This is a genomic window from Kitasatospora sp. NPDC089509 (assembly GCF_044749365.1).
Lineage (GTDB): Bacteria > Actinomycetota > Actinomycetes > Streptomycetales > Streptomycetaceae > Kitasatospora.
In genome coordinates this window covers 1-56116 of record NZ_JBIVHS010000034.1, presented here as the reverse complement: position 1 = coordinate 56116, position 56116 = coordinate 1, and the positions used below count along the sequence as shown (strand labels likewise).

Annotated in this window: 49 protein-coding genes, 2 tRNA genes and 1 other RNA gene (1 of these 52 cut by a window edge); 26 read left to right on the top strand and 26 right to left on the bottom strand. The window is 73.2% G+C overall.

Annotated features, from left to right (window positions below; genetic code table 11):
• Both ACIP4P_RS40945 and ACIP4P_RS40940 read left to right on the top strand, forming a co-directional pair.
• Window positions 1-3140: the 3' portion of an AAA family ATPase gene (locus ACIP4P_RS40945; RefSeq protein ID WP_400928281.1), read on the top strand. 913 nt of this gene lie to the left of the window's left edge; only the last 3140 of its 4053 coding nucleotides appear in the window; the start codon falls outside the window, past its left edge; its stop codon occupies window positions 3138-3140.
• A gap of 703 nt (window positions 3141-3843) precedes the next feature.
• Window positions 3844-5079 carry a hypothetical protein gene (locus tag ACIP4P_RS40940; protein WP_400928278.1) on the top strand — a complete coding sequence of 412 codons (1236 nt, stop codon included), beginning with the start codon at window positions 3844-3846 and terminating at the stop codon, window positions 5077-5079.
• A 375-nt stretch (window positions 5080-5454) separates the two neighbouring features.
• Here ACIP4P_RS40940 and ACIP4P_RS40935 read toward each other — a convergent pair whose 3' ends face one another.
• Window positions 5455-8274, bottom strand: a complete 2820-nt coding sequence (locus tag ACIP4P_RS40935) for a helix-turn-helix transcriptional regulator (RefSeq protein WP_400928275.1) — start codon at window positions 8272-8274, stop codon at window positions 5455-5457.
• Between the two features lie 224 nt (window positions 8275-8498).
• Between ACIP4P_RS40935 and ACIP4P_RS40930 the strand changes: the two genes are divergently transcribed.
• From ACIP4P_RS40930 to ACIP4P_RS40920, 3 genes are all read left to right on the top strand, one after another.
• Complete coding sequence (locus ACIP4P_RS40930) at window positions 8499-8876, top strand: nuclear transport factor 2 family protein (protein WP_270145989.1); 378 nt, start codon at window positions 8499-8501, stop codon at window positions 8874-8876.
• A gap of 104 nt (window positions 8877-8980) precedes the next feature.
• On the top strand, window positions 8981-10432 hold the full coding sequence (locus ACIP4P_RS40925; RefSeq protein WP_400928271.1) for a DHA2 family efflux MFS transporter permease subunit: 1452 nt from the start codon (window positions 8981-8983) through the stop codon (window positions 10430-10432).
• Window positions 10433-10580: 148 nt separating this feature from the next.
• Entirely contained in the window at window positions 10581-12443 is a 1863-nt protein-coding gene (locus ACIP4P_RS40920) for a S9 family peptidase (protein ID WP_400928268.1), read from the top strand.
• A gap of 21 nt (window positions 12444-12464) precedes the next feature.
• Here ACIP4P_RS40920 and ACIP4P_RS40915 read toward each other — a convergent pair whose 3' ends face one another.
• The 10 genes from ACIP4P_RS40915 to ffs all read right to left on the bottom strand — a co-directional run bounded on the left by ACIP4P_RS40915 (window position 12465) and on the right by ffs (window position 22457).
• The gene (locus ACIP4P_RS40915; protein WP_400928265.1) at window positions 12465-13265 is read right to left on the bottom strand and encodes an SURF1 family protein; all 801 of its coding nucleotides are present in this window, start codon (window positions 13263-13265) and stop codon (window positions 12465-12467) included.
• Between the two features lie 73 nt (window positions 13266-13338).
• Window positions 13339-14505 (bottom strand): hypothetical protein, encoded by a 1167-nt coding sequence (locus tag ACIP4P_RS40910; RefSeq protein ID WP_400928262.1) that lies wholly within the window; start codon window positions 14503-14505, stop codon window positions 13339-13341.
• Entirely contained in the window at window positions 14498-15043 is a 546-nt protein-coding gene (locus ACIP4P_RS40905) for a SigE family RNA polymerase sigma factor (protein WP_350506293.1), read from the bottom strand. Before ACIP4P_RS40905 ends, ACIP4P_RS40910 begins: the two co-directional genes overlap by 8 nt.
• 315 nt (window positions 15044-15358) lie before the next feature.
• Complete coding sequence (locus tag ACIP4P_RS40900) at window positions 15359-16441, bottom strand: aspartate-semialdehyde dehydrogenase (RefSeq protein WP_400928257.1); 1083 nt, start codon at window positions 16439-16441, stop codon at window positions 15359-15361.
• Between the two features lie 28 nt (window positions 16442-16469).
• Entirely contained in the window at window positions 16470-17750 is a 1281-nt protein-coding gene (locus ACIP4P_RS40895; RefSeq protein ID WP_400928254.1) for an aspartate kinase, read from the bottom strand.
• Between the two features lie 355 nt (window positions 17751-18105).
• Window positions 18106-18828: a DUF5063 domain-containing protein gene (locus ACIP4P_RS40890; RefSeq protein WP_400928251.1), complete on the bottom strand. Its 723-nt coding sequence runs from the start codon at window positions 18826-18828 to the stop codon at window positions 18106-18108.
• The gene (recR, locus tag ACIP4P_RS40885) at window positions 18821-19420 is read right to left on the bottom strand and encodes a recombination mediator RecR (RefSeq protein WP_030392621.1); all 600 of its coding nucleotides are present in this window, start codon (window positions 19418-19420) and stop codon (window positions 18821-18823) included. The genes ACIP4P_RS40890 and recR overlap by 8 nt, the downstream gene beginning before the upstream one ends.
• Window positions 19421-19668: 248 nt before the next feature.
• Window positions 19669-20007: a YbaB/EbfC family nucleoid-associated protein gene (locus ACIP4P_RS40880; RefSeq protein ID WP_350517360.1), complete on the bottom strand. Its 339-nt coding sequence runs from the start codon at window positions 20005-20007 to the stop codon at window positions 19669-19671.
• Window positions 20008-20074: 67 nt separating this feature from the next.
• Window positions 20075-22264, bottom strand: a complete 2190-nt coding sequence (locus ACIP4P_RS40875) for a DNA polymerase III subunit gamma and tau (RefSeq protein ID WP_400928247.1) — start codon at window positions 22262-22264, stop codon at window positions 20075-20077.
• Window positions 22265-22366: 102 nt separating this feature from the next.
• Window positions 22367-22457, bottom strand: an RNA gene (gene ffs, locus ACIP4P_RS40870) — signal recognition particle sRNA small type.
• 111 nt (window positions 22458-22568) lie between these two features.
• Between ffs and ACIP4P_RS40865 the strand changes: the two genes are divergently transcribed.
• Window positions 22569-22653 (top strand) — tRNA-Ser (locus ACIP4P_RS40865).
• Between the two features lie 79 nt (window positions 22654-22732).
• Here ACIP4P_RS40865 and ACIP4P_RS40860 read toward each other — a convergent pair.
• Window positions 22733-23188, bottom strand: a complete 456-nt coding sequence (locus tag ACIP4P_RS40860) for a MarR family winged helix-turn-helix transcriptional regulator (RefSeq protein ID WP_400928244.1) — start codon at window positions 23186-23188, stop codon at window positions 22733-22735.
• A gap of 113 nt (window positions 23189-23301) precedes the next feature.
• On the opposite strand from ACIP4P_RS40860, the gene ACIP4P_RS40855 reads away from it, so the two are divergent.
• Together ACIP4P_RS40855 and ACIP4P_RS40850 are read left to right on the top strand one after the other, a co-directional pair.
• Window positions 23302-23709, top strand: a complete 408-nt coding sequence (locus ACIP4P_RS40855) for a nuclear transport factor 2 family protein (RefSeq protein WP_400928241.1) — start codon at window positions 23302-23304, stop codon at window positions 23707-23709.
• Between the two features lie 106 nt (window positions 23710-23815).
• The gene (locus tag ACIP4P_RS40850) at window positions 23816-25060 is read left to right on the top strand and encodes a metallophosphoesterase (protein WP_400928239.1); all 1245 of its coding nucleotides are present in this window, start codon (window positions 23816-23818) and stop codon (window positions 25058-25060) included.
• Between the two features lie 76 nt (window positions 25061-25136).
• Here the strand turns inward: ACIP4P_RS40850 and ACIP4P_RS40845 are convergent, their stop codons facing one another.
• Window positions 25137-25916 (bottom strand): TetR/AcrR family transcriptional regulator, encoded by a 780-nt coding sequence (locus tag ACIP4P_RS40845; protein ID WP_400928236.1) that lies wholly within the window; start codon window positions 25914-25916, stop codon window positions 25137-25139.
• Window positions 25917-25978: 62 nt separating this feature from the next.
• Between ACIP4P_RS40845 and ACIP4P_RS40840 the strand changes: the two genes are divergently transcribed.
• Complete coding sequence (locus ACIP4P_RS40840) at window positions 25979-27064, top strand: alpha/beta fold hydrolase (RefSeq protein WP_400928233.1); 1086 nt, start codon at window positions 25979-25981, stop codon at window positions 27062-27064.
• Here ACIP4P_RS40840 and ACIP4P_RS40835 read toward each other — a convergent pair.
• On the bottom strand, window positions 27054-28004 hold the full coding sequence (locus tag ACIP4P_RS40835) for a molybdopterin-dependent oxidoreductase (protein ID WP_400928230.1): 951 nt from the start codon (window positions 28002-28004) through the stop codon (window positions 27054-27056). The two genes, ACIP4P_RS40840 and ACIP4P_RS40835, sit on opposite strands and share 11 nt — an antisense overlap.
• Before the next feature lie 190 nt (window positions 28005-28194).
• Here ACIP4P_RS40835 and ACIP4P_RS40830 point away from each other — a divergent pair, with 190 nt between their 5' ends.
• Entirely contained in the window at window positions 28195-28596 is a 402-nt protein-coding gene (locus ACIP4P_RS40830) for a VOC family protein (RefSeq protein WP_400928227.1), read from the top strand.
• A gap of 45 nt (window positions 28597-28641) precedes the next feature.
• Here ACIP4P_RS40830 and ACIP4P_RS40825 read toward each other — a convergent pair whose 3' ends face one another.
• Complete coding sequence (locus ACIP4P_RS40825) at window positions 28642-29355, bottom strand: helix-turn-helix domain-containing protein (RefSeq protein ID WP_400928224.1); 714 nt, start codon at window positions 29353-29355, stop codon at window positions 28642-28644.
• A gap of 174 nt (window positions 29356-29529) precedes the next feature.
• A complete protein-coding gene (locus ACIP4P_RS40820; protein WP_400928221.1) occupies window positions 29530-31077 on the bottom strand; it encodes an MFS transporter in 1548 nt (515 codons plus the stop codon).
• Between the two features lie 258 nt (window positions 31078-31335).
• Here ACIP4P_RS40820 and ACIP4P_RS40815 point away from each other — a divergent pair, with 258 nt between their 5' ends.
• A complete protein-coding gene (locus tag ACIP4P_RS40815; RefSeq protein ID WP_400928218.1) occupies window positions 31336-32151 on the top strand; it encodes a TetR/AcrR family transcriptional regulator in 816 nt (271 codons plus the stop codon).
• 69 nt (window positions 32152-32220) lie between these two features.
• Here ACIP4P_RS40815 and ACIP4P_RS40810 read toward each other — a convergent pair whose 3' ends face one another.
• Both ACIP4P_RS40810 and ACIP4P_RS40805 read right to left on the bottom strand, forming a co-directional pair.
• Complete coding sequence (locus ACIP4P_RS40810) at window positions 32221-32994, bottom strand: isocitrate lyase/phosphoenolpyruvate mutase family protein (RefSeq protein ID WP_400928214.1); 774 nt, start codon at window positions 32992-32994, stop codon at window positions 32221-32223.
• Complete coding sequence (locus ACIP4P_RS40805; protein WP_400928211.1) at window positions 32991-34367, bottom strand: hypothetical protein; 1377 nt, start codon at window positions 34365-34367, stop codon at window positions 32991-32993. Before ACIP4P_RS40805 ends, ACIP4P_RS40810 begins: the two co-directional genes overlap by 4 nt.
• Window positions 34368-34431: 64 nt before the next feature.
• On the opposite strand from ACIP4P_RS40805, the gene ACIP4P_RS40800 reads away from it, so the two are divergent.
• Window positions 34432-35208, top strand: a complete 777-nt coding sequence (locus ACIP4P_RS40800; RefSeq protein WP_400928208.1) for an ArsR/SmtB family transcription factor — start codon at window positions 34432-34434, stop codon at window positions 35206-35208.
• A 63-nt stretch (window positions 35209-35271) separates the two neighbouring features.
• Here ACIP4P_RS40800 and ACIP4P_RS40795 read toward each other — a convergent pair whose 3' ends face one another.
• The 3 genes from ACIP4P_RS40795 to ACIP4P_RS40785 form a co-directional block, all read right to left on the bottom strand.
• Window positions 35272-35763, bottom strand: coding sequence for a DinB family protein (locus ACIP4P_RS40795; protein ID WP_400928205.1), 492 nt, complete (start codon window positions 35761-35763; stop codon window positions 35272-35274).
• Window positions 35763-36566, bottom strand: a complete 804-nt coding sequence (locus tag ACIP4P_RS40790) for a VOC family protein (RefSeq protein WP_400928202.1) — start codon at window positions 36564-36566, stop codon at window positions 35763-35765. Before ACIP4P_RS40790 ends, ACIP4P_RS40795 begins: the two co-directional genes overlap by 1 nt.
• 152 nt (window positions 36567-36718) lie before the next feature.
• Complete coding sequence (locus tag ACIP4P_RS40785) at window positions 36719-39121, bottom strand: germacradienol/geosmin synthase (protein WP_400928199.1); 2403 nt, start codon at window positions 39119-39121, stop codon at window positions 36719-36721.
• A gap of 537 nt (window positions 39122-39658) precedes the next feature.
• Here ACIP4P_RS40785 and ACIP4P_RS40780 point away from each other — a divergent pair.
• Window positions 39659-40300 (top strand): HhH-GPD-type base excision DNA repair protein, encoded by a 642-nt coding sequence (locus ACIP4P_RS40780; protein ID WP_400928196.1) that lies wholly within the window; start codon window positions 39659-39661, stop codon window positions 40298-40300.
• 104 nt (window positions 40301-40404) lie between these two features.
• On the opposite strand, the gene ACIP4P_RS40775 is transcribed toward ACIP4P_RS40780, so the two are convergent.
• Window positions 40405-41946, bottom strand: a complete 1542-nt coding sequence (locus tag ACIP4P_RS40775; RefSeq protein ID WP_400928356.1) for an MFS transporter — start codon at window positions 41944-41946, stop codon at window positions 40405-40407.
• A 97-nt stretch (window positions 41947-42043) separates the two neighbouring features.
• Here ACIP4P_RS40775 and ACIP4P_RS40770 point away from each other — a divergent pair, with 97 nt between their 5' ends.
• A complete protein-coding gene (locus ACIP4P_RS40770; RefSeq protein ID WP_400928193.1) occupies window positions 42044-43096 on the top strand; it encodes a helix-turn-helix transcriptional regulator in 1053 nt (350 codons plus the stop codon).
• Here ACIP4P_RS40770 and ACIP4P_RS40765 read toward each other — a convergent pair.
• Entirely contained in the window at window positions 43044-43562 is a 519-nt protein-coding gene (locus ACIP4P_RS40765; protein WP_350517429.1) for a YbhB/YbcL family Raf kinase inhibitor-like protein, read from the bottom strand. The genes ACIP4P_RS40770 and ACIP4P_RS40765 overlap by 53 nt on opposite strands.
• A 105-nt stretch (window positions 43563-43667) precedes the next feature.
• Between ACIP4P_RS40765 and ACIP4P_RS40760 the strand changes: the two genes are divergently transcribed.
• Both ACIP4P_RS40760 and ACIP4P_RS40755 read left to right on the top strand, forming a co-directional pair.
• Window positions 43668-44369, top strand: a complete 702-nt coding sequence (locus ACIP4P_RS40760; RefSeq protein WP_400928189.1) for a rhomboid family intramembrane serine protease — start codon at window positions 43668-43670, stop codon at window positions 44367-44369.
• Between the two features lie 100 nt (window positions 44370-44469).
• A complete protein-coding gene (locus tag ACIP4P_RS40755; protein ID WP_400928186.1) occupies window positions 44470-45636 on the top strand; it encodes a hypothetical protein in 1167 nt (388 codons plus the stop codon).
• 47 nt (window positions 45637-45683) lie between these two features.
• On the opposite strand, the gene ACIP4P_RS40750 is transcribed toward ACIP4P_RS40755, so the two are convergent.
• A complete protein-coding gene (locus ACIP4P_RS40750) occupies window positions 45684-47258 on the bottom strand; it encodes a helicase HerA-like domain-containing protein (RefSeq protein ID WP_400928183.1) in 1575 nt (524 codons plus the stop codon).
• 220 nt (window positions 47259-47478) lie between these two features.
• Here ACIP4P_RS40750 and ACIP4P_RS40745 point away from each other — a divergent pair, with 220 nt between their 5' ends.
• Together ACIP4P_RS40745 and ACIP4P_RS40740 are read left to right on the top strand one after the other, a co-directional pair.
• Window positions 47479-47775, top strand: a complete 297-nt coding sequence (locus tag ACIP4P_RS40745; protein WP_350517433.1) for a type II toxin-antitoxin system VapB family antitoxin — start codon at window positions 47479-47481, stop codon at window positions 47773-47775.
• A gap of 282 nt (window positions 47776-48057) precedes the next feature.
• Window positions 48058-48738 carry a LytR C-terminal domain-containing protein gene (locus tag ACIP4P_RS40740; RefSeq protein ID WP_400928353.1) on the top strand — a complete coding sequence of 227 codons (681 nt, stop codon included), beginning with the start codon at window positions 48058-48060 and terminating at the stop codon, window positions 48736-48738.
• A gap of 104 nt (window positions 48739-48842) precedes the next feature.
• Here the strand turns inward: ACIP4P_RS40740 and upp are convergent, their stop codons facing one another.
• Entirely contained in the window at window positions 48843-49478 is a 636-nt protein-coding gene (upp, locus tag ACIP4P_RS40735; RefSeq protein ID WP_400928179.1) for a uracil phosphoribosyltransferase, read from the bottom strand.
• A 162-nt stretch (window positions 49479-49640) separates the two neighbouring features.
• On the opposite strand from upp, the gene ACIP4P_RS40730 reads away from it, so the two are divergent.
• The 8 genes from ACIP4P_RS40730 to ACIP4P_RS40695 all read left to right on the top strand — a co-directional run bounded on the left by ACIP4P_RS40730 (window position 49641) and on the right by ACIP4P_RS40695 (window position 54676).
• Window positions 49641-49877 (top strand): hypothetical protein, encoded by a 237-nt coding sequence (locus ACIP4P_RS40730; RefSeq protein ID WP_350517435.1) that lies wholly within the window; start codon window positions 49641-49643, stop codon window positions 49875-49877.
• Between the two features lie 317 nt (window positions 49878-50194).
• Window positions 50195-50752, top strand: a complete 558-nt coding sequence (locus tag ACIP4P_RS40725) for a tRNA adenosine deaminase-associated protein (RefSeq protein ID WP_350517436.1) — start codon at window positions 50195-50197, stop codon at window positions 50750-50752.
• Between the two features lie 50 nt (window positions 50753-50802).
• Window positions 50803-51330, top strand: a complete 528-nt coding sequence (tadA, locus tag ACIP4P_RS40720; protein ID WP_350517437.1) for a tRNA adenosine(34) deaminase TadA — start codon at window positions 50803-50805, stop codon at window positions 51328-51330.
• A gap of 67 nt (window positions 51331-51397) precedes the next feature.
• Window positions 51398-51487: transfer RNA gene (locus tag ACIP4P_RS40715), tRNA-Ser, on the top strand.
• 496 nt (window positions 51488-51983) lie between these two features.
• Window positions 51984-52148 (top strand): hypothetical protein, encoded by a 165-nt coding sequence (locus tag ACIP4P_RS40710; protein WP_188304848.1) that lies wholly within the window; start codon window positions 51984-51986, stop codon window positions 52146-52148.
• A gap of 12 nt (window positions 52149-52160) precedes the next feature.
• Window positions 52161-52454, top strand: coding sequence for a Dabb family protein (locus ACIP4P_RS40705; protein ID WP_350517438.1), 294 nt, complete (start codon window positions 52161-52163; stop codon window positions 52452-52454).
• A gap of 190 nt (window positions 52455-52644) precedes the next feature.
• Entirely contained in the window at window positions 52645-53580 is a 936-nt protein-coding gene (locus ACIP4P_RS40700) for an RNA polymerase sigma factor SigF (RefSeq protein ID WP_400928172.1), read from the top strand.
• Window positions 53581-53725: 145 nt separating this feature from the next.
• Window positions 53726-54676 carry an RNA polymerase sigma factor SigF gene (locus ACIP4P_RS40695; protein WP_400928169.1) on the top strand — a complete coding sequence of 317 codons (951 nt, stop codon included), beginning with the start codon at window positions 53726-53728 and terminating at the stop codon, window positions 54674-54676.
• A 26-nt stretch (window positions 54677-54702) separates the two neighbouring features.
• Here the strand turns inward: ACIP4P_RS40695 and ACIP4P_RS40690 are convergent, their stop codons facing one another.
• On the bottom strand, window positions 54703-55590 hold the full coding sequence (locus ACIP4P_RS40690; protein WP_400928166.1) for a tyrosine-protein phosphatase: 888 nt from the start codon (window positions 55588-55590) through the stop codon (window positions 54703-54705).
• Window positions 55591-56116 lie beyond the last annotated feature (526 nt).

Here is a 56116-nt window from a genome sequence, read left to right as displayed (position 1 = left end):
AAGTGCGCAGGCGCCTCTTCATTCAGGTCCTCCACGCCGCGTGCTCGCCCGCAGAGCCGGGCGAGCACGCCCCGGTGCTTGTCGTCCTCGGCATACGCGCCGACTTCTACGAGCAGTGCCTCAGCCATCCCGAACTGGCCGACGCGCTTCAACACCGCCACATGGTGCTCGGGCCGCTGACCACCACTGAGCTGCGCGAGGCGGTGACCGGTCCGGCCAAGGCCGTAGGACTGGAGCTTGAGCCGGGGCTGGCGGAGCTCATCGTCCGGGAAGTGGGTGCCGATGGACCCCGCGGGGCGCACAACGCGGGGGTATTGCCGTTGCTCTCACATGCTCTGCTGGCGACCTGGCAGCGGCGGAAGGCGGGGCGGCTGACGCTGGCCGGCTACCGGGCGGCGGGCGGGATCCAGGGGGCGGTGGCCGCAACCGCCGAGCAGGCGTGGTCCGGTCTTGATCCGGCGGCGCGTACCGCCGCGAGGCTGCTCCTACTGCGTCTGGTCCGGCTGGGCGAGGACACCCAGGCCACCCGTAGGCGCGCAACGCGGCGGCAGTTGGCCGAGGAGTCGACGGACCCCGGCAAGACGGAGGAGTCGCTCGAAGCACTCGTGCGGGCGCGGCTGGTGACGCTGGACGCGGAGACGGCGGAAATCACCCATGAAGCGCTGCTGCACGCCTGGCCTCGCCTGCGCGACTGGATCGACGAAGACCGGAACGGCAACCTGCTGCGCCAGCGCCTGGAGGAGGACGGCCGGGCCTGGGAAGGCTCGCATCGGGACTCGTCGCTGCTCTACCGGGGGTCCCGCCTCGACCAGGCCTACGGCTGGGCGAAATCCGCCGGTGACACCTTCCTGACCCGCAGCGCGGTGGAGTTCCTGGCCGCCTCGGTCAGCCTGCACAAGCGTACGGTCCGGGTGCGCCGGGGTGCCGTGTCGGCTCTGGTCGTCCTCGCCATGTTGGCCGTCGGCGCGGCGGTGCTGGCGTGGCAGCAGCGCGACGACGCTGTCTTCGACCAGGTGCTCGCCGAGGCCGACCGCGTCCAGTACACCGATCCGTCGTTGTCCGCCCAACTCGACCTGGTGGCCCACCGCCTGCGGCCGAAGGACGAGAGCACGAACAATCGGATCATCTCGATCGTGAATGCGCCGCTGGCCACGCCCCTCCTCGGCCACACCGGCGCCGTCTACCTCACCTCGTTCAGCCCGGACGGGCGGACCCTCGCCACCGCCAGCTACGACCACACCGTACGGCTGTGGAACGTGGCGGACCGAACCCACCCCATCCCCCTGGGCAAACCCCTTACTGGTCACGCGAGTTGGGTGAGCACCGCGGTCTTCAGCCCGGACGGCCACACCCTCGCCAGTGCCTCGGACGACGGCACGATCCGATTGTGGGACGTACGGGATCCGAGTCGCCCACGTCCGATCGACGGGCCCTTGACCGGCCATGACGGCACGATCTACCTGCTCGCCTTCAGCCCGGACGGCCGCACACTGGCCTCCGCCGACGAGGATCACACCGTCCGCCTGTGGGACATGACCGACCCTGGTCGGCCGAAGACGCTCGGCACCCTGACCGGATCCACCGCCGCCGTACGCTCCGTGGCGTTCAGCCCCGACGGGCGCACGCTGGCCGCGGGTGGCGACGACGCCGCGATCCGGCTCTGGGACATGGCCGATCCCAGCCGTCCGACGCCGATCGACACCGTGCTGACCGGGCACACGGCCACCGTGCACTCCGTGGCGTTCAGCTCCGACGGCGGGACACTCGCCAGCGGCAGTGCGGACGACACCATCAGGCTGTGGAACGTGGCCGACCCACGTCACGCGGCAGCGCTCGGCGCGCCGCTCACCGGCCACACCGGCCCCGTCTGGTCGGTGGCTTTCAGCCCGGACGGAACCATGCTCGCTGCCGCCAGCGCGGACAGCACGGCGAGCCTGTGGAACGTCAGCGACCCGGCGTACCCGTCCCGGGTCGGCGAGCCGCTCGCCGGCGGCAGCGGTGAGATGTACGCGCTCGGCATCAGCCCTGATGGCCGGACGCTCGCCACCGGGAACGGTGACAGCAAGGTCCGCCTGTGGTCGATCCCGACGTTGGACATGATCGGCCGTATCGGTGCGTTCTGCCCGGACGGACGGGTGTTGGCCACGGCCGCAGGCGACGGCAGGGTCCGACTGTGGAACGTGGAGACGCCCGGCCGGCCAGTGGCGCTGGGCGAACCCTTCACACCCGGGGGCGGCTCCCCACGGTCGCTGGTGTTCTCCCCTGACGGCAGCACCCTCGCGATGCTGACGGGAGACAACACCGCAGAGTCGGTGCAGTTGTGGAACGTCTCCGACCCGGCCCACCCCGTCCCCGACGGCCCGCCCGTCGCACTCCGCACGCGGTTCGCCGGCCCCGACGCGCTGGCCTTCAGCCCGGACGGGCACATGCTCGCGACCGCCTACGACGACCGGACCATCCAGCTGTGGAACGCCGCCGACCCGTCCCGCCTCCTCCCCATCGGCGCCCCCCTCACCGGTCACACCGGGTACGTCAACGCCCTCGTCTTCAGCCCCGACGGCCGTACGCTGGCCAGCGGCAGCGCGGACACCACCATCCGACAGTGGAACGTGACCGACTCCCGTCACGTCACCCAACTCGGCGCGCCCCTGAGCGGCCACCTCGGCCCCGTCAACGTGCTCGCCTACAGCCCGGACGGCCATACGCTGGCCAGCGGCAGCAACGACGACACAGTCCGCCTCTGGAACACCTCCGACCCCGTCGGGGCAAGGCCACTGGGCTCCCCACTCACCGGCCACACCGAGGCGGTCGCCTCACTGACGTTCAGTCAAGACGGCCACACCCTGGCCAGCGGCGGCAACGACAACACGGTCCGCCTCTGGAACGTCGCCCACCCGACCGAGGCCACGGCCATCGGACAGTCGATCAGCCCGAACGCCAAGAGGGGCAACTTCCTGTCGTTCAGCCCCAAGAGCCACCTGCTCGGCGTATCGAGCGGTGCCGACACCCTGCGGCTGTGGAACCTGGACGTCGACGCGGCGATCGGTCATATCTGCTCGACCACTCGGGGAGTGCTGACACCGGAGAAGTGGCAGGAGTACCTGCCCCGGCTTCCGTACGACCCTCCGTGCGACTATTGACGGCGTGATATCGATCACGCGCCAGCGCCGCAGGCCTGCAGCAGGCTCCCGCCAACAGGACGGCCTTGCTACGCTTGCGTAGCCCGATCGCTTGCGCATCCCCCGTCGCCAGCGGTCGGGCTCTTGCGTCTGCTACGGGTACAGCCACCCGCCGAGTGCGGTCCCCCTTGATCAGCTCTGACCGAAACCAGTTGAACCTCTGGGGAGTTGAACCTCTGACCCCCTCGATGCGAACTATTGGCAGGGTGGTCGCGGGGCCTGCTGAGTGGTCAGCCGGCCCGTGGAGTGTGGGGAAGGTCGGTGCCTGTTGCGGCGGTTGCTGTACTCCGCTGCTATGCCCTCCGCCAGCCTTTCGGTAGTCCGAGGATGCTGAACGGGCGGTCCGTGGATCGGCGGGGGCGGGCTGACCGCCGCGGGACGGCTGCGCCGGGAGGCGAGCCGTTCAACCGCCGTCCCCGCCGGAACACGCGTAGGGGCCCTCCGTCCCCGGCGGTCCCCTACGCGTGTTCCGGGTCTCCAACAGCAAGCAACCAAGATGGCGTGCTCACGATCTCGCCTCCGCTTCCTCAGGCGATCAACGACACGGCCGCACTGGAGTCTGAGATCCTTTGACCGTCTTTGCCGTCAGCTTCTGACGTGTGGTCACAGAACGATGGGGGTCTCGATGGTCGTGATGGGGAACGGACGGAGCAGGCGGCGGCTCGTGGCAGCGGCTGCCCTGCTGCTTCCGCTGGCCACTGGCTGTGGAAGTTCCGGGCAGCAGTCCGCCAGCACCTCGGGAAGCCCCGGCGCAGCCTCTACCCAGGCTTCACCGCAGGCGCCGCCGACCGCCACGAACGCGACCTTCCGTGACCACGACCTCGTGATCAGTGCGGGCTGCACGGTGCCCGCCTCCCGGCCGGCGAAGGTCTGGGTGCACGGATTCGACCCCAGCAGCTGGAAAACGGTGGCCTCGGTCGAATTCACCCTGCCCACTGCGGCGGTGGTCGGCTCACGACAGGGGGACAGGCTGAGCGCCCTTCAGGAGTTGTGTGCGGGGAACTTCCCGAATCCCGGGAGCAGCGGGGAGGAGTCCTCCGACTCCGCCTTCGGTCCGCGCATCCGGCAGCTCTTCGACCACGACTTCAGCCGGCTCGCGATCGTTACTGCCGACGACAAGACCGGCGCGAGCCACGTCGGCTACGTCGATCTCACCGGCCACTTCACCGATCTCACCGGTACACCCTCCGGCTTCACCAGCCTACCCAAGGAGAAGGACGCCCTCTTCGCCCCCGACAGCGGGAGTGTCTGGTTCACGTACCGCGACCCGAACGGGCAGGACCACATCGCCAGCCGTGACCTGTCCACCGACCACCGATTGACGGAGCAGTGGTCGGGACCGAGCGCCGGATTCGGAGACCTCGACCTGTCGCTCGGCGGCATCCCGATGCACGGCGTGACGGGAGGGAGCGTGTACTTCAGTCCGGACGGAAAACGCGCGGTCGGCTACGTCGACGGCGAAGGCCAGAACGTGGTGACTGTGACCGCGAACGGCGCCCTGAAGGCGAACGGTTCCGCAGGCAAGATCAAGGACATGGAATGCCGGCCGTCCGGGTGGGTCGACAACCACACCCTGCTCTGCGCCCCCGCCACGCTGGGAGACGTGAAGCCGCCGTACAAGAACAACCTGTGGACCCTCGACGTCGACCGGATGCACCCCAACGACTACGAGAACGCAAAGGACGCCGCCGGCCCCGTCCTACTCCCGGCCACCGACCGGAAGAACCTCCCGAAGGTCGTCTCCGCCGACGGCAAGAAGCTCCTGTTCCGTTCCGTCGAGGGAAAGCAGGAGACCGCATTCATTACCGACCTGACCCCTGGCGCCCAGCCCCAGCAGATCACTCCTGACGAGGCCGCGACTTCCCTCGGCTACGTCGACGTCCCCCTGGAGTGGCGCTGACCCACCCATCGGCCCCACCTGAGGTCCTAGCGACCCGTATATGGGCGCCCTCATCAACGGCACCGAGAGAACGTACGGCGTGAGTGTCTAGCTGCGCTACAACGAGTGCGCACTTCGGCGGACGACCGCGAACGCTCGCGGACCTTTTGGGCAGGTCAGCGGCACTGCGCGCCAAGGTCGGACGGGTGCCCGGGTTGCTCCGGGGCGAAGCGGCCGTGGGCTCAGATCCCGCCACCTCGATGCAGTGACACCAGCTCAGGGCCGGTGTCTCGCAAGGGACATCGGCCCTGACTGCTTTTCCGGGCTCTCTTGGGAGGAGCCCGGAACCGGGGTCCCGCCGAGGGTTCGGCAGGGCCCCGGGGCGGGCCGCGCTGGTTAGAGGGTGGTGGGGAGGGCGGTGCGGGAGGTGATGCCGAGTTTGGGGTAGGCCTTGTAGAGGTGGTGGGCGACGGTGCGGGGGCTGAGAAAGAGTTGGGCGGCGATGTCGCGGTTGGTGAGGCCCTGGGCGGCGAGGCGGGTGATCTGGAGTTCTTGAGGGGTGAGGGGGGAAGTGGCGGACGGGGGTGAGAGGGGGGTGGCGGGGGTGCCGGTGGCGGAGAGTTCGGTGCGGGCGCGGGTGGACCAGGGGTGGGCGGCGAGACGGTCGAAGGTTTCCAGGGCCGCGGTGAGGTGGGGGCGGGCGTCGGTGCGGCGGCGGGTGCGGCGGAGCCATTCGCCGTAGAGGAGGGCGGTGCGGGCGTGTTCGAAGGGGCGGTCGGTGGTGGCGTGCAGGTCGAGGGCCGCGAGGTAGGCGGGTTCGGCGAGTTCGTCGGGGCCGAGCAGGGCCTGGCAGCGCAGGCGTAGCGCCTCGGCCCAGGGGCGGTCGGCGGCGGCGGTCCAGCGGGCGAAGCGCTCGTAGGGTTCGGCGGCGCGGTCCGGGGCGCCGAGGCGGACGACGGCCTCGACCAGGTCGGGGACGGCCCGGGTGGCGCTGACGTGGTGGCGGTGCGGACCGGTGGTGAGGGTGAGCAGGCGGTCGGCGGTGCCGGCGGCGCGGCCCTGGCCGAGGTCGAGCAGGGCGAGCGCCCAGTGGGCCCAGGGGCGGCCGGCGGCGGGGGCCGCGGTCTGCGGGCCGGTGGTGGCGAGGGCGGTGGTGGCCAGTTCGGTGCAGCGTTCGGTGCGGCCGTCGAGGGCGGCCAGGTAGGCGAGCAGGGCGCTGAGTTGGCTGACCCACTGGTGCTGGCCGGTGTCCTGGGCGAGGACGAGGGCCTCGGTGGCGGTGAGTTCGGCGTCGGCGTGGCGGCCGTGGAAGAGCTCGGCCTCGGCGAGGAAGAACTGCAGGGTGGGCATCACCCCGAGGGTGCCCTTGGCGCGGGCCTCGGCGACGAGTTCGCCGCCGAGGTCGAGGGTCTCCTCGTCGCGGCCGAGGACGAGTGTGGCGCCGCAGAGTTGGACCAGGTCGGCGGGGCTCTCGGCGCCCGCCCGGCGGGCCGCCTCGACGGCCTCCCGAGCCGGGGGCGGCGCGGCGACGGGTCGGCCGAGGGCCGGGAGGACGGCGGCGGGCAGGTAGCGGGCGAGCGGGGCGACGGGGTCGTCGGCGGGCAGCTGGAGGGCGGCGAGCCGGTCCAGGACGTCGGCCACCGGCTCCTCCCCCGCGTACCAGGCGGCGTGGAAGGCCTGCAGCAGCATCCGGGTGGCGTGTGCGGGATCGACGGCCTCGGCCGGGTCGGGTGCGGTGGTCTGCTCGGCGGCGGTCTGCTCCGCGGCGGTCTGCTCTGCGGTCGCCTGCTCCGCGGCGAGGGCGAGGGCGGCGTCGAGCAACAGGCGATAGGCGGCCGGGTAGGAGCCGCGCCAGAAGTGGGCGACGGCCCGGACGTGGTCCAGCAGGGCGTGTGCGAGGACGCTGTCGGTACGAGCCCCGGCCTCGTCGGCGAGGGCCTCGGCGCGCGCCAACTCGCCTTCCTCGGTGGCGGCTTCGGCGGCCAGGACGAGGCGGCGGGTGGCCCCGTCGCGGTCGGGGGTGAGCCGGGCGGCGCGTTCGTACGCGGCCGCGCCGCCGTGACCGCCCCGGTGTCCGGTGCGGACGGCGGTGCGCTCCAGCGCGTCGGCGAGCTCGGCGTCGGGGGCGGTGGCGGCGAGGGCGAGGTGCCAGGTGCGGCGGTCGCCCTCGGGCAGGGCCGCGGCGATGGCCCGGTGGACCGTCAGCCGCTGGTGGTGCGGGGCGCGCTGGAGGAGTGCGGAGCGCAGCAGCGGGTGGCGGAAGGCGATCCGGCGGTCCGCGGTCACCGTGACCAGGCCCGACTCCTCGGCGGGGGTGAGGTGTTCGGCGCCGACGCCGAGCGCGGCCGCGGCGGGCAGCAGGACGTCCAGGTCGCCGCTCTCCTCGGCGGCGGCGACCAGGAGCAGGGTCTGGGTGGCCGGGGGCAGGCCGGTGACCTGGCCGTGGAAGGCGATCAGCAGCCGGCTGGTGAGCGGCAGGCCCCCCGCCGTGTTCGCCTGCGGGCCGGTGGTGACCGGGAGTTCGGTCAGCGCGAGGGGGTTGCCGGCGGCTTCGGCGAGCAGCCGGTCCCGGACGGCGGCGGGCAGGTCGGGGCCGGCCCGTTCGGTGAGCAGCAGGGTGGCGTCGGCCTCCGCCAGGCCGGTCACCCGCAGTTCGGGCAGGCCGAGTCGGCGTTCGGCGGGAGCGCCGGGCTCGGTGCGGGCGGCCAGCAGCAGGGCCACGCCCTCGGCCTGGAGCCGCCGGGCGGCCAGCAGCACGGCGTCCAGGGAGGCCCGATCCAGCCACTGCACGTCATCGAGTACGCACAACAGCGGCCGGTCGGTGGCGAGTTCGGCGAGCAGTCCGAGGGTGGCGAGGCCGACCAGGAGTCGGTCGGTGGACGTGCCGGACGGCTGCGGCGCCCGGGGCGGAGCGTCGCCGAGCCCGAACGCCTGCTCCAGGGCCCGGCGTTGCGGACCGGGCAGGACGTCCAGCCGGTCCAGGGCGGGCGCCAGCAGCAGGCTGAGCCCGGCGAAGGGCAGTTCGGCCTCGTACTCGACACCGGCCGCCCGGACCACCCGGAACGCCTCCCCGGCCCGGGCGACGGCGTCGTCCAGCAGGGCGGTCTTGCCGATCCCCGCCTCGCCCCGGAGCAGCAGTGCGCCGCTGTGTCCGTCCCGCGCCCGCGCCAACAAGGCGTCCACGGCGACCTGTTCGTGTTCCCTCCCGTACAGCATGCCCCGACCCTATCGAGCCGGCCACCGGCGCTCCGGCCCAATGGCCCACACGGCTCACACGGCTCACACGGCCACGCGGGCCGGACGGATGCCCAAGCAGGCCCGGCCGATACCTACGTACCCCCATGCCGATCCGTGACGGATTCGCCTGCGGACGCCCGTCCCTACCTTTGTGAGCAGCGGGAACGGCCCGCCAACCGCCCACCGGAACACGGGAGATGACCATGACTGAGATCACCGCCGCCACCCTCCAGCAGCTCGCCGAGCGCTACCTCGCGGTGTGGAACGAGACCGACCCGGCCGCCCGCCGCAAGCTGATCGACGAGGTGTGGGCGGAGGACGGCCGCTACACCGACCCGCTGGCCGCCGTCGTCGGCCGGGACGCGATCGACGCGCTGATCGGTGCGGCCCAGGCCCAGTTCCCGGGGCTGGAGTTCACCCTCGGGCCGGTGGACGCCCACCACGACATCGCCCGGTTCACCTGGAACCTCGGCCCGGCCGGCGCCGAGCCGGTGGTGATCGGCTTCGACGTGCTGGCGGCCACCCCGGAGGGGCGGATCGGCACCGTGCACGGGTTCCTGGACCGCGTGCCGGGCGCCTGAGCCCGTACGGAGCGGACCAGAGCAGTACGGGACGGAACGAGACGGGGGCGCCGCTGCGGGGGTGCGGCGCCCCGCACCCCCGCACCCCCGGAGGAGAGCCCGAGATGAGCACCGCGCTGGACACCCGCCGCCCCGCCGCGGCCGACCAGGCCAGACAGACCGACCAGGCCGAACAAGCCGCCCAGGCCGCCTCGGCCGCCCCCAGGGGCCTGCTGCCGGTCGTCCTGACCGCCACCTTCATGACCGCCCTCGACACCTTCGTCGTCAACGTCGCCGTCCCCTCCGTCCAGGCCGATCTGGGCGCGGGCCCGGCGGTGGTCCAGTGGGTGATGGCCGGGTTCGGCCTGGCCCTCGCGGTCGGGCTGGTCACGGCCGGCCGGCTCGGCGACCGGTACGGCCGCCGCCGGGTGTTCGCGCTCGGCCTGGCCCTGTTCACCCTCGCATCGGCGGGCTGCGGCCTCGCCCCGACCGCCGGCGCGCTGGTCGGCGCCCGGGTCGTGCAGGGCCTGGCGGCCGCGCTGATGGGCCCGCAGGTGCTGGCGATCCTGCGGACCGCGTTCGCCGGCGCCGCCCAGGCCCGGGCCTTCGCCCGGTACGGGCTGACCATGGGTGTGGGCGCGGTGTTCGGCCAGCTGATCGGCGGGCTGCTGATCCGCGCGGACCTCCTCGGCCTCGGCTGGCGCAGCTGCTTCCTGATCAACCTGCCGATCGGTCTGGCCGCGCTGGCCGCCGTCCGCCGCTGCCTGCCCGAGTCGCGCGCCCCGCAGCGGCCGGGGCTGGACCCGGTCGGGGTCCTGCTGGTGACGCTCGCGCTGACCGCCCTGGTGCTGCCGCTGATCCAGGGCCCGGGCCTCGACTGGCCGCTGTGGACGGTGCTCTGCCTCGCCGGCTCGGCCGTCCTGCTCACCGCCTTCGCCGTCCACCAGCACCGCACCACCCGGACCGGCATGCCGCTGGTCGACACCCGGCTGTTCCGCAGCCGCGCCTTCCGCACCGGACTGCTCGCCCAGCTGGTCTTCTGGCTCGGCCAGGCCTCCTTCTTCCTGGTGCTCGCCCTGCACCTGCAGCTGGGCCGCGGGCTGGACGCGCTCGGCGCCGGGCTGGTGTTCACCGCGATCGGCCTGGGCTACCTGCTCACCTCGAACGCCACCCACCGGATCACCGCCCGCCTCGGCGAGCCCCGCACGATCACCGTCGGCGGCCTGCTGATGGCCCTCGGGCTGGGCCTGCTCGCGCTCACCGCCCACCTCACGGCGGACGGCAGCGTCTGGTGGCTGGCGCCCGGGCTGTTCGTCGACGGTCTGGGCATGGGCCTGGTGATGGCCCCGGTCACCACCGTCGCCCTGGCCGCCGTCGAGCCGGAGCTGGCCGGGGCGGCCGCCGGGGTGGTGGCCACGGTGCAGCAGGTCGGCGGCGCGGTCGGGATCGCGCTGATCGGCCTGGTCTACTACGGCGCCGCCGAACCGACCGCCGCCTTCGGCCGCAGCGTGACGGCGCTGGCGGTACTGGAGCTGGTGCTGGTGGGACTGGTCCGGCTGCTGCCGCGCCGTTCGTGAACACCGCGGGCGACTCGTGAACACCGCGGCGCGACTCGCGAACGCCACCGCACGGCGGCTCGCGGACACCGCCACAGCGAAGGACCGGCGGGGGTGAACCCCGACCGGTCCGTTCCGTTCCCTCCCCCCGATCGGGTTGGATGGTCGGATGAGCGAGGAGAAGAGCGCCGTACCGGCGTGGGAGCAGCGGTTCAGGGCGGCCCGGGTGTCGCTGCCCGACTGGGCCGAGGACGCCCCCGACCGGGCGCTGTACGTGTCCAACTCGACCGGCACCTACGAGGTCTACGCCTGGGACCGGACCACCGGCGCCCACCGCCGGGTCACCGACCGCCCGAACGGCACCACCGACGCCGAGCTGTCCCCGGACGGCGCCTGGGTCTGGTGGTTCGACGACCAGGACGGCGACGAGTTCGGGGTCTGGCGCCGCCAGCCCTTCGCGGGCGGCCCGGACGAGGAGGCCGTGCCCGGCCTCGCCGCCTCCTACTCGGCGGGCCTGGCCCTGGGCCGGGACGGCACGGTGGTCGTCGGCCGGTCCACCGACGAGGACGGCACCACCCTGCACCTGCGCCGCCCGGGCGCGGCCGAACCGGTCGAGATCTACCGGCACGAGGAGTACGGCGGCGTCGGCGACCTCAGCCACGACGCCACCCTGCTCGCCATCGACCACACCGAGCACGGCGACGCGATGCACTCGGCGATCCGCGTGGTCCGGCTGACCGGTGACGCCGTCGAGACCGTCGCCGAACTGGACGAGGTCACCGGCCGGGACGAGCCGCGCGGCGTCGCCTGCCTGGGCTTCGCCCCGGTCGAGGGCGACACCCGCCTGCTGGTCGCGCACCAGCGCACCGGCCGCTGGGAGCCGATGATCTGGGACGTCGCCACCGGCGCCGAGACCGCCCTCCCGCTGCGCGACGAGCAGGGCCGCGAGCTGCCCGGCGACGTCTCCGCGCAGTGGCGCCCGGGCGCCGGGGCCCTGCTGGTCGAGCACGAGTACGAGGCGCGCAGCGAGCTGTTCACGTACTCCCTCGCGGACGGCCGGCTGACCCGTCTGGAGACCCCGCGCGGCACGGTCGGCGGCGCCACCGCCCGACCGGACGGCACCGTCGAGTACCTGTGGTCCTCGGCCGCCGAGCCGTCCGCCGTCCGCTCCACCGCAGGCGAGGTCGTGCTGCGGGCGCCCGGCCCGGTGCCGCCCGGCTCCGTACCGGTCGAGGACGTCTGGGTGGACGGGCCCGGCGGGCGGGTGCACGCCCTGGTGCAGCGCCCGTCGACGGCCGGCCCCGGCCCGTACCCGACCGTCTTCGAGGTCCACGGCGGCCCGACCCACCACGACAGCGACTCGTTCGCGGCCGGTCCGGCCGCCTGGCTGGACCACGGCTTCGCGGTGGTCCGGGTCAACTACCGCGGCTCGACCGGCTACGGCCAGGCCTGGACCGACGCGCTGCACGAGCGGGTCGGCCTGATCGAGCTGGAGGACATCGCGGCCGTCCGGGAGTGGGCGGTCTCCAGCGGCCTGGCCGACCCGGCGCGGCTGGTGCTCACCGGCGGCAGCTGGGGCGGCTACCTGACCCTGCTCGGCCTGGGCGTGCAGCCCGGGAGCTGGTCGCTGGGCGTCGCCGCCGTGCCGGTCGCGGACTACCACACCGCGTACGCCGACGAGATGGAGGCGCTGAAGTCGCTGGACCGCACGCTCTTCGGCGGCACCCCGGAGGAGGTGCCGGAGCGCTTCACCGCCTCCTCGCCGTTGACCTACGTCGAGCAGGTGCGGGTGCCGGTGTACATCAGCGCCGGGGTGAACGACCCGCGCTGCCCGATCCGGCAGATCGACAACTACGTCGAGCGGCTGGAGCAGCTCGACAAGCCGCACGAGGTGTACCGCTTCGACGCCGGGCACGGCTCGCTGGTGGTGGAGGAGCGGATCAAGCAGCTGCGGCTGGAGATCGACTTCGTCCGGCGGCACCTCGGCGTTCCGGACGGAAACGGGAACGGGAACACCGAAGCGGCTGGCTGAGCGACTGAGCCGACCAGCCGGTCAGTCCAGGACCGGGTCCAGCCCGAGGGCCCGGTCCTGCTCCGCCTCCGCCTCCCGGCGCACCAGGCGGAACCACATGAAGATCACGAAGCCCGCGAAGACGAACCACTCCAGGGTGTAGCCCAGGTTCTGGAACGCCCGCAGGGTGAGCCCGTCCCCGCCCTCCGGCTGCACGGTCGGGACCTCGGTCAGCCCGGCGGGCACCTGGTCGGCGGCCACCCAGCCGTCGTACCAGCCGTCGTACTCCAGCACGTTCAGCAGCGAGGCCCGGTTGATCATGCCGAGCTGTCCGGCGGGCAGGCCGCCCGCGACCGCGCCGTTGCTGCCCACCGACTCGTTGGCCTGCAGCCGTCCGGTCACCGTCACCGGCCCGGAGGGCACCGGTCCGCCGGGCAGCGCTCCGGCCCCGGCGGCGGCGGGGTTCCCGGGCACCCAGCCCCGCACCACGGCGACGGCGTGTCCGTCGGCGGTGCGCAGCGGGGTGAGCACGTAGTAGCCCTGCTTGCCGTCCAGCACCCGGTTGGGGACGAGGAGTTGGTGCTCGGTGTCATAGCTGCCGGTCACCGTGACGGGCTTGCCGACGGTCTCCGTGCTCACCTGGGGGGTGGCCGGGCCGAGCAGCGCGTCGATCGGCCGGGCTTCACTCGAAGCGGCGAGCGACTGCTTGGTCTCCTGATGGGTGGAGACGCGGTCCTCGAACCGGCCGAGCTGCCAGGAGCCCAGCCAGAGGCAGACCGCCACGGCCGCCACGGCCAGGGCGGTGCCGCCCAGCCAGCGCGGAGTCAGGAGGAACCGGTACACACCCCCCACGGTAACCACTCCTCACACCGTCCCGGACCACAGGGTCCGCCGCAGCGCGGGATCCGCGGGGTCCTCAGCCCGCCGCGGGCGTCCCCGAGGGCTGGGTCGGCGCCCCGCCGGCCTGCTGCACCCCGCCCCGGTAGAGCGTTCCCCCGCACGCGACCGGCAGCGCGGCCGTCGCGGCCGCCGGGCTGCCCGGGGCCGGGGTGTGGGCGATGGTGGCGGTCGGCGCGGCGGCGGTGGGGTTGCCGCTCGGGGTGGCGGTCGGGCTCGGTGCCGTGCTGGGCTCGGCCGTCGGCGAGGCGCTGGCCGGCGGGTTGGCGCTCGGCGCCGCCGACGATCCGCCGGCGGCCGGGCCGGCGCCCGAGGAGCCGATCGGCGGGGCCTGGGTGGTCAGCGAGGCCTGGTTGACCCCGTTGGTCGGTGCGCCGGTGGCGCCGCCGGAGGTGCCGCAGCCCTGGTCCGGGATCCAGGCGAAGGGCACCTTGTAGCCGGCCTGCGGGGCGAGCACCGGCGGCTCGGCGTCCATCGCGGGCAGACCGGTCGCCGGGTCGCCGGGCGCGTGGTCGGCGGTGCGGACCCGGCTGCGGTCGGTGCCGACGACACCGGTGACGGACACCGCGCCCGGTCCGCCGACCCGGCAGCTGTGCCCGGAGACGTTGTAGACCGTGAAGGAGCCGTAGATCCGGCCCTGGGCGTCCGCCGCGCCGACCTGGGCGGTGCCCTGGCCGAGGTCCGACCGGGTGCACAGCGGGACGATCCCGCCGTCCCCGGTGCCGGGGGCGCCGGTGGGGGTGGCGGTGCCGGGGCGGCTGGCGTCCGCGCCGGGGCTCGGCGAGGCGCTGCCGGAGCCGGTCGGGCTGGCGGTGCCACCGCTGCCGGCACCGGGGTGCGGGCCCGGGCCGGTGGCGCCACCGCCGACGGCGGCGCCGCTGGGGGCCGCCAGGGTGGCGCCGTCGGCCTGCGCCGAGCCGGGGCCGCCGGAGAGTCCGAGGTGGTCGCTCTCGTGCAGGACGGGCAGGACGACCGCGACCGCCAGTGCCAGCGCCGCCGCACCGGTCCAGGCCCCGCGCCGGGCGGCCCGCCGCCGGGGTACGGCCTGCCGGATCCGGGGCAGGGCGCCGACCCCGGGCTGGATCCCGTCCACCGCGTGCCGCATCAGCTCGCGCAGCGCCCGTTCCTCGGTGGAGAGGCCCGGGACGTCGTCGTCCCCGGGCAGCTGCCGGGCGCCGTCAGCCATGTCCGGCCTCCATCTGGACCCGGAGGGCGGCGAGTCCGCGCGAGCCGTACGCCTTCACCGAACCGAGCGAGATGCCCAGGGTCTCGGCGACCTGCGCCTCCGTCATGTCCACGAAGTAACGCAGCACCAGAACCTCCCGCTGACGGCGTTGCAGACCCTTCAGCGCGGCCTTCAGCTGGTCGCGCTCCAAGGCATCGTAGGCACCTTCTTCTGCACTGGCCATGTCAGGCATCGGCTTCGGCAGCAGTCGCAGGCCGAGGATCCGGCGGCGCAGCGTGGAGCGGGACAGGTTGACCACGGTCTGCCGCAGGTAGGCGAGGGTCTTCTCGGGCTCGCGCACCCGGCGCCGGGCCGCGTGCACCCGGATGAAGGCCTCCTGCACGACGTCCTCACAGGTGGAGAGGTCGTCCAGGAGCAGCGCGGCGAGGCGCAGCAGCGAGCGGTAGTGCGCCTGGTAGGTCTCGGTGAGCAGGTCCTCGCTGGTACCCGCGTCGGTACCCGCGCCGGAGTCCGCCGCACCGGGTGCGGCCGCGGTCATCTGGTCTTCTTCCGGCCTACTCGAAGACCACGGGGTGCGCGACGGGAAGGTCACCACGGCCCTCGCCGGGATGCCCGCCCTTGCCCCCACCATCACGTTCGCCACGCCCGTTGGACACTCGATCCCCTGTCATGGTTGCCCAGCCCGGGGGCCATTCTTCCGCATCGGCGGAAGAGGCCTCCAGGGGATTCCCACGGGATTCCGGACAGATTGTGTCGAGGAGCGGACACAGGTCCGGACAACAAGGGGCACAAAGGACTCTCCGACCCCGCCCTGCTCCGGCCCACCAGCGCCCTGCTCCGGCCCACCGACGCTCTACTCCGGCCCCTCGGCGCCGCGTTCCTGCCCCACCGTCAGCTCACCGGCCACCAGTTCGGCGATCTGCAGCAGGTTGAGCGCGGCCCCCTTGCGCAGGTTGTCGCCGCAGAGGAAGAGGTCGAGCGCGTCCGGCTCGTCCAGCGCCCGGCGCACCCGCCCGACCCAGACCGGGTCGGTGCCGACCACGTCGTTCGGGGTGGGGAACTCCCCGGCCGCCGGGTCGTCGTAGAGGACCACGCCGGGCGTCTCGCGCAGGATGTCCTGGGCGTGCTCCTGGCTGACCTCGCGTTCGAAGCGGGCGTGCACGGCCAGCGCGTGGGTCCGGACCACCGGGATCCGCACGCAGGTCGCGGAGACCTTCAGGGCGGGCAGGCCGAGCACCTTGCGGGCCTCGTCGCGCAGGCCGAGCTCCTGGGCGGACCAGCCGCCCTCGCGCAGACCACCGGTCCAGGGCACGGCGTTGAGGGCGAGCGGGGCGGCGAACGGGCCCTCGTCGGCGATCACCGCGCGCAGGTCGCCGGTCTGCCGGCCGACCTCGGTGCCGGCCACCAGGGCGGTCTGCTCGCGCAGCGCCGCCACACCGGCCCGGCCCTCGCCGCTGGCGGCCTGGTAGGTGGCGACCACCAACTGCTCCAGCCCGTACTCGGCATGCAGCGCGCCGACCGCCGCGACCAGCGCGAGGGTGGGGCCGGCCGGGCTGGCCACGATGCCGCGCGGACGGATCCGCAGCGCGGCCGCGTTGACCTCGGGGACGACCAGCGGGACGTCCCCGGCGGTGCGGAAGACGGCCGAGTCGTCGACCACCACGACGCCCTTGGCCGCCGCGATCGGCGTCCACTGGGCGGCGACCTGGTCGGGGACGGCGAACACCGCGACGTCGATCCCGGCGAAGGCCTCCTCGGTCAGCGGGACCACCGCGACCGGCTCCCCGCGCACCACCGGCGTACGGCCGGCCGAGCGCGGGGAGGCGACGAGTCGGACCTCGCCCCAGACGTCCTGACGGAGCGAGAGCAGGCCGAGCAGCACCTCGCCGACCGCGCCGGTGGCGCCGACGACGGCGAGGTTCGGGCGCCGGGTCATCGCCCGGTGCCCCCGCCCGGCTCCCGGATCATCGCCCGGTGCCGCCGTAGACGACGGCCTCGTCGCTCTCGCTGTCCAGCCCGAAGGCGCTGTGCACGGCGCGGACCGCCTCCGGCACGTCGTCGGCGCGGGTGACCACCGAGATCCGGATCTCCGAGGTGGAGATCAGCTCGATGTTGACGCCCGCGGCGGACAGCGCCTCGAAGAACGCGGCGGTGACGCCCGGGTTGGAGCGCATGCCGGCGCCGACCAGCGAGATCTTGCCGATCGCGTCGTCGTAGCGCAGCGACTCGTAGCCGATGCCCTCCTTGACCCGGCCGAGCGCGTCGATGGCCTTCTGGCCCTCGGCCTTCGGCAGGGTGAAGGAGATGTCGGTCAGGCCGGTGGACGCGGCGGAGACGTTCTGCACCACCATGTCGATGTTGACCTCGGCGTCGGCGATGGCACGGAAGATGCGCGCCGCCTCGCCCGGCTTGTCGGGCACGCCGACGACCGTGACCTTGGCCTCGGAGGTGTCGTGGGCGACCCCGGAGATGATGGCCTGCTCCATCTCGCCCCCTTCGGGCTTGTTCGGATTGTCGTTGCTGACGATCGTCCCGGGAAGACCCGAGAAGGACGAGCGTACGTGAATCGGGATGTTGTAGCGGCGCGCGTACTCCACGCAGCGGTCGAGCAGCACCTTGGAACCGGACGAGGCCAGCTCCAGCATGTCCTCGTACGCGATCCAGTCGATCTTGCGCGCCTTCTTCACCACCCGCGGATCGGCGGTGAACACGCCGTCCACGTCGGTGTAGATCTCGCAGACCTCGGCCTTGAGCGCGGCGGCCAGCGCGACGGCGGTGGTGTCCGAGCCGCCCCGGCCCAGCGTGGTGATGTCCTTGCTGCTCTGGGACACACCCTGGAAGCCGGCCACGATCGCGATGTTGCCCTCGTCCAGGGCGGTGCGGATGCGACCCGGCGTCACGTCGATGATGCGGGCCTTGTTGTGGACGGAGTCCGTGATGACGCCGGCCTGGCTGCCCGTGAAGGACTGGGCCTCGTGTCCCAGGGATTTGATCGCCATGGCCAGCAGCGCCATGGAGATGCGCTCTCCAGCGGTCAGCAGCATGTCGAACTCACGGCCGGCAGGAATCGGTGACACCTGCTCCGCGAGTTCGATGAGCTCGTCCGTCGTGTCGCCCATTGCGGACACCACGACGACGACCTCATGGCCGGCCTTCTTGGCGTCAACGATTCGGCGGGCAACGCGCTTGATGCCTTCGGCATCCGCAACGGATGAGCCGCCGTACTTCTGCACGACAAGGCCCACGTGCGCTCCTCGACTAGTGTCGTTTTCCGGGGGCGTCAGGCCCCCGTACCCCCGGGGGAAAGGGGGCTGCGGTCCGCGTCAGTCTACCGAGCAGGGGTGCCCTGACCGGCGCTTTCCATATGATGAGACGGCCGTTTCAGCACGTGGGCGGCGGTGCGGGCGGTTCCACCGTCAGGTCTGCGGGGCTTTCGGCGCGGTTCCGAAGAATCCTCGGAGGAATGCCCGGTGGCACGGCCGGATTTCTTTTCCGGCCGGATTGCTGAGGCATTCGTCACAAGCGCCGACGGCCCCTGGGACGGGTGGGGCCCTGGAGGCGCGGGTGGGCCCTCGGAGGCCCGGCCGGCCGGTTGTCGACCTATCGGCCGAGACCGAGCTCGGCCGCCATCAGATCGCCCGCCTGCTGCTCCAGCTGCTCGTCGGTGAGCCCGTCGTCGTCGATGTCCGCGCCGTCCGCCGCCGCACCGATCGGGCTGTCCAGCCGGACGTGGGCGATCAGCGACTGCAACGCCCGCAGCACCGCCGTGCAGGTCGTGCCCCAGTTGGAGAGGTACGAGAACTGCCACCACCAGAGCGCCTCGCTGACCCGGCCCTCGCGGTAGTGGGTCAGGCCGTGCTGCAGCTCGCTGACCACACCGGCCAGGTCGTCCGAGATCCGGAAGGCGTTCGGCTTCTCCGGCGGGCCGTAGGGGTCGAAGACCTCGTGGTAGACGTCGATCGGCGCGAGCAGCACGGCGAGGCGCTCGCGCAGCTGCTCGCCGTCCGGCTCCGGCCCGGCGTCGGGCTCGAAGCGGTCCTCCGGGACGACGTCCTCGATCGCGCCCAGCCGGCCGCCGGCCAGCAGCAGCTGCGAGACCTCCAGGAGCAGCAGCGAGACCGCGCTGCCCGGTTCGTCGCCCTTGGCGACCTCGGTGACGGCGAGCACGAAGCTCTCCACCGAGTCGGCGATCTGCACGGCGAAGTCGTCCGGCTCCGAGCCGTGGCCGTGGGTGTGCGGGGCACTGGGGTGTGCGGCGTGGCCGCCGGGCTCCGCGTGGGACCGCGGGCCGTGGGGCTGCTGGTTGATCGTCCGGTCAGACATCGAGCAGTCGTCTCCCTTCGAAGGCGCGGCCGAGGGTGACCTCGTCCGCGTACTCCAGGTCCCCGCCGACGGGCAGTCCGCTCGCCAGCCGGGTCACCTTCAGGCCCATCGGCTTGCAGAGCCGGGCCAGATAGGTGGCGGTCGCCTCCCCCTCCAGGTTGGGGTCGGTGGCCAGGATCAGCTCGGTGACCGTACCGTCCGCGAGGCGCGCGAGCAGCTCACGGATGCGCAGGTCGTCCGGGCCGACGCCCTCGATGGGGCTGATCGCGCCGCCCAGCACGTGGTAGCGGCCGCGGAACTCACGGGTGCGCTCGATGGCGACGACGTCCTTGGGCTCCTCGACCACGCAGATGACGGCGAGGTCGCGACGCGGGTCCAGGCAGACCCGGCACTGCTCGGCCTCCGCGACGTTGCCGCAGACCGCGCAGAACCGGACCTTGTCCTTGACCTCCAGCAGCGCGTGCGCGAGCCGGCGCACGTCGACCGGGTCGGCCTGCAGCACGTGGAAGGCGATCCGCTGGGCGCTCTTGGGCCCGACGCCGGGCAGCCTGCCCAGTTCGTCGATCAGGTCCTGAACCACGCCCTCGTACAACGTCGCGCCTTCCCTCGGATGGTCGGAGGTGCTCCGGTGCCATCATCCAACGAATCGGGCGCCGGACACACCGGCCGACGCCCGACTCCCATCGAAATCACATGGATCCCACATGGATCCATCGTCCGTTCGGACTCGCGGGCCCCACCGTCGCCGGGGCCCGCAGCCGACCCCCGTCACTGGCCTGACCTGCGGGTTCTCCGGCCCAGGAGGCCAGGTCCCGTCCGGCAGGATCGGCCGGGCAGGGCCTAGAACGGCAGACCGGGGATGCCGCCGCCCATGCCCTGGGTCAGCGGGCCCATCCGCTCGGCCTGCATCTTCTGGGCCGCCTGGTTGGCGTCCCGGACGGCCGCCAGGATCAGGTCCGCCAGGGTGTCGGTGTCCTCCGGGTCGACCGCGGCCGGGGCGATGGTCAGCGCCACCAGCTCGCCCGAACCGGTCACCGTCGCCTCGACCAAGCCACCGCCGGCCGTACCGTTCACCTTCGCCTCGGCCAGCTCCTGCTGGGCCTTCGCGAGCTCCTGCTGCATCTTCTGCGCCTGCTTGAGCAGCTGCTGCATGTTGGGCTGACCACCACCGGGGAACACGGCTCACTCCTTGCTGTCACACGGTTCTACGTTCGTCCTCGTCGAGCCTACGGGCCCGGGGGCCCGCTCAGTTGCCGCGGTGGTGGATCTCCTCCAGCACCGTGGCGCCCAGCTCGCGGATGATCAGCTCCTGGCCGGAGAACGCCTCCTCGTTGAGGTCCGGATCGTCCTCCTCCGGGATGTCGTCCTCCGGGGCCACCGACTGCACCGGGCGGGCCGGGGGCGCCGCCACCGGCGGCGGGGGCTGCACCGGCGCGGGGACCGGGGCCGGGGCCTGGGTCGGGGCCTGGGGCTGGAACTGCGGGGACGGCGGGGCCTGGACGGGCGCCTGCGGCTGCACCGGGGCGGGCGCGGCCATCGGCGGCGCGGCGGCCGCCGGACGCGCCGGGGCGCCCCAACCGCCACCGGCCGGGGCTGCGGCGCCGCCTCCCCCGCCGCCGCCCGGGGTCCCGGACGGGTCGACGATGCACTCGATCCGCCAGTCCACGCCCAGCGCGTCGGACAGCGCCTGACGCAGCACGTCGTCGCTGTTGCTGCCGACGAAGCTGTCCCGGGCGCCCGCGTTGATGAAGGAGACCTGGAGCGTGCTGCCGTCGAACCCGGCGACCTGGCCGTTCTGGCTCAGCAGGATCCAGGTGAAGCGGCGACGGTTCTTGACCGCCTCCAGGATCTGCGGCCACAGCTGCCGGACCTGCGCCGCGCCCTGCTGGGCGGCGGCGGAGGGCTGGCCACCGGGCGCGGCGACCGCGGCGGGCTGCGGGGCCTGCTGGACCGGCGGGGGCGGGGTGGGCGCGGGCTGCGGGGCGGCCTGCGGCTGCGGCACGGCGGGGGCGGCGGCGGGAGCCGCTGCGCCACCGGCGGGCGGGAAGCTGCGCGGGATCGGCCAGGCGCCCGGGGCGGGCCCGGCGGGGGCCGCCGGCGGAGCCTGCACGGGGGCGGGGGCCGCCTGCACGACGGGCGCCACGACCGGCGCGGGCACCGGGGCGGGGGCCTCCATCGACGGGACGGACGGGGCCACCGGAGCCGCCGGGACGGCCATCGGAGGAGCCATGGGAGCGGCCATCGGAGCCATCCCGGCCGGCGCGGCGAAGCCGCCCGCGGCCGCCCGGCGCTCCAGCTTGTCCAGCCGCGCCTGCAGCGACAGCTCGTCGCTGTACGCGCCCGGCAGCATCACCCGGGCGCAGATCAGCTCCAGCTGGAGCCGCGGCGCCGCGTTGCCGCGCATCTCGGTCAGCCCGGTGTTGACGATGTCGGCGGCCCGGCTCAGCTCGGCCGCGCCGAACGCGTCCGCCTGCGCCTGCATCACCGCGACCCGGTCCGCCGGGGCGTCGATCAGCCCCTTCTCCCCCGCGTCCGGCACGGTGGCGAGGATCACCAGGTCGCGCAGCCGCTCCAGCAGGTCGGTGACGAAGCGGCGCGGGTCGTGCCCGCCCTCGACCACCCGGTCGATCACCTGGAACACCGTCGCCCCGTCGTGCGCGGCGAAGGCATCCACCACCTCGTCCAGCAGCGCCGAGTCGGTGTACCCGAGCAGTGACGTCGCCATCTGGTACGTCACGCCGCCCTCGGCGGCACCGGCCAGCAGCTGGTCCATGACCGACATCGAGTCACGCACCGAGCCCGCGCCGGCCCGCACCACCAGCGGGAACACCGGGTCCTCGACCTGGATGCCCTCGCGACCGCAGACGTCGGTCAGGTAGTCGCGCAGCGTGCCGGGCGGGACCAGCCGGAACGGGTAGTGGTGGGTACGGGACCGGATCGTCCCGATCACCTTCTCCGGCTCGGTGGTCGCGAAGATGAACTTCAGGTGCTCCGGTGGCTCCTCGACCACCTTGAGCAGCGCGTTGAACCCGGCCGAGGTCACCATGTGGGCCTCGTCCAGGATGAAGATCTTGTACCGGCTGTGCACCGGCGCGAAGAAGGCCCGCTCGCGCAGCTCGCGCGCGTCGTCCACACCACCGTGCGAGGCGGCGTCGATCTCGATCACGTCGATCGAGCCGGGCCCGCCGGTCGCGAGGTCCTGACAGGACTGGCACTCCCCGCAGGGCGTCGGGGTCGGCCCCTGCTCACAGTTCAGGCAGCGGGCCAGGATGCGTGCGCTCGTCGTCTTGCCACAGCCGCGTGGCCCGCTGAACAGGTACGCGTGGTTGACCCTGTTGTTGCGCAGGGCCTGCTGGAGCGGAGCGGTCACGTGCTCCTGCCCGATGACCTCCGCGAAGGTCTCGGGGCGGTAGCGGCGGTACAGGGCTAGGGACACACCCCCGACGATATCGGGACGGACCGACAAACGCGTCGCCCCTTCACCCCGGGCACCCCGACTCCGCCCGCCCCACGGGCCCCGTACGGCGCCCGGGAACGCAAAGACCCCCCGTGCACCCGCCAGAGCTCTTCTACCCTTGCTGCCTTCCGGCCCTGGGGGGGTTCAAAAAGATGGCGCCACACGAGGGGCTGACCCCCACACTACCGGATCCGGGCCCCGACGATCCACAGGCCACCCCCGCCCTCCGGCCTGCGGGATAGCTGGTCGCGAGCACCCCGAAACATGTACTAAGCTCTCCCACGGAGGATTCGCCTAGAGGCCTAGGGCGCACGCTTGGAAAGCGTGTTGGGGGCAACCCCTCACGAGTTCGAATCTCGTATCCTCCGCCTTCGCCCGCCAGGGCAGATGAAGGGCCCCGACCGGTTCGCCGGTCGGGGCCCTTCGTCGTGTCCGGGGCCGGATGGCTCAGGAGTCCGCGAAGGGGCCGGTGGTGACGAAGCGGTGGAGTTGGCGGGCGAAGGCCCGGGCTTCGCCGGGCGGCCAGGCGGCGAGGGACTCCTCGATGTGGGCGGCGAGCCGCTGCCGGGTGGTGTCGACGGCCCGGTGTCCGGCGTCGGTCAGGGCGAGCAGGGTGGCGCGGCGGTCCGCGGGGTCGGGGTCGCGGCGCAGCAGACCGGCCTCCTCCAGGCGGGTGGCCCGGCGGGTGACGCCGGAGCGGTCCAGGCCGATTTCGCCGGCGAGGTCGGCGGCACTGAGCGGTCCGGTGCGGGCGAGGCCGCTGAGGAGGGGATAGGTGGCCTCGTCCACGGCCGGGCCGAGGCCCTCGGTCAGGCGCCGGTGCAGCTCGACGCGGGTGCCGCGCTTGAGCAGCGCCCCCAGGGCGTCGGCGATCTCGTGTCCCACTTCCGCGTCGTTCGACATGGCCCCAGTTTAGCGTGCGCAGCGCACGCATTTCGTAGTACGGTGCAGATGCGTGCTCAACGCACGCTTTTTCGCCGATCACACCACCCGACCGCACTGCCGAGGGGACACCCATGACCATCGAGACCGCCCGCCCCGACATCGCCGCCGCGCTCACCGACCTGCTCTTCACCCCCGGTCTGGAGCTGGCCGAGGCGATCGACCGGCACTTCACCCCCGACTACCGCCAGCGCACCGACGGCCGCTGGGACGACCACGCGGAGTTCACCGCCCACATCGCCCACCTGCGCACGGTCGTCGCGGGCGGCGAGATCCGCATCCTGGACGAATTCGCGCAGGGCGACCGCTACGCGGACCGCCACATCGTCGACATCCGCAAGACCGACGGCTCCACCGTGCGGATGGAGGTCTACCTGTTCGCCGAGATCGCCGCCGACGGGCGCTTCCGCCGCATCGAGGAGACCACCCTGATGCTCCAGGGCGCCGACGCCGACCGGAACCTCGGCAGCGCGCGCTCCTGACCCGGGCGCGGGCACCGAACAGCGCCGCCCACCGATCCCGCCACCCCGCCGCCGCCCCGCCGCCGACTGCCGGATGATGGGGGGAGCAGACGTGAGGGGCGGCGAAGTGGCTGACAGCGAATCCATCGGGTTGGACCCGGAGCTCCGGCCGGACGGCGGGGGCTCCGGGGAGCCGCCGGAGCCGGGGGCGGGGGCGGGGGCGAGGCGGCGGTTGCCGGTGCGGCGGCTGGCCGTGCTCGTCCTCGTCCTCGTCCTGCTGTGCCTCCCGCCCTGGTGGACGCTGTTCGCCGCCGGTGCCGACTGGCCGTCCCCGGTGCTCCCGCTCGGCACGCTGGTCCTGGTCGGCTGGATGGTGTCGTTCCCGTTCCTGATGGTCGCCGGTCACGGGCGGCGGCGGAACGACCGGGCCGCACGGATCGCGGACACCAGCCTCGGTGTGATCTGGGTGCTGTTCACCTGGTCCGTCCTGGGCGGCCTGGTGGACCTGCTGCTCGGCGGGCTCGACGTCGGCGGCACCGGCCGGGCCAGGGGCGTGGCCGTGGCGGTGGCCGTGGTCGCGGCCGCCCTGCTGGGCTGGGGGCACCACGAGGCGATGCGGGTGCCTCGGATTCGACGGCTGGACGTCCACCTCCCGCGGCTCGGCGCCGGCCTGGACGGCACCCGGGTCGTGGTGCTGGCCGACACCCACTACGGGCCGATCGACCGGGCGGACTGGTCGGCACGGGTCACCGAGGCGGTCAACGCGCTCGACCCCGACGTCGTCGTCCACGCCGGTGACATCGCCGACGGCACCCCCGCCCAGCGCCGGGAGCAGTCCGCGCCGCTCGGCACGATCCGCGCCCGGCTGGCCAGGGTCTACGTCACCGGGAACCACGAGTACGGCAGCGAGGCCCAGGGCTGGCTGGACCGGATGGCGGACCTGGGCTGGGAGCCGCTGCACAACCGCCACGTCGTGGTGGAGCGCGGCGGGGACGAGCTGGTCCTGGCCGGCGTGGACGACGTGACCGCGGCGCACTCCGGCCTGGCCGGACACCGCGCGGACCTGGCGGACGCGCTGGCCGGGGCGGACCCGGCGCTGCCCGTCCTGCTCGTCGCCCACCAGCCCAAGTACGTACCCGAGGCCGCGGCCGCCGGGATCGACCTACAGGTCTCCGGGCACACCCACGGCGGCCAGATCTGGCCGTTCAACTTCCTCGTCCGGATCGACCAGCCGGTGGTGCACGGCCTGAGCCGGCACGGCGAGCGGACCCAGCTCTACACCAGCCGGGGCACCGGCTTCTGGGGGCCACCCTTCCGGGTCTTCGCGCCGAGCGAGATCACCCTGCTCACGCTGCGCTCGGGCGCCGCGTAGCGGAACGGGCAACGGAGGACAGACGCCGGACGCCGGGCGACGGGCGACGGGCGACGGAGGACGGCCGAGGGCCCGGTCAGCCCGCGGCACCGTCCGGGTGGAGGAGGAGCTGGACCCCGTCGAGCATCCGGGCGAGGCCGAACTCCAGGGGGTCGACCGGGTCGGGGGCGAAGGCGCCGGCCGCGATGGCCCGGGTGAGGGTGGGGAAGCGGTCGGCGTGGCGTTCCAGCAGCTCGTTGGTGAGACGGCTCCACTCCCGGCTGTGCTGCTCGTCGAAGTCGAGGTCCTGCTGGACGAGGGTCCGCACCAGGCCGGCCACCAGCACGAAGACCCGGTGCTGTTCGGCGGCGCTCAGGCCGGTGGGCTCCAGGGCGGCGAGGGCCGAGTCGAGCCAGCCGAGCTGGTTCGGGCCCATCAGCTGGCGGCGCATGGCGGTGGCCGCCAGCAGCCAGGGGTGGGCGCGGTGCACCGCGGCGGAGCGGCGGGCCCATTCGGTGATGCGCTGCCGCCAGCCGTCGCCGGCGGCTGACAGGTCGGGGGCGTCGGCGAGGACGGACTCGACCATCAGCTCGACCAGTTCGGCCTTGCCCGGGACGTAGCGGTAGAGCGCCATGGCCGAGACGTCGAACTCGGCGGCGACCTTGCTCATCGAGACCGCGTCCAGCCCGTCGGCGTCGGCGATCACCACCGCGGCGGCGGCGATCCGCTGGGTGGTCAGGCTCGGCTTGGGCCCCCGGGTGGGCTGGTCCTGCTCGCCCCACAGCAGTGCGACGCCCGCGCGCAGGTCACGCGGCTTCTCCTTGGCCATCCCGGCCTCCTCGACTTCCGTACCGTCGGCGCCGCCCGTTGACAGCACCCAGAACTGTATATACCTTAAACGTATCTGCTGACGCGATAAACAGTTCTGGGGGATCCACCATGCTCGCCACCATCGCCACCGTCTCCGCCGCCGCCCTCGCCGCTCCCGTCGCCGGACTGCTCGGCTACCGGCAGCTCAAGCGCGCCACCTTCGCCAAGCGGCTGCGGATCACCGCCCCGAACGGCATCGACGAGTCCGGCTTCGTCCGGATCGGCGGCATCGACCAGTGGGTCTCCATCCGCGGCGAGGACCGCGGCAACCCGGTGATCCTGGAGATCCTCGGCGGCCCCGGCGCCTCCAACCTGGTCTTCCTGCCGCGCACCCACGTCTGGGAGAAGCACTTCACGATCGTCCGCTGGGACATGCGCGGCGCCGGCTTCACCTTCGCCGCCGGCGGCCCCGAGGGGCAAGGCGAACTGAGCTACCCGCAGCTGTACCGCGACGCCCTGGAGGTCACCGAGCACCTGCGGGCCCGGCTCGGCGTCGACCGGCTGCTGCTGGTCGCCAACTCCTTCGGCACCGTGCTCGGCCTGAAGCTCGCCCGCAACCACCCCGAGCTGTACTCCGGTTACGTCGGCACCGACCAGAACATCATCGACGGCGGCCGGGAGCGCACCGCCTACGACGCCCTCGTCGGCCGGCTGCGCGCGGCGGGGCGCAAGAAGGAGAAGGAGCTCGCCACCGCCCTGGCGATGGGCGCCGACCGCTCCCGCTGGACCACCAAGGACGTCGCCGAGTACAACAAGCTGGTCCTCACCAGCGACCCGCTCTCCTACGACACCATGAAGACCGTCGTCATGCGCTCCCTCTGGTTCTCGCCCCTGCACACCCTGCGCGGTCTGCGCTCCTACCTGAAGGCCATGGAGTTCTCCGAGCAGCTCCAGCTGGAGGCCGTGGCCTTCGACGAGCGCGCGGAGGGAACGGAGTTCCGGATCCCGTTCTTCGTCTTCCAGGGCGACAGCGACGTCCTCACCCCGCCCGCGCCGGCCCGGCGGTTCTTCGAGGACGTGACCGCCCCGGTCAAGGAGTTCGCGCTGATCCGGAACGCCAGCCACTTCGCCGGCTTCCGCCACCCCGACCAGTTCCTCGACCTGATGCTCACCAAGGTCCGCCCGGCGATCACCGGGCAGTCGGTCACCCGTTGACCAGCGCGGTCACCCGTATCTCGTGGACGGCGTTGCGGTCCCCGGTGAGCGGCTGGACCCGCCCCGCGGCGTCCACGGCCCGGCAGCGGATGCGGTGCGGGCCCGGCGCGAGGTGGTGGCGGAGCCGGAAGCGCTGCCAACTCGGGTGCGGGCCGCGGCGCTCCAGCTCGGCCGGCAGCCAGTCGCCGTCGTCCACGGCGACCTCGACGGCCGTCACCTCACCGGAACTCCAGGCGTAGCCCGCCAGTTCACGGACTCCGGCCGGGACGGTGCCCCCGTCCTTCGGGGCGAGCAACTTGCTGCACACGTCCTTCTCGCGGACCGGCCGGACCACGCTCTCCCCCGGCAGGACCCGGGTGTACAGCCGGGTGGTGAAGACGTGCTCGGGGCGCTCGGCGGCCAGCACGATCCTGGTCAGCCACTTGACCGAGTTGGTGCCGAACATCCGAGGGGCCACCGCCCGCACCGGGTACCCGTGGTCGGGGCGCAGCGGTTCGCCGTTCATGCCGTGCGCGAGCACGACCTCGGCGCGCGCCTCGGCCAGCGGCAGGTCCTTGAGGAAGCTCAGGCCGCTCTCCCCCGCGAAGTCGCCGCGGTCGGCGCCCTCCAACCAGACGTGCCGGGCCTCCGGGCGCGGCCCGGCCAGCTCCAGCACCTCGGCGAGCGGGACCCCCGTCCACTCCACGTTGGTGACGGCCCGGGTCGGCACCGTGGGGTGCAGCGGATTGCCGAAGCACTCGTGGACGGCGGTGAACCTGGTCTGCGACAGGCCTTCGAGGGCCCGGAAGTCCAGCCGCAACGGCCGTTCCACCAGGCCCTCGACGCTGAGCGACCAGGTGTCGGTGTCGAGTCGCGGGTGCGGGCCGAGGTGGTTGCGGACGAAGACGTCCTCGACCGGTGTGAGATAGACGTCGGGCGTCTCCGGATCCGTCCTGATCATGCGCCATGCCCCCGTGTTCGTCCTGCTGTTGCCGCGATCGGCGGCACGGTCGACGGTACAAGGAGGGACTGACAACACCCGCTCAGGGGTCGGTTCGGGCCCGGGAGCCCTCCGGACGGGCCGGCAGGGCGACCGGGGGTGTCCGATTCCTTCAAGACCGCCGGCCCGTGCCCCGCCTAGCGTGGCGACCATGAACAGCACACCCTCACCCCAGTTCGCCTTCATCGGCCTCGCCGTCTCCGACATGGCCGCCTCGGTCGCCTTCTACCGGCGGCTCGGGCTCGCCTTCCCCGAGGGCTCCGAACGGGAACCGCACGTCGAGGCCGAGCTGCCCGGCGGGCTGTTGCTGGTCCTCGACACCGAGGCGACCATCCGCTCCTTCCACCCCGACCGGCAGCCGCCGACCGGCGGTGCGCGGGCCGCGCTGGCGTTCCGCTGCCAGAGCCCGGCGCACGTGGACGCGGTGTACCGGGAGCTGACCGCCGCCGGGTACCACGGGGAGCTGAAGCCCTGGGACGCCTTCTGGGGCCAGCGCTACGCCTCGCTGCACGACCCGGACGGCAACGGGGTCGACCTGCTCGCGCCGCTGTAGCGGGGCCCGAAGGCAAGTCGACGCCATGGCGGCCGCGGCCCCGCCTCAGAGCAGCTCGGTGACCGTGGCGCCCGCCAACTCCCTGACGTCGCGCGCCAGATGCGCCTGATCCGCGTAGCCCGTCCGGGCCGCCGTCTCGGCGAGCGGGACGCCCGAGCGGGCCAGCCCCAGGGCGCGCTGCAGGCGCAGGATCCGGGCCAGCGTCTTGGGACCGTAGCCGAAGGCGGTCAGCGAGCGGCGGTGCAGCTGCCGGGCGCCGAGTCCGACCGCCTCGGCCGTCGCCGCGACGCTGCGCCCGGCCGCGAGCGCGCCGGCCACCGCGCGCACCAGCGGGTCCTCGGGCTGCGCCACTGCGGCCAGCCGCAGTGCCAGGTGCTCCAGCGCGGCGGCGGGGTCGGGCGCCGCGTCGATCAGCCCGGTCAGTCGCCGCACCTCGCCGGCGGGCCGTAGATCGGCCAACTCGACGCGCTGGTCGCGCAGTTCGTACGCGGGAACGTCGAGCAGCGCCGGTCCTGCCCCGGGTCGGAAGCGGATCCCGGCCCAGGGCCCGCCCAGCCCCGGCCCGGGGCGGAACGCCCGGGTGTCGGGCCCGGCGACGAGCAGTCGGCCGGGCGTCCACAACAGGTCCATGCACCCGTCCGGCAGCACCAGCCCGGCCGCCCCGCCGGCCTCCGCGGCAGCGGTCTCCGCCACGGCGCCCCTCGTCCACAGCACCGCCCCGGGCACCCGTGACACGCGCTCCGCGTAGTCGGTGGCCATGCTCGAAGGCTACGCGGACGGACCGCCGCCGCGCTCCGCGAGCCGGCGGGCACCGGGAGCCGGCGGGCACCGGTCGGGAGCACCGCCCCGGACGGCCCGCGGCCCCGGCTGCGCGGGGCAGCCGGGGCCGGTGGGGGTGCGGCCGGGGGAAAGGTCCGGCCGCTTCGGTGCGGTTCAGGCCACCGCCTCGACGGCGGGTTCGGCGGCGGGTTCGACGGCTTCGGCGCCCTCGGCCGGCGCCCCGGTCGCGGCCCCCGGCCCGCCCCGCATCAGCACCAGGGTGAGCACCGCCGCGGCCAGGACCGCGATCCCGCCGACCGTGAAGGTGGTGGAGGTGGCGGTGTTGAAGGCCTCCCGGGCGGCCCGGGCCAGGGTGCCGTCGCCGTTGCCCGCGGCGAGGGCGAGGGCGTCGGTGATGGCGTGCCGGGCGGGGGCCGGGGCGTCGGTGGGCATCTCGCCGGTGTAGGTGCTGGAGAGCACGGTGCCGAGGATGGCGACACCGAGCGCGGCGCCGGACTGCTGGATGGTGTCGTTGAGCGCGGAGCCGACGCCGGCGTGCTCACCGGGGATGGCGCCCATCAGCGCGTTGGCGGCGGCGGGCATGCCGAGGCCGGAGCCGATGCCGAGGACCAGCATGGCCAGGGCGACCTTGGTGAAGCCGTCGCCGACCGAGAGGGTGGCCAGCAGGCCGAAGCCGCCCGCGATGATCACCATGCCGATCGAGGTCAACACCCGGGCCGGGACCTTCTTGCCGACGGCGGCGCCGATCACGTTGAAGACGAGCGAGGCGACGGCCAGCGGGATGAAGGCCAGGCCGGTGTCGGTGGGCGTGAACTCCAGGACGAACTGCAGGTACTGGGTGAGCACCAGCATCAGGCCGCCGGTGGCGAAGGTGAGCAGGACGAGGGAGAAGCTGGCGCCGGTGAAGACCCGGTTGCGGAACAGCTTGAGCGGGACCATCGGCGAGTCGGTGCGGACCTGCCGGATGCCGAACCCGGTGAGCGCGGCGACCGCGACGGCCAGCGAGCCGAGGGTGTTGACGTGGGCGAAGCCGTCCCGGGGAAGCACGATGATCGACCAGACCAGCGCCGTCATGCCGACCATCGAGAGCACCATGCCGGGCAGGTCGGGCTTGCGCCACGGGCCCTTGGACTCCGGCATCAGCACGAGCGCCGCGACGACGGCCACGGCCGCGACCGGCACGTTGAGCAGGAAGACCGCGCCCCACCAGAAGTGGGCGATCAGCGCGCCGCCCAGCACCGGGCCGCCGACCAGGCCGACCATGGCCACCGCGCTCCAGGCGGCGATCGCCTTGGGCCGCTCCTCGTCGTCGAAGACGGTGATCAGGATGGAGAGGGTGCTCGGCATGACCAGGGCGCCGCCGACGCCCATCAGCACCCGGCCGGCGATCAGTTCACCGGGGCTGGCGGCGACCGCCGCGACCAGCGAGGCGGCGCCGAACAGCACCAGCCCGATGATCATCACCTTTCGCCGTCCGAACCGGTCGGAGAGGCTTCCCGAGGTCAGCAGCAGGCCGGCGAAGACCAGGATGTACGAGTCGATGATCCACTGGATGTCCTGCGCCCCGGCCTTGAGGTCCTCCGCGATCGGCGGGACGGACACCGTGAGCACCATGTTGTCGATCACCAGCACCAGGCTGCTGAGGCAGAGCACGACCAGGATGAGCCAGCGACGCGGGTGACGATCCGTCTGACGGTCCACCACGTTCCCCCTTCGGTTCGGCGCGTGGGCCGCGGCCCCGCACACATCCCCGCGCCGGCGACTGCCGTGCGGAAGTCCTCGCGGCGCACACCGTCCGCCGTCCCCGACCGAACGGTGTGCGCTACGCCGAACACTGTACGGAGGCCGAACACCGTTCGCAAGACCGCACAGTGTTCGGCTGACCGTACGGTGTTCGGCTTCGGGGCCTATGCTGGACGGACCGCACCCGACCAGGGGGCACGTGGATTGGAGGGCCCGATGACGGCCAAGTCGGAGGACGACACCCCGCCGGAGCACCGGACCGACGCACAGCCGGAGCATCGGACCGACCCGCCCCCGGGGATCCCGTCGCCGTGGAACCGTCCGCAGAAGCGGCGGACGCAACCCGCCCTCAGCCGCGACCAGATCGTCGCCGAGGCCTCCGCCCTGCTGGACGCCGAGGGCATCGAGTCGCTGAGCATGCGCAAGCTCGGCGCCCGCCTGAACGCCGGCGCCACCTCCCTGTACACCCACGTCGCCAACAAGGACGAGCTGCTCGCCCTGGTCGTCGACCACGTCTTCGGTCAACTCCCGCTGCCCGCCGCCGAGGGCTGCGAGGACCCGGAGGTCTGGCGGGAGCGGGTCCTGGAGTGCGCCGAGGGCATGCGCACGGTCATCCTGCGCCACCCGTGGATGATCACGGTGTTCGGCGACGTCGGGGTGGTCTACCTCGGCCCCAACTGGATGCGGCTCTCCGAGCACATGCTCGCGGTGATGGAGACGGCGGGCTTCGGCCTCGTCGACGCCAACGAGGCGATGAGCGCGATCATGGGCTACACCATCGGCACCGCCTGCGTGGAGGCCGCCTGGCTGAGCGCGCTGCACAAGAGCGGCCAGGACGAGCGGGTGTGGCTGAACCAGCTGATGCCCGCCGTCATCGAGGCCACCAGGGACTATCCACGGCTGAACCGGCTGTACACCACCGAGGTGCAGCGGGAGGTCAACGAGGGCAGCCGGGACAGCAGCTTCGCCCGGGGCGTCAAAGTGATCACGGACGGGATCGAGGCGCACCGGGCGGCGCAGCAGCGGGGCTGAGCCGGAGCCCCCGACTCCGGCCCCGGCCCCGCCCTCGCCCCCGGCTCCGGCCCCGGCCCCGGCCGGTGCTCAACTCCCGCTCAGTGCCTGGATCTCGGCGTAGCCCGGAACCGGCCCGACCGGTCCGCCCGAGGCCACGGCGGCGGCCGTCGCCACCGCCGCCGCCAGCGCCGAGCGGTACAGCAGCGAGCCCAGGCTGACCCGGGCCACCCCGAGCCCGGCCAGCTCGGCGAGGCTCGGGCCGGTCGGCGTCCAGAGGATGTTGAGCGGGACGGACAGCCCGCCGACCAGTCGGCCGATCGCCGCCGGCTCCGTCAGTCCGGGCACGAACACGCCGTCCGCGCCCGCCTCCTGGTAGACCGCCAGTCGCCGTACGGTCTCCGGCCCCGGGTCCTGGTGTCCGCACCAGTAGGTGTCGGTGCGGGCGTTGACGAACAGCTCCGGCACAGCGGCCTTCACCGCCGCGACCTTCGCCGCGTGCACGTCGGACGGCGCCAGGGAGCCGTCCGGCCGGCCGTCCTCCAGGTTGATGCCGACCGCCCCGGCCTGCGCCAACTCCACGGCCAGCGCCGCCACTTCGGCCGGGTCGTCGCTGAACCCGGACTCCGCGTCGACGCTCAGCAGGAAGTCGTCCCGGCCCAGCCGACGGGCCAGCCGTACGGTCTCCGCCCGGGTGGCGGCGGCGCCGTCGGGCAGTCCGGCGGCGGCCGCCACGCCCAGGCTGGTGGTGCCGATCGCGGCGTGGCCGGCCGCGGCGAGGGCGGCGGCCGAGGCGTGGTCCCAGGCGTTCGGGAGCAGCAGGGGGCGACCGGGGCGGTGGTGCAGGGCGGCGAAGGGGGTCATCGGACGGCCTCCGCGGCAGTGAGGTCGGCGGTGGGGTCGGCAGTCAGGCCCTCGGTGACGGGACCGACCGAGTCCGCGTAGTAGGCGGCGGTCCTGGCGAGGTGGCAGACGATCTGCCGGAAGCTCCACCCCACCCCCGGCGAGTCGTCCAACTGCCGCTCCGGCAGCGCAGCGACCCGCAGCGCCCAGATCCGCCCGATCCGGTCGAGCCGGCTGCGGGCCTCGTCCAGGTCGGCGGCCGTGAACGGCACCAGGTCGGCCGGGGTGGTGACGTTGGAGGCGTGCCAGTGGTCGGGGGCGGCGGTCTCCCCGGCGAGCCGGGCCTCCACCTCGGCCAGGTGGTCGAGGAGGTGGTCGGCGACCCGGCGGATCACCTTGTGCGGGGTGTACGTCCGGCCGTCGGCGTTGATCACCGGGCGCCCGTCCCAGGCCGTCCAGGTGTCCGCCAGGGCGAGCACGTGGTCCATCATCCCCGGGATCAGGGCGGCGAGTTCGGCCTGGTCGAGGTGGTCCTCGGCGGGCGGCACGGAGGTGTCCGAGGGGTCGGAGGAACCGTGGAGGACGCCCTCGGCGATCACCAGGGCGTGGGTACGGCCCGGGCAGAGCCGGGACGGGGCGCCGAAGGCCAGCGGATCCCCGCCCGGCTCCCCCGCCCGGGCGGCGGCCAGGTCGAGCAGCACGTGCGTCCCCGCGGGCACCGCGACCCCGCCGACCACCGTCGCCCGGGTCGCGAACCGGCGCATCGCCCGGACCGGCGGATCGTCCCGCAGGACCGCGGCCGGGCTGTCGCCAGCGCTCCGGGCCCGCTCGACCAGGGTGGCCGTGGCTTCGCAGGCCTGCACCAGCAGGCCGATCCGGTTCGCCGCCACCTCCGCGACCCCGCCGTCCTCCGCGACCCCGCCGTCCCCGCCGTCCCCGCCGTCCCCGCCGCCCTCAGCGTCCCCGCCGTCCCCGGCACCCATCGCGGGCAGCAACCGGGCGACCGCCGCGTCCGCCTCCGGGTCGTCCGGCGTCGGTTCGAAGTAGGCCCGGGCCACCACCTTCACGTCCCGTGCGACGGCCTCCGGATCGGCCAGCCCGAGCGCCCTCGCGAGCACCCGCACCACCCGCAGCCGGACGTCCGGTTCGTAGCCGCCCGCGGCCAGGACCCGCAGCAGCACCGGGTCCAGCCGGTCCAGGTCGGCCTGCACCAGCGCCCGGCGCCGGGCGTGCGGCCCGCCCGCGCTGAACCGGGCCACGGTGGCCCGCAGCCAGGCCATGGTGCCGTACGGACCGGGGGTCGCCGGCGGTGGGACGAGGGCCGGGTCGGCCAGGGCCGCGGTCACGTCCTGGTAGCGGGAGAAAGTCAGTTCTCGGGGCGTCGGATCGCTCATGCCGCCATCGTGGCCCCGGGTCGTTTCGGTCCCGACCGAACCGTGCCGGGGCGACCATGGGGGCATGAGCGACCACGAACGCACCCCAGCCGACCACCGGGGCTCGCCGCTCGCCGCGCTCGCCGCGCTGCTCGCCGACCCCACCCGCGCCGCTTTCTGCACCGCCCTGCTGGACGGCCGCGCCTGGACGGCGGGCGAGCTGGCCCGAGCGGCGGGGGTGGCGCCCTCGACGGCCAGCGAGCACCTGTCCCGGCTGATCGCCGGGGCACTGCTCGCCGAGGAGCGGCAGGGCCGGCACCGGTACGTCCGGCTGGCCTCCCCGGCGGTCGCGACGCTGATCGAGGACCTCACGGTGTTCGCCGAGACCACCGGCGGGCCGACCGCGGAAGCGACGACGGGCGGCCCGGCCGCCGGAACCGGTCGCCCCGCGCCCCGCAGCCTCCGCGAGGCCACCCGGCAGAGCGCCGAGGCCCGCGCCCGCACCTGCTACGACCATCTGGCCGGCCGCCTCGGCGTGGCCGTCGCCGACGCCCTGCTCGACCGCGGCCTGGTCACCGACCGCGCCGGGCTCGCCGTCACCGACCGCGGCCACGCCTGGCTGTCCGCCCAGGCGATCGAACTGCCGCCGCGCTCCGGCCGCCCGGGCGGCCGGCCGGTGGTGCGCAGCTGCCTGGACTGGACGGAACGCCGCAGCCACCTCGGCGGCGCGCTGGGCGCCGCGCTCTGCCGGGCCGCGCTGGACCGTGCCTGGGTGGAGCGGATCGGCTCCGGCCGGGCCCTGCGGGTCACCCCGGAGGGCGGCCGGGCGCTGCGCGAGCTGCTCGGCGTCGAGCTGCCCTGACGACGGCCGCACCCACCCCGGCCGCCCACCCGACCGGACGCCACTCCGACCGGACGACCCCGCTCACCCCATCGACTTCGCCCCGTCCAGCGCCTCCCGGATGATGTCCGCGTGCCCGGCGTGCTGTGCGGTCTCCGCGATCAGGTGCAGCAGCACCCGCCGGGCCGACCAGCTCGCCCCCGGCTCGAACCAGGGCGCCGGCGGCAGCGGGTGGGCGAGGTCGAGGTCGGGCAGGCTCCGGATCAGCTCGTCCGTCCCGCGCCCCACCTCCTGGTACCCGGCGAGCAGTCCCGCCAGGGTCTCGCCCTCCGCCATCCGGAACTGGTCCGCCCACTCCCCGTCCCCACCACCGCCGCGCATCGCCTCCGCGCCGCCGGTGATGAACCGCACCCAGCGCGCCTCGACCGCGGCCACGTGCTTGATCAGGCCGCCGAGGCACAGCTCACTGGCCGTGGTCCGCCGGGCCGCCTGCTCGTCGTCGAGGCCCCGGGCGGTGCGGCGCAGCAGGTCCCGGTGCTTGTCCAGGGTCTCGACGAGTTCCTCGCGCTCGCCCATCAGGCGTCCACCGTCGGCGGCTTCTCGCCGACCGTCCGGCGGAGGTCGATCAGCCCGAAGGCCGCGCCCTGCTGGTCGCCCACCGCCGCGAACCGCCCGAACGGACTGTCCTGCGGCCCGTGGTACACCTTGCCGCCGCGCGCCGTCAGCCGTTCGATCGCGGCGTCGGTGTCGTCCACGGCGAAGTAGACGCTCACGTACGACGGTGCCTGGGGCGGCAGGAAGTCGGACGCCCCCATCCGGCCCAGCACCGGCCCGCCGCCGACCAGGTACATCCGGTAGTCGAACGGTTCGGACGCCCCGGCATCGAACTTCTTCACGCCGTACGGGAAGACCGCCGGGAAGAAGGCGTCGGCCTTCTCCGGCTCCCGGGTGACGATCTCGGCCCAGCTGTACGCACCGGGCGTGCCCTGCTTCTCGAAGCCCTCGTGGATCCCGGCCTGCCAGACGCCGAACACCACCCCGCCCGGGTCCCTGGCGATCACCATGGTGCCGAAGTCGCCGACCTGCATCGGGCCCATCACCACCTCGCCGCCGTTGGTGCGGATCCGTTCGGCGGTGGCGGCGGCGTCCGGCGAGGCCAGGTACAGGCACCAGGCGGACTGTCCCTCGCTGCCCGGCATCGGGGGCACGATCGCGGCCACCGCCTTGCCGTCGGAGTACGCCTGGGTGTAGTTGCCGTACTCCGACGAGCTCTCGCCGAAGGTCCAGCCGAGGACGTCCCCGTAGAAGGCCTTGGCGGCCTCCAGGTCGGTGAACATCGCGTCGGCCCAACAGGGTGTGCCCTCAGGTAGCGCAGCCATCTCTTCGCCTTCGTGTCGGCGTTGCGGCGCGGGCCGGCCGGCGCGCGCGGCCCCCGACACGCCAGCCTAGCCAGGGGACGGCGCACCCGCGCGGGCTGGCCGCCCGGGTGCGGCCGACCGTCCTCGGCCGACCCCGTCGATGGCGGACCCGGTCAGCGGTGGACCCGGGCGGCAGTGGTGCCCAGCCCGGTCGGACCCACCGGTACCGCGACCGGTACCGCGACCGGCGCCACCGCCTCCGCGCCACCGGCCGGCGCCTCCGCCCGGGCCCGCACCGCGCCCGCGAGGTCCCGCTCGGCGCCGAAGTGCCGCTCCAGGTCCGCGGTGCGGTACCGACGGCACTCCCGGTGCCAGTTCAGTACGCCCGCGAGCCAGTTCTCCAGCTCGGCCACGTACCCGCCGAGCAGTGCCCGGTCCTCCGCCGACAGCCCGAAGTCCTGGTACAGCACCGGGAGTTCGTTCTGTGCGACGTGCTGGAACTGCTCCAGCCGGGAGTGCATCAGGTCGTCGACGATCCGGACCGCCGACGGGTAGTCGCAGTTGAAGAAGGTCTGCACCACCAGCACCAGGTTGTGCAGCTCGCCCTCGTACTCGACCTCCTTCTGGTACGAGAACAGGTCGTTGACCATGCAGCCGTAGTCCATCGCGGAGTTCTCCAGCGCGCGCATCGAACCGTGCCGGTGGATCTCCTCGGGCACGGTCCAGCCGTGGCCGAGGCGGGCGAGCAGGGTGGTGAGCTCGGAGCCGAAGGTGGAGCGGCGCATCTCCAGGTAGTCCACTGGGTCGGGGACGCGGTTCTGGATCCGGTTGGCGAGCTCCCAGATCCAGCTCGTCGTCATCGCCTCGACCGCCTCGCGCAGCCGGCCCCGGTTCTCGACGGTCAGCGGTCCGGCGGTGCGCTCCCAGAGCTCGGCGAGGCCGCGCTCCAGCGCGTTCGCCGGCTCGGCCGTCGGGCTGCCGTCCAACGGCATGAAGAGCGCCAGTCGCGCGTTGGCGGCCTTGGCTCCGGCCAGGTCGCGGGTGCGGCCGAAGACCGCCGGGTAGTAGTCGTCGGCGTAGGTGCCCCACGCCAACCAGGCCGAGGATACGTCGAGTTGGTCGGCGGTGGCGTCCGGCTGGAGGCCGGCCGCGCAGAGCGCGAGGTCGTGGTCGCGGATCGACGCGGCGTCCCAGATCCCGGATCCGGGCACGTCGGGGTGGGCGGCCAGCAGCCCGACCCGCTCGGCCCACTCGACCACCCGCTCCCGCGCGCCGTCCAGGTGCGGGCTCAGCGTCAGCTCGAACGGCAGTCGGAACTCCGGCAGCAGGGAGGGCCCGACGGTCTGGAACGGCACGTGGGCGTGCGCCCGCGCCCGCCGCACGGCGGGGGCCACCGCGGCCCCGGCGTTCGCGGCGCCCTTGCGCAGGATGTCCAGGGCCGAGGTGCCGATCCCCCCGATCGCGTACCGGTCCCACCAATTTCCGCCGCCGGAAGGCCCGGAGAGCCCCGGAAGCCCCGGCAGCCCTCCGCCGCCCGTCCCCGGCGGCACCTCACCGCCCGAACCGCCCGCACCGGCCGCCGCACCGCCGCCGTTCATGTACCGGCTGGACCGCATGTGCCACTCGTGCCCGCCGGACTGCCAGTCCTGCAGCCCCTTGACGTACGCCGTCACCCGGGCCCGGCCCGCCGCGTCCAGCCCGGTCTCCGCGAACAGCACCGGCAGTTCGGTGAACACGGTGTTCTCGAACTGCTGCAGCCGCGAGGTGAGCAGGTCGTTGACCGCCTCCGCGGCCTCCTGGGTGGAGCACTCCAGGAAACGCTCCAACACCAGGATGCCGTTGCTCAGTTCACCCTCGTCCTCGACCTCGCGCTGGTACGAGAAGATGTCGTTGCGCAGGTGCACGGCGTCCGAGAAGGCGTCCATCAGCACCCGCAGCGCGCGCGAGCCGGACACCTCCTTCGGCACCTCGGCCCCGGCCGCGTACTCGACCAACTGCGCGGACCAGGGGGCCCCGCCGACCTTGCGCCGCATCTCGATGTACTCGACCGGGTTGGCGATCCGGCCAGCGTCGATGTTGGCCAGCTCCCACAGCGACTCGTCCAGCAGGTTGCGGGTGCTCTCCGCGAACCGGACCCGCCAGTCCTCCCCCATCGCCGGCACGGTGCGCCGCCACAGGTCGGCCAGCCCCGCCTCGACCGGGTTCTCCGGCTCGGGCATCGGGGTGGCCGGGTCGGCGGGCATGAACAGCGGCAGCCGGTCGAGGTGCGCCTTGCCGGCCTCGCGGTCGTTGGTGCGCTTGAACATGTCCAGGAAGTGGTCGTCGAAGAAGAACACCCACACGTACCAGTCGGTCACCAGGGACAGCGCCTCGGCCGACGCGTCGGGGTGGGTGTACGCGCAGAGCAGCCCGTAGTCATGGGCGTCCAGGTCGGCCTGGTCCCAGATCCCGGACCCCTCCAGCATCCCCATCTCCCGTGCCCAGCGCGAGGAATGCTCCCGGGCCTCCGCCAGATACGGGTTGAGACGCGCCGGGTGCGGCACGTAGAAGGACGGCAGTTCGAACGGCTGGCTCACGGCGGTCGGGCCTTTCTGGACGCGTCGATTGGGACCAAGAATGGCCTGCCTCCACCCCGACGCACCGTCACAACCAAAACAGTCATATGAAATGACCCACCCACTCGAACCCCCGCCCGAACTCCCGCCCGAACCCACGCCCGACGTCCGCGCGCCGCCCTTCCGCCGAGGCGGAATCCTTCGACTGCGAGTGCTGGAACCGTTGCGGGCGACGGTCGTTGGCGGACCCTACCGCCCGACGCTCCACCCTCGGGTCCACCCGTCGACCCGTCGATCACCCCCGGTCGCAATCGATCGCATTCGGCCGGACACCGCACCGACCCGGAACACCCCACGCTGCCGACCGCCACGGACAAAATTGTTTCCGCCGCCCCTCCCGAACGCCCCCAACAACCGCTCCGCCAACGAACAAAGCAGGCCTGGCAAGGGCTGGAACACCAAGACTTCCCCAGCTACGGGCGTGTTGACCAGGTCCGTCCACGCCCCGTCCTCCAGACTGGGCGCCGACCGACGTCAACTCCGAGGAGGGCACACCTCATGAACGTCACCGTCCGGCTCGCCCAGCAGCCCGAGGCCGACGAACTGCTCGGACGGAGTGCGCTCGCCGCGCTCGTCGGCATGCTGCTGGACCAACAGGTGCCGATGGAATGGGCGTTCACCGGCCCGCTGACCATCGCCCAACGCCTCGGCCGCAAGGACCTCGACGCCCACGAGATCGCGACCTACAACCCGGAGGAGTTCGTCGCGCTGCTCTCTGCGAAGCCGGCCGTGCACCGCTACCCGGCGGCGATGGCCAAACGCGTGCAGCAGCTCTGCCAGTTCCTGGTCGCGCAGTACGAGGGCGAGGCCGCCGCGCTGTGGAAGGACGCCCGCAGCGGCAAGGAGCTGCTCAGCCGCCTCAACGCCCTTCCCGGCTTCGGGAAGCAGAAGTCGCAGATCTTCCTGGCGCTGCTCGGCAAGCAGTACGGGGTGCGGCCGGAGGGCTGGCGCGAGGCGGCCGGCGCGTACGGCGAGGAGGGCGCGCACCGCTCGGTCGCGGACATCACCGGGCCCGAATCGCTCACCCTGGTACGGGAGTTCAAGCAGGAGACGAAGCGCGCGGCGAAGGAGGCCAAGGCCGCCGCCAAGCCCCGCACCACCACCCGGTCCGCCACCGCGGGCCTCACCGGCGCCCGTTGACCCCACCGGCGCCGCCCTGTTCGGGTCCGGGCGCCCGGTCCCCGGCATGCGGCGAGGGCCTCGGTCGCGCTGCGCGACCGAGGCCCTCGAACACCGGACGGCCCTCAGAGCAGCACGGGCGCCTGCTCCTTGTCGCCCGCCACGACGTCCGAGGAATCCGAAGGCCCGGAAGACTCCGAAGGCTTCGAAGACGCCGAAAGCTCCGAATCCTCCGCAGCCGCCGCGGCCCGCTCGCGCGGCAGCGCGAACATCAGCAGGAACACCGCCAGCAGCACGCCCACGACCCACCACATCGCGTGCACGAAGGCCCCGCCGAAAGCCGTCCCCAGCGCGTCCGGCGCGACCACGTCGTCCATCGCCCCGAAGAAGGCGACCGACACCAGCCCGAGCCCGAGCGCGTTGCCGACCTGCTGCACGGTGTTGATCAGCCCCGAGGCCGACCCGGCGTGCCGGCGCGGCACCTCGGACAGCACCGCGTCGGTGATCGGCGCGACGATCAGCCCCATCCCGAGGCCCATCACCACCAGCGGCAGCGCCATCTGCCAGGACGTGATCGCCGTGCCGTACCGGTGCGCCTCCCAGATGTAGGTGAGCACGCCCGCCGCCATCACCAGCGCGCCGGCCTGGAGCACCTTCCGCCCGAACCGGGGCACCAGCTTCTGCACGGACAGCCCGGCCGCCGTGGAGACGGCGATCGAGAACGGTATGCCGGTGGCGCCGGCCTTGAGCGGGCTCCAGCCCAGCCCGATCTGCATGTAGAGGGTCCAGACCAGGAAGAAGATGCCGAGCGCGACGCCGAAGGCCAGCTGCACGCAGATGCCGGCCGCGAAGCTCTTCACCCGGAACAGCGAGAGCTCGACCAGCGGCGAGCCGTCCCGCCGCGTCTTGGCCTTCTCGTACGCGACGAACAGCGCGAACACGGGCAGGCTGCCGGCCATCGACAGGTAGCCCCAGAGCGGCCAGCCGGCCTCCCGTCCGTGGGTGAGCGGGTAGATCAGCATCAGCAGGCCGAGGCTGGCGAGGGCCATGCCGACCAGGTCCAGCTTGAGCGCGTGCTCGGCCTTGGACTCGTCGATGAAGCGGCGGCCGAGCAGCAGGCCGGCGATGCCGACCGGCAGGTTGATCAGGAAGATCGGGCGCCACTCCAGGCCCAGCAGGTTCCACTCGGTAAGCAGCGCGCCGATCATCGGACCGGACACCGCGCCCAGCCCGACCACCGCGCCGAACATCCCGAACACCTTGCCGCGCTCCTCGGCCGGGAAGGTCGCGTGGATGATCGACAGCACCTGCGGCACCATGAGGGCCGCCGTCAGGCCCTGGAGGATCCGCATCGCGACCAGCATCTCCGGGCCGGAGGCCAGCCCGCACAGCGCGGAGGCCAGCGTGAAGCCGCCGATCCCCAGCAGGAACACCCGCTTGCGGCCGTGGATGTCGCCGAGCCGCCCGCCGGTGATCAGACCGATCGCGAAGGCCAGCGCATAGCCGCCGGTGACCCACTGGATGGCGCTGAACGAGGCGCCGGTGTCCTGCTGGATGCTCGGGATGGCAATGTTGACGATGGTGACGTCCACCAGGTCCATGAAGGAGGCGACCATCACGATCGCCAGCGCGATCCACCTCCGCCGGTCGGCTCCCGCCGTAGTCATGCCGTTCTCCTCGCTGGTCCGCTGCTTCTGCACCCGGAGAACGGTACGGGGCATGTAGGTCAGGACCTGTCCCAGTTGGTCCGGCATGCTGGACGGCATGACCGACACCCCGGCCCGGCTGCTGAACCTGCTCTCCCTGCTGCAGACCCCGCGCGAGTGGCCCGGCAGCGAACTCGCCGAACGGCTCGGCGTCAGCCCGCGCACCATCCGCCGCGACGTCGACCGGCTGCGCGACCTCGGCTACCCGGTGCAGGCCACCATGGGCGCGGTCGGCGGCTACCGGCTGGTCGCGGGCACCGCGATGCCGCCGCTGCTGCTGGACGACGAGGAGGCGGTGGCCATCGCGGTCGGCCTGCGGGCGGCCGCCGGGCACGCCGTGGTCGGCATCGAGGAGGCCTCGGTACGGGCGCTCGGCAAACTGCTCCAGGTGCTGCCCGGCCGGCTGCGGCACCGGGTCGGCACCCTCAACAACGCCACCGTGCCGCTGCTCACCGGGGACGGCCCGACCGTCGACCCGGAGCTCCTCACCCTGCTGGCCGGCGCCGTCACCAACCACGAGCGGCTGCGCTTCGCCTACCGGGCCCGCGACGGCGCCGAGACCCGCCGCAACGTCGAACCCGAGCGCCTGGTCTCCACCGGCCGCCGCTGGTACCTGATCGGCTACGACCTGGACCGCGAGGACTGGCGGCTGTTCCGGGTCGACCGGATCACCGAGCCCTTCGCCACCGGCGCCCGCTTCACCCCGCGTCCGCTCCCGGCCGAGGACGCCGCCACCTTCGTGGCCAACCGGCTGCGCCGCTCGCCGACCCGCTCCATGGTCGCCACCGTCCACCGCCCCGCCGCCGAGGTCGACGGCTGGATGCCCTGGACCGGCGAGTACGAGATCGAGCCGATCGACGACCACAGCTGCCGGCTGCGCGCCCGCGCGGACTCGGTGAAGTGGATGGCCGCCGGACTGCTCATGCTGGACTGCGACTTCGAGGTCCACGAACCCCCGGAGCTGCGCGAACACCTGCGCACAGTGGCGACGAGGGCCCGGCACGCCGCGGCGAGCGACGGCCGGGCCCCCACCGAACCGGCCGGGCCATCGGAAAAGGTCAGACCCCGTACTCGCCGGTCAGCAGCGCCCGACCCAGGGTGTGGAAGGTGAGGTTGAAGCCCACCTGGGCCGCCGGGGTGTCGGCGGTGACGTCCAGCTTCTCCACGTCCAGCGCGTGCACCGCGAACACGTACCGGTGCGGGGCACCGGGCGGCGGGGCGGCACCGTCGTACTTGTTGCCGGGGAAGTCGGTGCGCCCGTGGAAGGAGGCCGCGCCCGGCAGGGTGTCGTCGGACGAACCGGCGCCGCGCGGCAGTTCGACGGTGTCGGCGGGCAGGTTCAGGGCCAGCCAGTGCCACCAGCCGGAGCCGGTCGGCGCGTCCGGGTCGTAGCAGGTGACGGCGATGCCCCGGGTACCCTCCGGCAGGTCCGACCAGGCCAGCTGCGGCGAGAGGTTGCCACCGGCGTGGATGAACTCCTCGCCCAGCGTGCCGCCTTCGGCGAAGTCCCGGCTGCTCAACGGGAAGGACGGCACCTGCGGCAGGAACTCGTACGGCAACGGCGGACGAACACTCATGGGGTGCACCTCTCACGGTCGGAATGACACCGGTCACTGTAGTTGGGGCAACCGGTCACCGCCCGGGGTGCACGTCCGGCCCGGACGCCCCTTACAGTCGGAGCCATGGCCTCGACATTCGCCCGGTTGCTCTCGGACTCCCGCCGCGCGCTGTTCACCATGCTCGGGATCCAGGCCGTCATCTGGTCCGTGCAGGTGGTGAACTGGCTGGACGACTACGACCTGTCCCGGGAGTACGGCCTGCGCGGGGAGCGAATGGAGGACCTGCCCGAGATGTTCACCATGCCGTTCCTGCACTTCAGTTGGGACCACATCGTGGCCAACTCCTGGCCGCTGTTCGTGCTCGGCTTCCTGGCCGCCTACCGGGGCATGCGGAAGTTCCTGCTGGCCAGCCTGGTGATCACGGTCTCCGGCGGGCTGCTGGTCTGGCTGCTGGAGAGCCCGAACACCGTGACGGCCGGGGCGAGCGGCATGGTCTACGGCTACCTCGGTTACGTGGTGCTGCGCGGGGTCCTCGACCGCAACCTGCTGGACGCGGTCGTCGGCCTGGGCGTCGCCGCGGTCTACTGGACGATCCTGATCGGCGTGCTGCCGATCGCCCACGGCGTCAGCTGGCTGGGCCACCTCGGCGGACTGATCGGCGGACTGGCCGCCGCCGTCCTGCTCCGCGACCCGAAGACGGCGAAGACTGCGAAGACGGCGGACACGGCGGACACGGTGCGGCCGGCGTCCGCACCCGCCCCGGCCCCCAGCCCGGGCAGCCCGAACGCCGCCCTGCTCAAGGAGCTCGACGACCTGGGCCTCTAGCTCAGTCCGAGCAGGCCGGCCGGGCGAGCCAGGTATAGACCATTCCCACCCCTGCGGCTAGCGTGAGCGACGCACCTTCCCCCAGCTCCGGAGCCGCACCGTGGAGTCGTCCGTCCTCGCCTTCGCCACCGACCTGCTCGACGAGGGCGCCGACACCTTCTTCGGCAACCTCACCGACCGGGCCGGCGTCGGCGGCGTCACCCTGGCCTCCGTCTACCACGAGGCCCGCGACGTCTTCCCGCACAACCCCCGCCGGGTGATCCGCTACCTGGAGCCCGGTGCCGCCTACTTCCGCCCGGACCCGGCCCGCTGGGCCGGCCGCCGGCTCGCCCCGGCGCCGTCCGGCGCGATCGGCGACCGCGACCCCTTCGCCGAGGCCGCCGCCGAGGCCGGCCGCCGGGGTCTGAAGCTGCACGCCTGGACGGTGTTCTGCCACAACGACCGGCTCGGCTTCGCCCACCCCGACTGCGCCCCGGCGAACGCCTTCGGCGACCGCCACCTCACCGAGCTCTGCCCGGCCCACCCGGAGGTCCGCGAGTACGCGCTGACCCTGGTCGAGGAGCTGGCCCGGTACGGCGTGGACGCGATCCGCGCCGAGTCCCTGCACTTCCACGGCCTGCGCCACGGCTACCACCACGAGCGCTACTTCGAGGAACTGGGCCCGATCACCGAGGCCCTGCTCGGCGTCTGCTTCTGCCCGCACTGCCGCGCCGCCGCCGACCGCGCGGGCGTCCCGGCCGACGGGGTCGCCGAGGCGGTCCGGACCGAACTGCGCCGCCGCCTCGCCGACGAGACCGCCGCCGCCGAGCCCGCCGACCTGAGCACCTTGGCCGACGGCGCCTTCGCCGCCTACCTGGACGCCTCCGCCGCCACCGTCACCGCGCTCACCGCCGACCTCACCGAACAGGCCCACCGGCACGGCCTGCGGCTGAGCTTCATGGACGGCGGCGGCCCCGGCAAGGGCTGGCTCTCCGGCATCGACCTGCCCGCCCTCGCCGGGGCCGCCGACCAGATCGAGACCCTCGGCTACGCGAAGACCCCGGAGGCCGTCCGGGAGAAGCTCGCCGCCTTCGCCCTGCACGGCGTCCGCCCGGAGCGGATGGCGGTCATCCTGCGCCCGATGGCCTCGGACTGCGACGGCCCGGAGAACCTCGCCGCCAAGATCGCCGTGCTGCGCGAACTCGGCGTACCCGAGGTCGAGTTCTACAACTACGGGCTGATGCGACTGTCCTCGCTCGACCGGATCGGCGCCGCCCTCACCGCCTGAGCCACGCCCGCCGCCCGCATCACCACGCCCGCATCACCACGCCCGCGTCACCGCCGCCGCTTGGACGTCCCGAACAGGCTGCGCGAGATCTCCTGCCCGAGCTGCTTCCCGGCCGAGCGGGCGAAGGACTTCACGGTCGGGTTGCTGAGCAGCGACCCCAGCAGCCCGCCCGCCCCCTTCGGCTCCTCCCGCCTCGGCGCCGACTCCCGCCGAGGCGCCGGCTCCCGCTGCGGCGCCGGGGGCTCGACCGGCACGGCGTCCGGCCGGGGCGCCCGCGCCGCCAGCTTCTCGTACGCCGACTCCCGGTCGATCGCGTCCCGGTAGCGCGCCGTCAGCGGCGAGGCGTCCACGGCCGCCTGCAGCGCGCCCGCCTCGATCGGCCCCATCAGCGACTGCGGCGCCCGCAGCCGGGTGGCCGCCACCGGCGTCGGTGCGCCCTTCTCGGAGAGCACGGTCACCACGGCCTCGCCGGTCCCCAGGGAGGTGAGCACCGCGCTGAGGTCGTAGGAGGAACGCGGGAAGGTCGAGACGGTGGCCTTGAGCGCCTTGGCGTCGTCCGGGGTGAAGGCGCGCAGCGCGTGCTGCACCCGGTTGCCCAACTGGGCGAGCACCTCGGCCGGGACGTCCCGCGGCGTCTGGGTCACGAAGAAGATCCCGACGGCCTTGGAGCGGATCAGCCGCACGGTCTGGGTGATCGCCTCCAGGAAGGCCTTGGAGCCGCCCTTGAACAGCAGGTGCGCCTCGTCGAAGAAGAACACCAGCTTGGGCCGGTCGAGGTCGCCGACCTCGGGCAGCTCCTGGTACAGGTCGGCGAGCAGCCACATCAGGAAGGTGGAGAACAGCCGCGGCCGGTCCTGGACGGCGGGCAGTTCCAGCACCGAGACCACGCCCCGGCCGTCCGGGGTGGTCCGCAGCAGTTCGGCGGTGTCGAACTCGGGCTCGCCGAAGAAGGCCCCGGCGCCCTCGTTCTCCAGCACGGTCAGCGCCCGCAGGATCACCCCGGCGGTGGCGGCGGAGAGGCCGCCGATGGTGCGCAGTTCCTCCTTGCCCTCGGGCGAGGTGAGGTGGCCGATGACGGCGGTGAGGTCCTTGAGGTCGTAGAGCTCCAGGCCCTGGCGGTCGGCGTAGTGGAAGACCAGGCTGAGCGAGGACTCCTGGGTCTCGTTCAGGTCCAGCACCTTGGCGAGCAGCAGCGGCCCGAAGCTGGTGACGGTGGCCCGGATCGGGATGCCCGTGCCCTGTCCGCCGAGCGAGTAGAACTCGACCGGGCAGCCCTGCGGCGTCCACTGCTGCCCGACCTCGGCGGCCCGGGCCGAGGTCCGGTCGCTGACGGCGCCGGGCGCGCCGATGCCGGAGACGTCCCCCTTGATGTCGGCGAGGAACACCGGCACGCCCTGCGCGGAGAGCTGTTCGGCGATCAGCTGGAGGGTCTTGGTCTTCCCGGTGCCGGTGGCCCCGGCGACCAGTCCGTGCCGGTTGAGCACCGCGAGCGGGATGCGCACCTGGGCGTCGGGGTAGGCGGTGCCGTCCAGCAGCACCGCGCCGAGGTCGAGCGCGGGCCCGGTGAAGGCGTACCCGTCGGCGATCTCCCGGACGGTCGGCGGGGTGAGGGCGGAGTCCATCGGTGCACGCTCCTGAAACGGATCGCCGGACGGGATCGGCGGTCGGGATCGCCGAACGGGATCGGCGGTCGGATGCCGGTCCTGAACCCGGCCGGGACCGGCCGATGTTCACGACATTTCCCATCAAACAGCCGCAATCGCCCACCCGCAGCTCGCACCCGTGCGCGTGGCGGCGCACCGGCTGCTGCGCCACGCACCGTCCGAACGGTAGGCTTTCCGTGTGATCTTCAAGCGCATCGGCAATGGGCGGCCGTACCCGGATCACGGCCGGATGAGCACCCGACAGTGGGCTGACGTCGCCCCACGCCCGGTGCGGCTCGACCAGCTGGTGACCACCAAGGGCCAGCTCGACCTGGAAACCCTGTTGGCGGAGGACTCGACCTTCTACGGGGACCTCTTCGCCCACGTGGTCAAGTGGCACGGCGACCTCTACCTGGAGGACGGGCTGCACCGGGCCGTACGGGCCGCGCTGCAGCAGCGCCAGGTGCTGCACGCCCGTGTCCTCGAAATGGACTGACGGTCGCACCGGACGCCTTCGGACCCAGCCGGACGACCCCCGGATGTCCCCCGGACCGCTCCCCGCCACCCGGCGGAGGGCGGTCCCGGCGTACCCGGGTACCCCCTTTCGGGTACCGGGGTACTCCAGATGATGATCGTTTAGTACCTTCACAGCTGTCCGGCACTACGCTGCTGACTACGGCCGCGACCAGGGGATCCGCCCGCACCTGGGGGATCTCCCTGCCCGGCCCTCCCGTCACTCCGACCCCGCCCCGGCACGAGGGGGAGACAGACCGTGAGCATGTTGACTCCCCAAGGCCTCAAGGGGAAGCAGTACCGCGTCACCGGCAACGCCTACCCGCGGCTGGGCCGCCCCCCGAAGAAGAGCCGCAAGGTGATCGCCGCACTCGCGGCCGTGCTCGCCCTGGCCCTGATCGGCCTCGGCGGCGTGCAGCTGTACGACATCTTCCGCGGCAAGGACAAGAACGCCGCCGCCCAGGCCTGCGCCACCCCGTCCGGCAAGGCGCTGGCCGCCCCGACCCCCGGCGCCACTCCGGGCGCCCCCGCGGCCTCCGGCGCGCCCGCCGCCGCGGTCGACCCGCACGCGGTGCCGCAGCCCTCGGCCGTCACGGTGAACGTCTACAACGCCACCACCAAGGCCGGCCTGGCCGGGCGGACCGCCGACGAGCTGAAGAAGCGCGGCTTCACCATCGGCAAGGTCGGCAACGCGCCCGCCGAGCTGGACAAGAAGGTGCCCGGCACCGCCCAGGTGATCGCCGGCCCGACCGGCGCCGCCGCCGGCACCCTGGTCGGCGCGCAGATCGCCGGAGCCACCGTCACCGCCGACGCCCGCGCGGACACCAGCGTGGACTTCGTGATCGGCGACAGCTACAACGCCCTGCTGGACGAGACCCAGGCGGCCGCCGCCCTCGCCCTGGCGATCAAGCCCTCGCCCGCCCCGAGCACCACCGGCAGCTGCTAGGTCCGGTCCGGCCCCCGGAACAGGACAAGCCGGAACAGGACAAGAGGAGAGCCCCCGGCAGACGCAGCGCCGGGGGCTCTCGGACGTTCTCGGGGGAAGGGTGATCAGCCGGCCGTGCCGTACAGCCGGTCGCCCGCGTCGCCCAGGCCGGGGACGATGTAGCCGTTCTCGTTCAGCCGCTCGTCCAGCGCGGCGGTGACCACGGTGACCGGCAGGTCGGCCAGCTCGCGCCGGACCACCTCGACGCCCTCCGGCGCCGCCAGCAGCACGACGGCGGTGACGTCGGTGGCACCGCGCTCGATCAGCGTCTTGATCGCGGCGACCAGGGTGCCGCCGGTGGCCAGCATCGGGTCGAGCACGTAGACCTGGCGGCCGGACAGGTCGTCGGGCATCCGGGTGGCGTACGTGGAGGCCTCCAGGGTCTCCTCGTTGCGCACCATGCCGAGGAAGCCGACCTCGGCGGTCGGCAGCAGACGGGTCATCCCGTCGAGCATGCCGAGACCGGCCCGCAGGATCGGGACGACCAGCGGACGCGGGTAGCTGAGCCGGGTGCCGGTCGTGACCGCCACGGGGGTGGTGATCTCCACCTCGTCGGTGCGGACGTCCCGGGTGGCCTCGTACGCGAGGAGGGTCACCAGCTCGTCGGTCAGGCGACGGAAGGTCGGCGAGTCGGTGCGCTCGTCGCGCAGGGTGGAGAGCTTGTGGGCGACCAGGGGGTGGTCGACGACGTGGAGACGCATGTACCGAGGTTAGCCCGGTCCTGGACGCCTGTACGACACGCCGTGCCAGGCCGCCCACCGGCCGCTGTCATCTTTCGGTGACACGCCGTGACAGTCGGGGAATGTCCGGACGGAACCGTTTGCTGTGGTATCAACCCGGCCGTTCTGGGAATGTCACGTCTTATGACGAGCAACCCGAAGGCCGGGGACGGCTCGGCGGACGAGCCGGTCGACGGGGCGGCGCTCCGCGCCGGGCCTCCGCAGGACCCCCCGGAGACCGAGTCGGACCGCCGCAAGCGGCGGGCCGTCTTCCTGCGCGAGCTCGCCGAGGCCCGGGAGCTCAGGGAGCGGGTCCAGCCCCGGAGGACCAAGGAGCGGCGGATGCGCGAGGCGATGCGGATGCGGACCTTCCGGATCTGACCCGCTCCGACCCGCCCGGTGCCGACCCGGCACCACCGCACCCCGACACCACCGCACCCCGGCCCCGTCAAGACCCCACGGCGAATCCGACAGGCGTTCGGGACAAAATTCGACCGGCGCCGGACGGCCCCGACCCGGTTCCGCCGTCCGCCACCCGGCCCTTCCGACACGACCTGCAAAGACGCGCTGCCGAACACCCCCCGCGAGGGCGGGCTTTCTGTCACGATTCCGATGGGACGGTCCGAACAAGCGGACCGCCTCTGGCGCGGGGGCGGCCAGAGTTCCGCGTCGCCCGAGCGCGCCGACAGCCGAGACCGATGATCTTGGGAGTGTCCCTGGTGGCGTACTTCGCTGCAGTGCTTGCTCGCACCGAGGACGGGTGGGATGTGAGCGAGACGGAACTCGACGACGTCGAAACCCTGGCCGATCTGGCCGACCTGGCCCGCGGCGCCGCACAGGACGACGACAGCGTCCTGATCTTCATCGAACAGGAGGACTCCTGGTTCGCCATCGTCCGGGTGGACGGTGAGGACGACCCGCGGATCTTCGTGTCGGACGGCGCCGCCGCCGCCCGCAGCTCCTACGGCTCCGTCCTCACCGACGAGCTGGTCGACCAGGCCGGCGAGAGCGAGTTCGGCGACCTGGACCACCTGCTGGACGAGGACGCGGAGACCGAGGAGCAGGACGAGGAGGACGCGGACGCCCACGGCAGCGTCCCGGTCGGCCCGCTGGGCGACGCCCACCTGCTCACCGAGTTCGGCCTGGCCGCCGACGAACTGCTCGGCCTCAGCGGCGAGGGCGCGGTGCCGGGCGACGCCCTGGAGGAGATCGCCGAGGCCCTGGGCTGCGGCGAGGTCCTGGAAGCGGTCCGGTAGCGGCACCGCTCGCACCGGTGTCCGCCACCGGATGCCCGACACTGGATGCCATGCAGCCCGCATCCACCCCGTTGACCGTCCCGCACGTCCCCCCGCTGCCCGCCCCCGTCCGCCCCGACCCGGTCCGCGACCGCTGGGCGGCGCCGATGCGCCTCGCCATCGCCGAGGCCGCCCTGGCGCCGGCCACCGGGGACGTCCCGGTCGGGGCGCTCGTCCTGGGCCCGGACGGCGAGGTGATCGGGCGCGGCCACAACGAGCGCGAGGCGGTCGGCGACCCGACCGCGCACGCCGAGGTGGTCGCGATCCGGCAGGCGGCCGAGAAGACCGGCGAATGGCGGCTCAGCGGCTGCACCCTGGTGGTCACCCTGGAGCCCTGCACGATGTGCGCCGGCGCCATCGTGCTGTCCCGGATCGACCGGGTGGTCTACGGCGCCCTCGACGAGAAGGCCGGCGCGGCCGGCTCGCTCTTCGACGTGATGCGCGACCGCCGGCTCAACCACCGGCCCGAGGTGATCTGGGGCGTGCTCGCCGAGGAGTGCGGCGCGCAGCTGCGCGCCTTCTTCGACACCCACCGCTGAGTCCCCGGCGACGGCCCTCCCGATACGGATTTCGTGACCGCGCCACCCGTCCGGTAGAGTTCCCCTCGGTAGCGTGTCCGAGCGGCCAAAGGAGCACGCCTCGAAAGCGTGTGTGGGGGCAACTCCACCGTGGGTTCGAATCCCACCGCTACCGCCAGCAAGCCCGAGAGCCCGTCCGATCCGGACGGGCTCTCGGCGTTTCCGCGCACCCCGGCGCGTCCCCGACGCACCGTCGAAGGCGTGCGGGACACCGCGGACCCGACCCCGGGCACGAAAGAGGCCCCGTACTCCGGGCCGATGACCACCGTGCCCGGCTCGTACGGAGCCTTGGAGGGGGAGCGGCTCGGGGGACTGACCGCTCCCCGGTCGAAGTCCCACAACCGGCGTCGCGTGGGGGGGAAGCCGCGACGACCGGTCCCACAGCGGGGACTCCGGATCCACCTGCCGGGGATTCCTGCCAGATCCTCGGCACGTGTTCCATCCTGCCGCCCGGGCCTCCGCGGGGCATCCGGAGAAAGGCCCCACTCGCGGGGACCTTCGTCCCGCCGGGCGAACGCGTCGCACACTTGATAGCCCGTCCGGTGGATAAGCTGCCCTGCAGGGCCGCTCGGGGACCCGGATGACGGCGGCCCACCGCAGGGAGGAAGGTCACGATGGCGCAGGCGAAGAAGATCGGCATGGCCCTCCTGCTCATCTTCGTGCTCTACTCGATCATCACCTCGCCGGCCCGGTCCGCCGAACTCGTCCAGCTGGGCTTCGAGGGCATCTCGAACGCGGCCAAGGCGGTCGGCACCTTCATGACCGGTCTGATCAAGTAAGGAGCGGCATTCGTGATCCGCCATCTGGTCCTGTTCAAGCTCAACGAGGGCGTCGCCAAGGACGAGCCGCGCGTGCTCGCCGGCGCCAAGGCGTTCGCCGAGCTGGGCTCGCTCATCCCCGAGCTGCGCGAGTGGGAGTCCGGCTGGAACACCACCGAGCGCGACATCGCGTACGACTACGCGATCAACAGCCTGGTCGAGGACGGTACCGCCCTCCAGGCGTACCTGACCCACCCCGCGCACCAGGCCGCGGCCGGCCAGTGGCGCGAGTTCGCGACCTGGGTGATCGCCGACATCGAGGTCTGAGCGACCCTCCCCCCTCGCGGCCGTCCCCCGGACGGCCCGCGCCCGCCCCGTCCGACTCCCGGGCGGGGCGTCTTGGTCCGCCCGGGAACGACCCTTGCGGCGCCTCGCCGACCGGCTGCCCGCGGCCCGCGCACCCCATCAACACACCTCCACCGGGTGCTTGCCCGACCTGCGCCCACCTTGTGATGCTATGACCGGTTTTGCCGGACATGGCGAGGTGCGAACCAGCCGCGACACCCGATCCGCAGGGCCCGCCGTTGTCGACTTTGGGAGGGGTGACGTGTCCGTGGACGAGGTGTTGGCTGCGATCATCAGCCCGGCCGGCGAGCTCCGCCCGGACGGACTTCGCGGCCCCGGCGGCCGGCCCGTCGTGGACGTCCGGACGCTCACCCGGGTGCTGTTCGAGCGGCTCTCCGAGCTGCCCCCGGACGCCCCCGAGCGGGAGCGGGTCCGGGCCGCCCTGATCGAGGTGAACATCCCGCTGGTCCGCTACGCGGCCACCCGCTTCCGCAGCCGCAGCGAACCAATGGAGGACGTCGTCCAGGTCGGCACCATCGGCCTGATCAACGCGATCGACCGCTTCGACCCGACCCGGGGCGTCCAGTTCCCCACCTACGCGCTGCCGACCATCCTGGGCGAGATCAAGCGCTACTTCCGGGACAACGTGCGCACCATGCACGTCCCGCGCCGCCTCCAGGAGCTGTGGGTCCAGGTCAGCGGCGCCATGGAGGAGCTGACGGTGCTGCACGGCCGGGCCCCCAAGGTGCCCGAGATCGCCGCCAGCCTGCGGATCCCCGAGGAGGACGTCCGGGCCTGCCTGGACGCCGGGCGGGCCTACAACGCGGCCTCCCTGGAGGCCGCCCAGGAGCACGAGGGCGGCCTCGCCCTGCTGGACCGGCTCGGCTACGAGGACGCCGCGCTGGCGGAGGTCGAGCACCGCGACATGGTCCGCCACCTGCTGGTCCAACTCCCCGAGCGGGAGCGGCGGATCGTGATGCTGCGGTTCTTCGCCAACCTCACCCAGTCGCAGATCAGCACCGAGCTGGGGATGTCCCAGATGCACGTCTCCCGGCTGCTCTCCCGGATCCTGACCAGGCTTCGGACCGGCAACTCCTGGGAAGAGTGAGGTTGCAGCGCGTTACCCCCGCGTGACATCTTGCGACGTTCGGGTTTGCCGTGCACCGTGTTCCGGTATGGAGGGGGTTGGGCCTCCGCCGGGAACCTCCGCGCGAAGGCCCCCGTTCAATTGTCAGTCACAAGGGGGTGGGTGCATGTCCGGAGAGCTGGGCACTGCGGAGATCCACGCTGGTCAGGCCAAGGGTACGGCGGTCGCCGAGGACCGGATCCCGCTCCAGCGGGCCACGTCGCTCGAACGGCCCGACACCGGGACACCCGGCCAGGGGGCAGCCGACCCGGGGACACCCGGCCCGGGGGCGTCCGCCGGGGCACCGCCCGGCGCCGGGCTGGACACCCGGACGCTCTCCCGCTCGCTGTTCCTGCGGCTGGCCGCGCTGGAGCCCGGCAGCGCGGAGCACACCTATGTCCGCGACACCCTGATCGAGCTCAACCTGCCGCTGGTCCGGTACGCCTCGGCGCGCTTCCGCAGCCGCAACGAGCCGATGGAGGACATCGTCCAGGTCGGCACCATCGGCCTGATCAAGGCGATCGACCGCTTCGACCCGGAGCGCGGGGTGGAGTTCCCCACCTTCGCGATGCCCACCGTGGTCGGCGAGATCAAGCGCTTCTTCCGGGACACCAGCTGGTCGGTCCGGGTGCCCCGGCGGCTCCAGGAACTGCGGCTGGCGCTCACCAAGGCCGGTGACGAACTGTCCCAACGGCTGGACCGCTCCCCCACCGTGGCCGAGCTGGCCGTCTGCCTCGGGGTCAGCGAGGAGGACGTGGTCGAGGGCCTCGCGGTGGGCAACGCCTACACCGCCAGCTCGCTGGACTCCAGCCCCGGCGAGGAGGACAGCGACGGCCCGCTGGCCGAGCGCCTCGGCTACGAGGACCTCGCGCTGGAGGGCGTGGAGTACCGGGAGTCACTGAAGCCGCTGCTGGCCAAACTTCCGCCGCGCGAGCGCCGGATCATCATGCTGCGGTTCTTCGGCAACCTCACCCAGTCGCAGATCGGCGAGGAGATCGGGATCTCCCAGATGCACGTCTCCCGGCTGCTCACCCGGACGCTGACCCAGCTCCGCGCCGGGCTGATCAACGAGGGCTGATCAACGAGGGCCGACCGCCGCCCGGATCAACTGCCGTCGTCCGCCAGGAGGTTGGCGCGCAGTCCGGCCAGCACCCGCTCGTCCAGCCCGAGCCCCTCCCGCCAGAACGCGTCGAAGCCGTCCCAGCCGGCCTCGACCTCCGCGAAGGCCGCGTCCAGATAGTCGCGGTCGGCCCGGAAGACCGGCAGGAGGAGCTCGGGCTCGCGCATCAGGCCGCGGCCGCGGAAGTCCGCCAGCACCCGGTCGACCACCGGGGCGGCGCGCTCGTTGGTGAGCAGGTAGTCGGCGAACACCGTCGCGCGGTCCACGCCCAGGGCGGTCAGCACCAGCGCCGCCGCCCAGCCGGTGCGGTCCTTGCCGGCCGAGCAGTGGAACAGCAGCGGCACGCCGTCCGGATCGGCCAGCAGCCGCAGCAGGGCGGCGAATTGCTCCCGGGCCGCCGGGTCGGTGACGAACCAGCGGTAGAGACCGGTCATCATGGCGGCCGCCCGGCCGTCCCCGAGCAGCTCGCGCTGGCGGTCCGGGCTGCGCTCGGCCAGCGCGCCGCGCAGCGTCAGGTGGATGTCGAAGTCCGTTGCCAGCAGTGGGAGATGGTGGGTGGCAACGCCGTCCGGCAGCCGGTCCGGACCGGCCTCGCGGATCTCCTCGGGGCTGCGCAGGTCGACCACCGCGCGCAGTCCGAGCGCGCCCAGCGGGTCGAGGTCCTCGGCCGTGACGTGGTTCAGGCCATCGCTGCGGAGCACCGCTCCGGCGCGGACCGCCCGGCCGTCGGCCGTCCGGTACCCGCCCAGGTCCCGGGCGTTGACCGCACCGCGCAGACCGAGACTGCGCCCGACCAGGACCGTTCCGTCCGCCGTCGGGAAGGCATTCCGCGGGCCCCCGATTCGCTCGGACGCGATCTGACGATCGGCCACTCGTGCGCCTCCATTGCATATTCGGACTGTCACATGGCACAGCGGTGCCCGATATTGCATGAACCTGCCCATTGGCGCGGCAGGATGTGCAAGAGTGTCATGTCGCAACGACGACAGTGTAGGTGCCCAGCCCTTCGGCGCGGGCCGCAGAGTCGGTAACCACGAGTAGCGGTCGGCTTCCGGTTTTTCATTTTCAATTCATTATTTGCGCGGGCGGTCCGGTTACGGTCACAATCAGCGCCTCCATGGCTTCACCATGAACGTTGGTAACAGGTTCGCTGCACTCTCGCCCAATTGGTCCCTCGCACCGCCGACCCTCGACCAGGATGGGCGCCGGGCAGCCTGCTGCCCGCGAACAGCTACACGGGCAGGCGAGCGCCGAGCAGTGCGGTGCCTGTCCCAAGGGGAGGATCAGAACATGGGTCGAGCGACCCGAAGAGTTGCCGCTTGCGCAGCGGCAGTTCTGCTGGCCAGTGGCCTGCAGATCACCCTGGCCCACGGCGACACCACGTCGGCGCCCAGGATC

What these genes read in the sequence shown, in the direction of transcription:
- ACIP4P_RS40835 (WP_400928230.1), bottom strand. Translation starts at nt 28,004, where the DNA reads ATGATCAGGACGGATCCGGAGACGCCCGACGTCTATCTCACACCGGTC.
- ACIP4P_RS40795 (WP_400928205.1), bottom strand. Translation starts at nt 35,763, where the DNA reads ATGGGCGAGCGCGAGGAACTCGTCGAGACCCTGGACAAGCACCGGGAC.
- ACIP4P_RS40790 (WP_400928202.1), bottom strand. Translation starts at nt 36,566, where the DNA reads ATGGCTGCGCTACCTGAGGGCACACCCTGTTGGGCCGACGCGATGTTC.
- ACIP4P_RS40930 (WP_270145989.1), top strand. Translation starts at nt 8,499, where the DNA reads ATGACTGAGATCACCGCCGCCACCCTCCAGCAGCTCGCCGAGCGCTAC.
- ACIP4P_RS40730 (WP_350517435.1), top strand. Translation starts at nt 49,641, where the DNA reads ATGACGAGCAACCCGAAGGCCGGGGACGGCTCGGCGGACGAGCCGGTC.
- ACIP4P_RS40855 (WP_400928241.1), top strand. Translation starts at nt 23,302, where the DNA reads ATGACCATCGAGACCGCCCGCCCCGACATCGCCGCCGCGCTCACCGAC.
- ACIP4P_RS40925 (WP_400928271.1), top strand. Translation starts at nt 8,981, where the DNA reads ATGAGCACCGCGCTGGACACCCGCCGCCCCGCCGCGGCCGACCAGGCC.
- ACIP4P_RS40905 (WP_350506293.1), bottom strand. Translation starts at nt 15,043, where the DNA reads ATGACCGCGGCCGCACCCGGTGCGGCGGACTCCGGCGCGGGTACCGAC.
- tadA (WP_350517437.1), top strand. Translation starts at nt 50,803, where the DNA reads ATGCAGCCCGCATCCACCCCGTTGACCGTCCCGCACGTCCCCCCGCTG.
- ACIP4P_RS40890 (WP_400928251.1), bottom strand. Translation starts at nt 18,828, where the DNA reads ATGTCTGACCGGACGATCAACCAGCAGCCCCACGGCCCGCGGTCCCAC.
- ACIP4P_RS40900 (WP_400928257.1), bottom strand. Translation starts at nt 16,441, where the DNA reads ATGACCCGGCGCCCGAACCTCGCCGTCGTCGGCGCCACCGGCGCGGTC.
- ACIP4P_RS40910 (WP_400928262.1), bottom strand. Translation starts at nt 14,505, where the DNA reads ATGGCTGACGGCGCCCGGCAGCTGCCCGGGGACGACGACGTCCCGGGC.
- ACIP4P_RS40830 (WP_400928227.1), top strand. Translation starts at nt 28,195, where the DNA reads ATGAACAGCACACCCTCACCCCAGTTCGCCTTCATCGGCCTCGCCGTC.
- upp (WP_400928179.1), bottom strand. Translation starts at nt 49,478, where the DNA reads ATGCGTCTCCACGTCGTCGACCACCCCCTGGTCGCCCACAAGCTCTCC.
- ACIP4P_RS40805 (WP_400928211.1), bottom strand. Translation starts at nt 34,367, where the DNA reads ATGAGCGATCCGACGCCCCGAGAACTGACTTTCTCCCGCTACCAGGAC.
- ACIP4P_RS40775 (WP_400928356.1), bottom strand. Translation starts at nt 41,946, where the DNA reads ATGACTACGGCGGGAGCCGACCGGCGGAGGTGGATCGCGCTGGCGATC.
- ACIP4P_RS40800 (WP_400928208.1), top strand. Translation starts at nt 34,432, where the DNA reads ATGAGCGACCACGAACGCACCCCAGCCGACCACCGGGGCTCGCCGCTC.
- ACIP4P_RS40780 (WP_400928196.1), top strand. Translation starts at nt 39,659, where the DNA reads ATGAACGTCACCGTCCGGCTCGCCCAGCAGCCCGAGGCCGACGAACTG.
- ACIP4P_RS40935 (WP_400928275.1), bottom strand. Translation starts at nt 8,274, where the DNA reads ATGCTGTACGGGAGGGAACACGAACAGGTCGCCGTGGACGCCTTGTTG.
- ACIP4P_RS40760 (WP_400928189.1), top strand. Translation starts at nt 43,668, where the DNA reads ATGGCCTCGACATTCGCCCGGTTGCTCTCGGACTCCCGCCGCGCGCTG.
- ACIP4P_RS40810 (WP_400928214.1), bottom strand. Translation starts at nt 32,994, where the DNA reads ATGACCCCCTTCGCCGCCCTGCACCACCGCCCCGGTCGCCCCCTGCTG.
- ACIP4P_RS40770 (WP_400928193.1), top strand. Translation starts at nt 42,044, where the DNA reads ATGACCGACACCCCGGCCCGGCTGCTGAACCTGCTCTCCCTGCTGCAG.
- ACIP4P_RS40765 (WP_350517429.1), bottom strand. Translation starts at nt 43,562, where the DNA reads ATGAGTGTTCGTCCGCCGTTGCCGTACGAGTTCCTGCCGCAGGTGCCG.
- ACIP4P_RS40740 (WP_400928353.1), top strand. Translation starts at nt 48,058, where the DNA reads ATGTTGACTCCCCAAGGCCTCAAGGGGAAGCAGTACCGCGTCACCGGC.
- ACIP4P_RS40815 (WP_400928218.1), top strand. Translation starts at nt 31,336, where the DNA reads ATGACGGCCAAGTCGGAGGACGACACCCCGCCGGAGCACCGGACCGAC.
- ACIP4P_RS40920 (WP_400928268.1), top strand. Translation starts at nt 10,581, where the DNA reads ATGAGCGAGGAGAAGAGCGCCGTACCGGCGTGGGAGCAGCGGTTCAGG.
- ACIP4P_RS40695 (WP_400928169.1), top strand. Translation starts at nt 53,726, where the DNA reads ATGTCCGGAGAGCTGGGCACTGCGGAGATCCACGCTGGTCAGGCCAAG.
- ACIP4P_RS40840 (WP_400928233.1), top strand. Translation starts at nt 25,979, where the DNA reads ATGCTCGCCACCATCGCCACCGTCTCCGCCGCCGCCCTCGCCGCTCCC.
- ACIP4P_RS40825 (WP_400928224.1), bottom strand. Translation starts at nt 29,355, where the DNA reads ATGGCCACCGACTACGCGGAGCGCGTGTCACGGGTGCCCGGGGCGGTG.
- ACIP4P_RS40725 (WP_350517436.1), top strand. Translation starts at nt 50,195, where the DNA reads ATGATCTTGGGAGTGTCCCTGGTGGCGTACTTCGCTGCAGTGCTTGCT.
- ACIP4P_RS40710 (WP_188304848.1), top strand. Translation starts at nt 51,984, where the DNA reads ATGGCGCAGGCGAAGAAGATCGGCATGGCCCTCCTGCTCATCTTCGTG.
- ACIP4P_RS40750 (WP_400928183.1), bottom strand. Translation starts at nt 47,258, where the DNA reads ATGGACTCCGCCCTCACCCCGCCGACCGTCCGGGAGATCGCCGACGGG.
- ACIP4P_RS40860 (WP_400928244.1), bottom strand. Translation starts at nt 23,188, where the DNA reads ATGTCGAACGACGCGGAAGTGGGACACGAGATCGCCGACGCCCTGGGG.
- ACIP4P_RS40700 (WP_400928172.1), top strand. Translation starts at nt 52,645, where the DNA reads ATGACCGGTTTTGCCGGACATGGCGAGGTGCGAACCAGCCGCGACACC.